The sequence below is a fragment of the Paenibacillus daejeonensis DSM 15491 genome (assembly GCF_000378385.1).
Taxonomy (GTDB): domain Bacteria; phylum Bacillota; class Bacilli; order Paenibacillales; family Paenibacillaceae; genus Paenibacillus_D; species Paenibacillus_D daejeonensis.
Genome location: NZ_KB899673.1, coordinates 111,342 through 154,796 on the forward strand (window position 1 = coordinate 111,342; position 43,455 = coordinate 154,796).

Annotated in this window: 33 protein-coding genes (1 of these 33 cut by a window edge); 4 read left to right on the plus strand and 29 right to left on the minus strand. The window is 55.0% G+C overall.

The window, feature by feature from the left end:
• Nucleotides 1–842: the 5' portion of a radical SAM/SPASM domain-containing protein gene (locus F556_RS0127845; protein WP_020620295.1), read on the minus strand. It extends 67 nt beyond the left edge of the window; 842 of the gene's 909 nt are visible here — the first part of the coding sequence; its start codon is at nt 840–842; the stop codon falls past the left edge of the window.
• A gap of 139 nt (nt 843–981) precedes the next feature.
• On the opposite strand from F556_RS0127845, the gene F556_RS0127850 reads away from it, so the two are divergent.
• On the plus strand, nt 982–2,211 hold the full coding sequence (locus F556_RS0127850) for an aminopeptidase (RefSeq protein ID WP_020620296.1): 1,230 nt from the start codon (nt 982–984) through the stop codon (nt 2,209–2,211).
• Nucleotides 2,212–2,224: 13 nt separating this feature from the next.
• Entirely contained in the window at nt 2,225–2,677 is a 453-nt protein-coding gene (locus tag F556_RS0127855; protein ID WP_020620297.1) for a DUF4395 domain-containing protein, read from the plus strand.
• Between the two features lie 480 nt (nt 2,678–3,157).
• Here F556_RS0127855 and F556_RS35450 read toward each other — a convergent pair whose 3' ends face one another.
• The 14 genes from F556_RS35450 to F556_RS0127925 all read right to left on the minus strand — a co-directional run bounded on the left by F556_RS35450 (nt 3,158) and on the right by F556_RS0127925 (nt 18,547).
• Entirely contained in the window at nt 3,158–3,703 is a 546-nt protein-coding gene (locus F556_RS35450) for an STM3941 family protein (protein ID WP_020620298.1), read from the minus strand.
• Nucleotides 3,704–4,206: 503 nt separating this feature from the next.
• Nucleotides 4,207–5,136: an ADP-ribosylglycohydrolase family protein gene (locus tag F556_RS0127865; RefSeq protein WP_020620299.1), complete on the minus strand. Its 930-nt coding sequence runs from the start codon at nt 5,134–5,136 to the stop codon at nt 4,207–4,209.
• Nucleotides 5,137–5,150: 14 nt separating this feature from the next.
• On the minus strand, nt 5,151–6,644 hold the full coding sequence (locus F556_RS0127870; RefSeq protein ID WP_020620300.1) for a nicotinate phosphoribosyltransferase: 1,494 nt from the start codon (nt 6,642–6,644) through the stop codon (nt 5,151–5,153).
• An 18-nt stretch (nt 6,645–6,662) separates the two neighbouring features.
• Complete coding sequence (locus F556_RS0127875) at nt 6,663–7,466, minus strand: ribose-phosphate diphosphokinase (RefSeq protein ID WP_020620301.1); 804 nt, start codon at nt 7,464–7,466, stop codon at nt 6,663–6,665.
• Between the two features lie 29 nt (nt 7,467–7,495).
• Nucleotides 7,496–8,260 (minus strand): NUDIX domain-containing protein, encoded by a 765-nt coding sequence (locus F556_RS0127880; RefSeq protein ID WP_020620302.1) that lies wholly within the window; start codon nt 8,258–8,260, stop codon nt 7,496–7,498.
• 138 nt (nt 8,261–8,398) lie between these two features.
• On the minus strand, nt 8,399–9,328 hold the full coding sequence (locus tag F556_RS0127885; RefSeq protein WP_020620303.1) for an aminoglycoside phosphotransferase family protein: 930 nt from the start codon (nt 9,326–9,328) through the stop codon (nt 8,399–8,401).
• A complete protein-coding gene (locus F556_RS0127890) occupies nt 9,328–10,116 on the minus strand; it encodes a Cof-type HAD-IIB family hydrolase (RefSeq protein ID WP_020620304.1) in 789 nt (262 codons plus the stop codon). The genes F556_RS0127885 and F556_RS0127890 overlap by 1 nt, the downstream gene beginning before the upstream one ends.
• Before the next feature lie 155 nt (nt 10,117–10,271).
• Nucleotides 10,272–11,129: a carbohydrate ABC transporter permease gene (locus F556_RS0127895; RefSeq protein ID WP_020620305.1), complete on the minus strand. Its 858-nt coding sequence runs from the start codon at nt 11,127–11,129 to the stop codon at nt 10,272–10,274.
• 69 nt (nt 11,130–11,198) lie between these two features.
• On the minus strand, nt 11,199–12,107 hold the full coding sequence (locus F556_RS0127900) for an ABC transporter permease (protein ID WP_020620306.1): 909 nt from the start codon (nt 12,105–12,107) through the stop codon (nt 11,199–11,201).
• Nucleotides 12,108–12,204: 97 nt separating this feature from the next.
• Nucleotides 12,205–13,866: an extracellular solute-binding protein gene (locus F556_RS0127905; protein ID WP_026297539.1), complete on the minus strand. Its 1,662-nt coding sequence runs from the start codon at nt 13,864–13,866 to the stop codon at nt 12,205–12,207.
• Nucleotides 13,867–14,008: 142 nt separating this feature from the next.
• Complete coding sequence (locus F556_RS0127910; protein ID WP_020620308.1) at nt 14,009–15,301, minus strand: hypothetical protein; 1,293 nt, start codon at nt 15,299–15,301, stop codon at nt 14,009–14,011.
• On the minus strand, nt 15,302–16,300 hold the full coding sequence (locus tag F556_RS0127915) for a Gfo/Idh/MocA family protein (RefSeq protein ID WP_020620309.1): 999 nt from the start codon (nt 16,298–16,300) through the stop codon (nt 15,302–15,304).
• On the minus strand, nt 16,297–17,286 hold the full coding sequence (locus tag F556_RS0127920; protein ID WP_020620310.1) for a Gfo/Idh/MocA family protein: 990 nt from the start codon (nt 17,284–17,286) through the stop codon (nt 16,297–16,299). Before F556_RS0127920 ends, F556_RS0127915 begins: the two co-directional genes overlap by 4 nt.
• A gap of 40 nt (nt 17,287–17,326) precedes the next feature.
• Nucleotides 17,327–18,547: a DegT/DnrJ/EryC1/StrS family aminotransferase gene (locus F556_RS0127925; RefSeq protein ID WP_020620311.1), complete on the minus strand. Its 1,221-nt coding sequence runs from the start codon at nt 18,545–18,547 to the stop codon at nt 17,327–17,329.
• Between the two features lie 133 nt (nt 18,548–18,680).
• Between F556_RS0127925 and F556_RS0127930 the strand changes: the two genes are divergently transcribed.
• On the plus strand, nt 18,681–19,589 hold the full coding sequence (locus F556_RS0127930; RefSeq protein ID WP_020620312.1) for a helix-turn-helix transcriptional regulator: 909 nt from the start codon (nt 18,681–18,683) through the stop codon (nt 19,587–19,589).
• A 97-nt stretch (nt 19,590–19,686) separates the two neighbouring features.
• Here F556_RS0127930 and F556_RS38145 read toward each other — a convergent pair whose 3' ends face one another.
• The 12 genes from F556_RS38145 to F556_RS0127985 form a co-directional block, all read right to left on the minus strand.
• The gene (locus F556_RS38145) at nt 19,687–20,112 is read right to left on the minus strand and encodes a hypothetical protein (RefSeq protein WP_157272988.1); all 426 of its coding nucleotides are present in this window, start codon (nt 20,110–20,112) and stop codon (nt 19,687–19,689) included.
• A gap of 3 nt (nt 20,113–20,115) precedes the next feature.
• Nucleotides 20,116–20,376: a hypothetical protein gene (locus F556_RS38150; RefSeq protein ID WP_211222649.1), complete on the minus strand. Its 261-nt coding sequence runs from the start codon at nt 20,374–20,376 to the stop codon at nt 20,116–20,118.
• 301 nt (nt 20,377–20,677) lie between these two features.
• Nucleotides 20,678–21,691: a Gfo/Idh/MocA family protein gene (locus tag F556_RS0127940; RefSeq protein ID WP_020620314.1), complete on the minus strand. Its 1,014-nt coding sequence runs from the start codon at nt 21,689–21,691 to the stop codon at nt 20,678–20,680.
• Between the two features lie 45 nt (nt 21,692–21,736).
• Nucleotides 21,737–22,441, minus strand: coding sequence for a PIG-L deacetylase family protein (locus F556_RS35455; RefSeq protein ID WP_020620315.1), 705 nt, complete (start codon nt 22,439–22,441; stop codon nt 21,737–21,739).
• Between the two features lie 3 nt (nt 22,442–22,444).
• A complete protein-coding gene (locus F556_RS0127950) occupies nt 22,445–23,395 on the minus strand; it encodes a 6-phosphogluconolactonase (RefSeq protein WP_020620316.1) in 951 nt (316 codons plus the stop codon).
• A gap of 82 nt (nt 23,396–23,477) precedes the next feature.
• On the minus strand, nt 23,478–26,624 hold the full coding sequence (locus tag F556_RS0127955) for an ATP-binding response regulator (RefSeq protein ID WP_040718702.1): 3,147 nt from the start codon (nt 26,622–26,624) through the stop codon (nt 23,478–23,480).
• A gap of 164 nt (nt 26,625–26,788) precedes the next feature.
• Complete coding sequence (locus tag F556_RS36700) at nt 26,789–32,254, minus strand: X2-like carbohydrate binding domain-containing protein (protein WP_020620318.1); 5,466 nt, start codon at nt 32,252–32,254, stop codon at nt 26,789–26,791.
• 92 nt (nt 32,255–32,346) lie between these two features.
• Nucleotides 32,347–34,011 (minus strand): extracellular solute-binding protein, encoded by a 1,665-nt coding sequence (locus F556_RS0127965; RefSeq protein ID WP_020620319.1) that lies wholly within the window; start codon nt 34,009–34,011, stop codon nt 32,347–32,349.
• A gap of 120 nt (nt 34,012–34,131) precedes the next feature.
• Nucleotides 34,132–35,052 (minus strand): carbohydrate ABC transporter permease, encoded by a 921-nt coding sequence (locus F556_RS0127970; protein WP_020620320.1) that lies wholly within the window; start codon nt 35,050–35,052, stop codon nt 34,132–34,134.
• A 48-nt stretch (nt 35,053–35,100) separates the two neighbouring features.
• Nucleotides 35,101–36,129: an ABC transporter permease gene (locus F556_RS0127975; protein ID WP_020620321.1), complete on the minus strand. Its 1,029-nt coding sequence runs from the start codon at nt 36,127–36,129 to the stop codon at nt 35,101–35,103.
• Between the two features lie 226 nt (nt 36,130–36,355).
• A complete protein-coding gene (locus F556_RS0127980; protein WP_020620322.1) occupies nt 36,356–38,662 on the minus strand; it encodes a helix-turn-helix domain-containing protein in 2,307 nt (768 codons plus the stop codon).
• Nucleotides 38,663–38,796: 134 nt separating this feature from the next.
• Complete coding sequence (locus F556_RS0127985) at nt 38,797–41,127, minus strand: glycoside hydrolase family 95 protein (protein WP_020620323.1); 2,331 nt, start codon at nt 41,125–41,127, stop codon at nt 38,797–38,799.
• A 173-nt stretch (nt 41,128–41,300) separates the two neighbouring features.
• On the opposite strand from F556_RS0127985, the gene F556_RS0127990 reads away from it, so the two are divergent.
• Nucleotides 41,301–42,167 (plus strand): AraC family transcriptional regulator, encoded by an 867-nt coding sequence (locus tag F556_RS0127990; RefSeq protein ID WP_020620324.1) that lies wholly within the window; start codon nt 41,301–41,303, stop codon nt 42,165–42,167.
• A 58-nt stretch (nt 42,168–42,225) separates the two neighbouring features.
• Here the strand turns inward: F556_RS0127990 and F556_RS0127995 are convergent, their stop codons facing one another.
• Complete coding sequence (locus F556_RS0127995) at nt 42,226–42,459, minus strand: hypothetical protein (protein WP_020620325.1); 234 nt, start codon at nt 42,457–42,459, stop codon at nt 42,226–42,228.
• A 137-nt stretch (nt 42,460–42,596) separates the two neighbouring features.
• Nucleotides 42,597–43,455 (minus strand): reverse transcriptase domain-containing protein (locus F556_RS35465; protein ID WP_020620326.1); only part of this gene is annotated, 859 nt, incomplete at its 5' end.

Here is a 43,455-nt window from a genome sequence, read left to right on the forward strand (position 1 = left end):
CATAACTCCTCAACCGCTTGACGCCTGGAGAAACCATCGACGATGGCCGTTGCCCGCTCGCCCGCGAGGATTTCGCCAAACGCCTGCTGCCCGACATTGCCCAGATTGATGACGCCTTCTCCGTCCAGACAGCAAGGGACCACCGTTCCGTTAGCCAAGATGGCCGCTTGCGTCCGCAAGCCGTAGCAGAACCCCCGGCCTTCGTCCTCTTCCGCATCCAGCGATGGCCATTGAAACTCGTGATCCTGGTTCAGATAGAGCCGCTCGCTGATCTTTAGCCCCTTGCCCCGCTCGAATCGCTCCTCGATGAGGTAAGGCAAGGCAAAAGCCTCCTCGATCATGGCCAGCAGCTCACGGTTCCGACTGCGCTCCAAATTCGTCTGGTTGTCGGTTGTGAGGTTCCACAGCCGGTAGGAAATAATCAGGTTGCTCTCCCGTAAGGCATCCCGCGTGAAGGACAAAATATCCGCCAGATAACCCGCCTTATCCTTGGAGCCCGGGTGACCGTCGAAGCTGTGAAGCGAGAAGTTCATCTGTCGCAGCGCCGGCTTACCCAGTAGCTTGTTGCGGTTTTTGGCAATCAGGGTACCGTTGGTTGTAATATTGACCTTGATACCGTATTCGTGGCTGATATCGAGCAGCTGATCCAGCTTGGGATGCAGCAGCGGCTCGCCTTTGACATGCAAATAGATCGAATCGGCATACCCTCGTATCTGCTCCAGACGCAGACGGAAATCCTCCACCGAGATGAAGGTTTTCTGCCGCTCCGTCGGTGGACAAAACGTACAGGCGAGGTTACAGACACTCGTAATTTCGACGTAGCATTTCTTTAGCTTCTTCATTCTTGCTCCTTTTTGATGCTTGCGCTATGAACGGATTATAACACGTTTTGGCTACGGTGGGGATACTGCGTTATAATAGCTGTAGCAGCACGAAGCTACATACAATTCACGGCTTTAATGCCGATTATGGAGGGATACGATGGGATTCCAGGAAAACTTAGCGAAGTATGCGGCCTTGGCCGTCGAGGTAGGCGTTAATGTGCAGCCAGGGCAAAAGCTCGTGGTTAGCGCTCCGCTTGTCGCAGCTCCTTATGTACGACTGGTCGTCAAACGCGCGTATGAAGCGGGAGCGAGCTTTGTCCATGTCGAATGGAATGACGATGAAGTGACTCGTACCCGGTACGAACTGGCGCCGGACGATTCGTTTGATTACTTCCCGCAATGGCGGGCAGACGGCTGGGAAGCGCTTGCGGCAGACAATGCGGCCTTCCTGTCGGTCATTGCCGCCAATCCCGATCTGCTCCAGGGCATCGATCCGCAGCGGATCAAGACGGCTAATATCGCAGCCGGGAAGGCGATGATGCCTTTCCGCACCTATACCATGTCCGACAAGGTCAGCTGGTCGATCGTCGCTGTGCCATCTCAGATCTGGGCAGACAAAGTATTCCCGGACGCCGCTGAGAATGAGCGAGTTGACCTGCTATGGGACGCCATCTTCCAGGCAACCCGAATTGATCTGGATGATCCCGTGCAGGCGTGGCGCGACCATACCGACCTGCTGGACAGCAAGGCGGCCCGTCTCAACGAGCGTAAATACAAAGCCCTACATTATACCGCTCCGGGCACTGACCTGACCATCGAGCTGGCTTCATCTCACCTGTGGGTTAGCGCAGGCAGCCACAATGCACAGGGCAGCCTGTTCATTGCCAATATGCCAACAGAAGAGGTATTTACGGCTCCGCTGAAGACCGGCGTAAATGGGACAGTGACCAGCACCAAGCCACTCAGCTACGGTGGTAATTTAATTGAGAACATCCGGATTACCTTCAAGGACGGCAAAATCGTGGCGTTCGACGCTGACCGCGGCGCCGATACGCTCAAAGGCCTCATCGAGACGGATGAGGGTTCACAGTATCTGGGCGAAGTCGCACTCGTCCCGCACACGTCACCGATTTCTGAAACGGGGCTGATTTTTTTCAACACACTGTTTGACGAAAATGCCTCCAACCATCTGGCGATCGGCAAAGGCTATGCCTTCTGTCTCGAGGGCGGCAAGACGATGAGCAAGGAGGAGCTGGAAGAGCAGGGGTTGAACGACAGCCTGTCGCATGTCGACTTCATGATCGGCTCTGCCCAGATGGATATCGACGGCATCCTGGCGGACGGCACCCGTGAGCCTGTCTTCCGTCAAGGCAACTGGGCATTCTAGGAGGCTGAGCGCGATGCAACATGCCTCCTCTCCATTCGCTGGTTTCTCCTGTGCCGTCGAAGTACCCATGCACTGGGTGCGCGCCAATCAAACCGGGATTCTGCTTAGCGTCATCGCTGCCATCGTGCTAGGCGAACCATTAATCCTGCTGGTGCCGCTAGCTGTGCAACTGATCACACGGTGGTTCGGTATCCGCTATAATCCATTTGTACGGCTGCTGCACCGCCTGATGCCCCGGAGCGCGCAGACCGAGAGCCGGGAGCTGCTCCGGTTCAATAACCTGCTGGCCATCTTGTTTCTGATTGGAGCGCTGACCGCATTCCTGCTGCAGGCACCAACCGTAGGATATATCTTTGTCGCCATGTTGTCGGCTGCCGTCATCCTCGCCCTGAGCGGCTTCTGCGTCGGCTGCTTCATCTATTTTCAATGGAAGCAGCTGCGCGCCAGACGCCGCCAGGCGGGGTAGTGCAGCGCATTGCAAGGCAAACTCTGACGAAGACCAGGCTGTCGAGAACCTCTCGGCGGCCTTCTTCTAATCTTGATTGTGTGGGAAGCTCGTCGACGGTCTGCAGAGGAAGAAAGGTGCGTTGGAGCAAGTAGTGTGTGGGCAAGCTACATTAGAGGTGGCTGGCATTGGCGCAAACGGCGCTGCAGTTAAAGAAAGTGTACTTGGAGACGGCTGGCATTGGCGCAAACCGCGCTGTAGTTAAAGAAAGTTTACTTGGAGACGGCTGGCGGGGCGCAAACGGCGCTGTAGTTAAAGAAAGTTTACTTCGAGGATGTTGGCAGTGGTACGAACGGGGCTACAGTTAAAGAAAGTTTACTTGGAGGCGGCTGGCAGTGGTGCAATAGGCGCTGCAGCTAAAAAAGTTGCGTTAAGCAGACGATTGGCTATGTAGGCGGGCTGTAGAAGAAAAATACGTTGGCACCGCGGCCGAGACAAGGACTAGAGCCTTGTCTCCTGCATGGTGGCAGTCATCCATCTCCGCTTCATCTCCTCGTACAATTTAGGGAGCGGCGACGAAATCCCAGGCCGACCGATATTCACATGCACCTGCACCAGTCTATTGTTTACGCGCATCAGTTGTTGATTCATTACACTTTGTCCTGCCAGATAGTCTTCAGGGTTGTGAAGACTGATCCCAATGAAAGACTGCCCTTTGAATGAATAGAGCTGAATCTCCGAAATCTCCTCCCAACGAATCCGCCCGCCCGGTATGAGACTGGAGTTATCAATAATTCCCTCTTCATCCAACTGTAGAGTCGGCGTGCGTTTGAACAGCAATGCTATGGAAAAGAGCAGCGCGATCCCAAAAAATAGAACACACACCACGCCAACCAGAGCGGTAACGATCGTATCATCGCCCGACAGGTAGGACTGAATCATCCATATTCCCGCAACGACAAAAAGAAGCGACCCCAATATAAGTAATAACGCTCGTTTCCTACTCGGATACTCGACATGGACAGCATTTGTGACATGTTCATTCATTAACTCAAACCTTCCCCTTTCACCATTAGCTTTTTCTCCTCTACCAATTACCCCCATTCCGACAAAATAACGCTACAGGACATGTAACACCGCTCGCTCCTTGAATCACATGTAATGACTTTTTTCCGCAGGTGTCATGAATAAGCTCGATTTTTCGTGTTCGATTCAGCGCATTGGGCCCTTGTGGCCTATCCGATTCGAATTTTCATATTCGTTGCCTCGGTAGCTCTATTCGGACAACAATAAACTCGATTTTTCGAATATATTTCGGCGCAATTAGCTATTTCTTCCGAATGTATTCGGTTTTTCATATTTATGGGCATCATTTCAAGACTTCAGGCCCAAATAAGCTCGATTTTTCGTGTTTATGTTCAGCGTGGTGTCACCAGAGTGGGACCTGCCTGCTCCAAAATATAGACCACCCGATGGACGGGTGGCCTCGTTTAAGACAGATAGCCTCGCTTCAAATGAGCCTCGTTCAGATCCATACGTACTTGTGCACCTTACAGAGCAGCAGCCAATCTTGCCGCCAGCGCCTCGATATCATCTCGCCGAGCAAGTGGTGACAACCAAGGCTCCGGAATCACATCTGTTCCGTACCACAGTCCGGCCAGACCGCCGGTTACCGCTCCAGTCGTGTCGGTATCCTCACCGAGGCGGACCGCCTTGAGCACTGCGTCCTCGTAGCTGCCACTGGTCAGAAGACACCAAACCGCAGCTTCCAGCGTGTGCACCACATAGCCCGATGACGCGATCTCCTCCTCGTCCAAGGTTGAGATATCCCCCTCCAGCAGCCGACTGTAATGGACTAGCTCCGGCTCCCCAGCATAGTGTGCCTTCACCAACCTCTTCACCTGCTTGTAGCCTTCCTGCGGTGTTCGTCCCTGCAGCAACTGGCCAGCCAACTCCACATAGATGACGCATGCGATGATCGAGCGGGGATGGCGGTGGGTAATGGACGAGACTGCCGCGATGACTGGCACCTTCTCCGTCAGCGGCTTATCGCCCAGAAGAAACGCCAGGGGCAGGATGCGCATGAGCGAACCGTTGCCATTGCTATACTCATCAGCGAGTCCAGCCTGCACCGCTGACAGCTTCTCATCCCTCAGCCGCTCCAGCGCTTTACGAGTGGCAATGCGAATATCGAACACTTCGCCATGCGGAGACCACCAGCCCTCCTCATACCACCGAAGCGAAGCAGCGGCGATTCGCTCGACGTTGAACCCGCCGCACAGGCTATCGGCCAGGCAGAATGTCAGCGCTGCATCGTCGGACCAGGTGCCCCGCGGCTGATGATGCGTGCCATAGCCTAGCATCTCTTCAACTCGCCGGGTCTGCACCTGCGATCGGGAGAGGAACTCCACGGGTACGCCTAGCGCATCACCGACCGCCAATCCCAACAGTCCGCCGCGTATGGCCTCCTGGATTCCCATGCTCGTCGCCTCCCTTAAGCTTTCAATCCAGCCAGCAGACGAGCACGGATATCTTCGAAGCGCTCATCGCGCACCAGCTTGCCGTCCTCGAAGATGACCTCCAACAAATCCTTGTCGGCACGGGCTTCATATTCCGCCACGCCCAGATTATCCTCAGCTTGCAGACCGTTCTCGTCTTCATAGACATGAACCAGACCCGTTTGCGACTTCTTGAAGTTGTTGCTGTCTGTCTTGGGATCCTTGTAGATTTTACGCTCCTCGCCACCGATAATCGTGAAGGTCGATTTCAATGCAAAGCCGAAGGTATCCCGGGTATTGTACTGGTACGTGAACGAACCGATCCCGTACACCATATTGGTCGAAGCGAAGCCCTTAGCCTCCAGGCGCTCGCAGATCTCCCGGCAACGCTGCAGCGTGATCGCTTCCCCGTAAATGGCGCCGATGTGGCTGTCCAGCTGCTTGTAGCCCTGTTCGCTCACGGTGCCGCCGAAGATATCCCACAGCAATTCGATAACACCTTTGCGGACCCGCTCATCGGTTGCATCCGGATCGCCGCAAATAATTTTTACCGGGTCCCCACTGTCCGGACGAATAACAACTCGGCCGTCGCGCGCCATAATATCGTCCTTGAGACCACGCACTACTTCGTCGAGTACCTTCCATAGATCCCAAGTGTCCGAGACGATCGAAACGAAGCCACTCGGGTACACTTCATTGATGAGATAGCGGTACGAAGCCATCTCATCCGTGCCGTGCGCACACATGACGCTATGCTCCGTAGCCGGGATCGAGCTGCCGATCAGCTCTTGCTCCATGTTGCCGTTGTAGAACTCTTCGACGAACAGAATCGAAGGAATCGAATCCGTGCCAGTGAACGAGATCAGATGGCCTGCGCCCGAGCTTTTCGAGGCGTCGAGCGAAGCCATCCCCCGCATCGAGAAGTCATGGCCCTGGAACGGTACCGCACCCGCATCGCCGGTGGTGCGGAGTGCGTACTCCTGCAGGATTTTGCGGTATTCGAAGGCAATTGTCGCACTAGTCGCGGGCATCCACAGCTGGCACGACATCAGCGTCTCCAAGTAGTTGGTTACCCAGAAGAATTCAGGAACCGTATTCTCCATCGATAGCATGGGTACTTTTACTGGCACCTGGGTACCTTCCTTCACGGCTTTGACCTTAACCGGCAGATACCCCAAATCATGCAAAGCCTCAATATGCGAAGCGTCCGGATTGGCAATACCAAGCGCATGCTTCAGCACACGGGTATATTCCGCTACCACTTCCTCGCGGCTCCGGGCGAAGAAATGCTGGTTGAAGTAATCGATCAGGTACTCCTTCACGAAGGCTTGGAAGCCGAAGGCCACGACTTCATCCACACCCTCCAGTCTGCTCGTGCGTGCCGTCCAGGTCGAATAGACCAGCTCGGTCCCTTGCGGGTATTGATTTTTGTGGCTGACTTTGTAGAAATCGCACAACAGTGTGGCAGGATACACATAACGTTGACTCATTTTGCATTCCTCCTATTTTTAACGAATGGGGTAGATGTGAATCAGATCATGCCCTGGCTCATCCAGGATGGTATTCGTCGTGAACACTTTGTCAATCAGGCCGCTATCCAGCAGCTTGCCCTTGTGAATCGAGGTCTCGCAATGCGCGACCAGCAAGTAGATCTCCGCCGCGCCCAGCTCCTTGAGCTTCTCGGCGCTTAGCAGAAACGTGCCGCCATAGGAGCAGAGATCGTCGACGATGATGGCTTTGAAGCCCGTCTCCGGTGCCTCGCCGATCACATCCAGCCGCTGAATCGTGCCGGTCTGAAAATCCCTTACCTTGAATCCGACCAGTTCGCGGTATCCGTGCAGTCGGCTATATCGCTTCTGAGCCCCGGCGTCCGGAAAGAACAGCACATCATGCTCCCGGTCAAACCCGGTTCGGGCAATCACATCCTCTAGCAGCTCCAGACTCGGGTAGCTTGCCTCAGCGCGGTCCAGCAAGGCCGTAGTTACATCGGAATGCGGCTCTATCACCTGCACCCTCTCAAATCCCAAGGCGTTAATGAATTCCGTCGTATACTTAAGCGTGAATGCAGAGGCGCCTTCCACCCGGTCCATCCGACTGTAGGGCATATAGTAGATAATCAGCGTTGCCGCAAGGCGGCGCTCATCCAGGTACCGCTTCAGGAACATCAGCTGGATCAAATCTCCGTCGGTAGCATACTTGAACTCGACAACCTGCTTCTCCCCCGCCGCTGCGAGTATTTGCTCGCCATCCACCAGTGTCTCCCCGTTGGGAAACGTGTGGAACGTCAATTCTTGTCCGTTGAGCTTCAACATGCAATTCACTCCTTTCAGATGTTGTTCAGTTAACTATATATGGATAGCCCTGGCTCCATCCCGGTGAATCGGTACAGCTGAGCAGCCCGCTGGGAATGCTTGTTGGTCTGCTTCAGCTCGCCCCGGCTGTCCCGGACCTCCTCGATCAGCCCTTCGCGGCTGCGGGTGGAGGTAACCTTGCGGATAAAGTTACGTTCGGCGAACTCCGGCACCACAGTCTGTATCACCTGATAGAGCTCGCTGATGGTGAACTCCTCTGGCAGAAATTCGCGGGCAATCGTTGTTGTCACCATCTGGGTACGTACAGCCTGCAGCGCATCCCGCAAGATCTGGGCGTGGTCGAAGGCCAGCTCCGTCTCCAATGCTTCCTCCACCTTGAACAGCTGGACGTGGGAAGCGTCCGCCGCCGCTCGTCGCTCCCGTAGCACTTGCTCCTGCACCAGCGCGAGGAATGCGTGCGAAATCATCCAGCCCCGCGGGTCCCGACCCGGCTCACTGTAGACATTCAGATACGAGAGATGAACATCGGTCACGCCCGTCTCCTCCTCCAGTTCGCGTCTGGCGCAGGCCTGCACCGTCTCGTCCTCGCGGGTAAATCCGCCCGGTAGCGCCCAGTAGCCTTCATAAGGCCAGATGTTGCGGCGGATCAGCAGCACGTAGAGCTCCCGCAGCGGCAAGGATTTCTTGGCGCCCTCCCGTTCGGTAGAGAGAATCGTGAAGATAACGATATCCGAGGGGGCGCCGTCAGGTGTCCGATAATTGGCAATGGAATAGTTGGATTCATTCTCAGTCATAGACGCGGTAGCAGCCTCCATTCGTTTTCAATTAATAATGTCATTATGACATACTTAATCAAGAAGTCAAGATTTGAATCAAAAAATAGTGCAGGAGCCCTCCGTCTAGCCGGAAAGTCCTGCACTTGCGATGCCTGCTTAAGGCACATCAGAATACCAGCTAGGCTGGTTCAACTCGAAATTCCGGTGATCGTCCATAACCCGGTTCAAGCGCTCCATCATCTCGTCCAGCTCCTGTGGATGAAAGCTGACGACCCAGACGACGGAGGAGATGATCGCCATTGCCATGTACAGCGCATACAGCTCCCAAAATGCCTCATCCGGGTCCCGGCCATCGTGATACCCCCGAATCTGGCCGACCGCGAACGGAATGCTGATCTCCACGGTGAACATTCCGACCTTAAGGAATTCGTGGACGGGATCGCCCCAGTCGAACCGGCCGATATCGATAACGCCGGCGAAGTGCCCCTCTTGCAAAATCAGGTTGCTGGGATGGTAATCGTCATGCTGAAACAAGTTGGGTCTGCCCTGCATCGCTCCCAGATGACGTTCCGCAAAAGCCAAGACGTCTTCATCGCCGGGCAGACGAACGCCACACTCCCGGTATTGCCTGACATACCTGTGGTGCTTGGCCGTCTTCACCTCCTGCCAATCTGACCACCCAGCAGGTGCCTCCAGCTCATGCATGCGGCGCAGCTCGCGCCCCGCCTCCAGGCCTGCAGTATACTGCGCGTCAATGGATAACTGCGGGAGAGCTTCCGATGCGTCTTCCCCCTCCAAATAGGACAGCCACATGTAACCAATTCCTTGCTCCTCCAGCTGTTCAAGCTTCAGTGGCGCCGAGCACCGGATACCTAGCACCCGCAGGCGCCCCAGCATCTCAAACTCTGCCCGCTTCGCCTCATATTGCCCTACGTCAAAAATCCTCAGCAGGCTTGGTGTGACACCTGCGCCGCTGCGATACAACCGGTCACCTGAATATCCTTTAGTAATTCGTGTCCAGTAGGCAACCGCTTGCAATTCTCCGCACTGCTGAAGCACTAGCGCTAACTCCTTGTCTTCACTCATCATGACTCTCCTTTCAACCATCGCTCCAGCACGAGAGCCACCCCATCATCATCATTGCTGGAGGTCACCTCGCGTGCTGCCTGCTTTAATTCCGCTACCGCATTGCCCATTGCTACCGGCCAACCGCAGGACCGGAACAGCCCCAGGTCGTTATAATCGTCCCCGAAGGCGATCACGTCCTCCAGAGTGATGCCGTAAACGTCGCAAAGCATACGGACGCCCGCTTCCTTGGATACGTTCGCAGAGGCAATCTGGACAAGCTCTCCCTGATCGGTGACAACGATGCTCAACCGCTCACCAAATGCTTCAATCAGCTCCTCCACTGCCGCATACCCGGAGATCAACACCTTGGTGGCATCATGCGCGCGCAGCTCCTCAAGTCGCTGAACAATCGGAGCACCCGTCACATTCATCCTTAAATGCTGCTCCACCTCGCGAAGCGCATACCAGGTATCCATTACCTCAATCCCAAGATCGGCAGCGGGGTCGGCAGCCAGACAATGGTCAATCAGAGCCGCCGTCAGCTCCTTATCGATGGCCTCGTGATACCTAAACTCCGAGGCACGGCAGTGAATCTGCGCCCCGTTGTAGTAGACAAAAGCGCCGATTTCCCGCAGCTTCACCGGTAGAACTTGTTCGACCGTGCGCGGCGGTCTCGCTGTGGCGAACAGGATACGCATGCCCTTCCGATGACAAGCCAAGATCGCTGCTTCATTCCGCTCGCTCACCTGCTTGCGGGAATCGAGCAGCGTACCGTCTAGATCCAATATGATCGCACGACAGTTCATAGATGGCTCCCTCCCTCACTTCATATCCCACGTTTTTTACATTCTTTGTAGTATATCATATAGCGTGGTCGCAAACCGCCAGAAATTTCTAAATTACAACCAAAAAACCATGTCTCCGCTCACAGCGCGGCAGGCATGGTTTTGGACTTTCACTCTCAACCCTTTACCGCACCGACCAACTGACCGTGGATAAAGTATTTTTGCACGAACGGATAGATAGCGATAATCGGAAGCACCGTGAGCATGAGCGCCGCCATCTTGATATTCTGCGGATGGATGCGATCTTGTCCCTGCACCAGTGCGCCCTGCGTAATCGAGCTTACGGTGCTGGTATCAAGCAGGATACTCCGCAAGTAATATTGTAAGGTCCACAGCCCTTTATCACGAATATAGATGAGCACGTTGAACCATTCATTCCAGTAAGCAACGGCGCTGAACACCGTGAAGGCAGCGGTCATCGGCAGCACGAGCGGCAAGACGATACGCAGAAGCGTCGTGGCCTCCCCCGCCCCGTCCATCTCAGCCGATTCCAGCAGCTCCTGTGGCAGCTGGTCGATGACATTTTTGAAGACGATAATATAGAATACATTGGCTACACCAGGCAGAATAAGTGCCCAGTATGTATTCGTAAGTCCCAGCGTGTTAACGACGAGATAGGTGGGAATCAGGCCGCCACTAAAAAACATGGTTATGAGAATGTAAGTAAAGATAATTTTCTTGCCCACCAAATGCTTGTTGGATAGCGCAAAGCCTGCGAACAACGAGCACATAATGACCAGTATCGTGTTCACCACGGTGAGAAACACCGTATTTAGCGTTGCGCGGATAAATCCGCTGTTGGCCGCCAACTTGGCGTAAGCATCCAGGTTAAAGCCTTTGGGCCAAATAAAGATATTGCCTTGTGCCACCTCGCCATAGCTGCTCAATGAAATCGCGATGGCATTAAAGAAAGGAATAAGAATCGTCAAACAGAACAATGTGAAAAAACTGTAATTGAATACATTAAATATCATTCTGGATGTTGAGCGATATTCAACCATCTGCTTCCCTGCCTTTCTATGTTGTAGCGGAGAAGCCTGCCATCAATACAAGCCCATCCCTGTCAGCTTCTTGGACAGCCGGTTAGATGTTATGAGAAGGACAAAAGCCAGCAGACTCTGCATCAGGCCAATCGCTGTTGTCAGACTGTATTGGGAGCGCTCCAGTCCGATGCGGTAAATATAGGTGCTTATAACTTCGGAGACATCGTACACCAACGGATTTTGCAGCATGAACACCCGCTCGAAGCCGATGCCGAACATGTTGGCCAGTTGAAGCAGGAGCAGCAATGTAATCATCGGCACCATCGCCGGCAACGTAATATGCAAGGCCTGTCGAAAGCGGTTGGCTCCGTCAATTGAAGCGGCTTCATAGAGGGAGCTGTCCACACCGGCGATGATGGCAAAGTACAAGATCGCCGACCAGCCGACGCTTTTCCAGATCTCCGTGAGGACCGCAATCGTTCGGAACATCCCTCGTTCGGCCATAAAATACACCGGATCCATCCCGAACACGGATTGAAGCAGGAGATTAATAAGGCCATCTGTCGGCGATAGCATCTGATGAGCAAGTCCCGCCACCACAATCCAAGAAAGAAAGTGTGGCATATAGGAGATGGTCTGAACGATCCGCTTCATCCGGTTCTTCAAAATTTCATTGGCCAATAATGCAAAAATAATCGGCGATGTAAAGCCGAAAACAAGGTCATAAAAATTCAGAATTAAGGTATTGCGCATCACCGACCAGAACTTGCTGTCATTAAAAAAATACAAAAAATGCTTGAGACCGACCCAATCACTGCCCGTAATCCCTCGATAGATAGAATAGTCCTGAAAGGAAATAATCACGCCATACATCGGGATATAGTTGAAAACAAACAGCGATAGAATGGTCGGCGCAAGCAGCAAATAAAGGGTAACGTTGGTCTTGACCCGTATTGTCCGCTTGTTCATGGCCTATCCCTCCAGCAAAATGGATAAGTACCCGCCACGCCTTCAGAGACTGGAGCGACCAGTCTCATCGGAACGGGATAACGGGTACCGTTGTAGATTACCAGCCGATATGCTGTACGCCCTGTGCCAACAACTCATCCTTGTTGGCGTCCAGATACGCTTGCATCGGACCGTAGATGACTTCACGGAATTGCTGCTCCCACTGCTGGACGCGCTGATCGAACTCCTCCATGGAGATCCGGCCCATAATGGCTTCGACTGCGAAGCTGTTGATCGCCAGACGCGATTCCGGAGCTTGCAGCAGTGCATCCCCCTCAGCCGCATAGCCTGGCAGATCGCCGATGCCGTTGGCACGGGCCTGTTGGTCGATGACCTCGATACTGTCATAGACTTCCTTGTGATAATCCTCTCCAAGTACAGTCAGATTGGCAGCTTGCTTGGACTCCTGTCCATCCACGAATCCGAAGAGGAGCGCCAGATGCAGGGACCAGTAATCCTCGGAACCTGTACCAATCTTGTCGGTCGGGACGCGCTGACCGTCGACTGTGTTGTAGGTTACGCCCTCACCCTCATAACCCCAGAACAACGCTTCATACAATTCATCCGAAGCGAAGCCCTCAATGACACGCCACGCCCGGTCTTTATCCTGTGTACTCTCCGGAATATACAAGCCATGCGTAATGATCGGCAGGCCACTCTTGGCTTCAGCATACCTTGGATCTCTCAGTACGGATGGCGGACTGCTCAGCGGCGGTGCAAACAACCATTTGACATCCTTGGCATGTGGCGGCAGAGTCGGCTCCGTCTTGTAATAGGAAGCTCCGGCCGCAATGTTGTCCGCACTCATCACTTGCAGCAGCACCGTATTATTGATGACCCGCTCATTGTAGGTTTGATCGTCATTGGTCGCGAACTCTTTGTCCAGCAGCCCCTCGGCGTACAAGTCGCGCATCACTTGCGTAGCCTCGCGAAACTCGGGCGTCAAGACATTGGGGATAATCTCACCGTCTTCTACCCGCCATTGGTAAGGAAGTGCTCCGTACCAGTAGTAGATGACACCGCCACCGTTGCCGAATACATAATCACCGGCTACCGAGTTGGACAGGATGATCGCATCAGGAACCTCGCGTTTGACGACGCGGAAGAACTCGATCCACTCTTCGACCGAGGTCGGCCATACCCCGTTGTTATATTGATCGATCAGTTCTCCACGCATCATGTGAACTCCGGAACCCTGCGGTCCCTTGTCCCACGCCATTGGAATCCGCCAGTAATTGCCACTGACTGGATCTTTGGCGAACTCCATCATTTCTGGTGTAATATACTTTTGAACTTGTGGCGAATTGTCATAGTACGACTTGAGGTCGATAAAGGCGCCTTGGCGCGCGAGCGGATAAGCTTCATCGGGTAGCCAGGAATGGACAATATCAGTCATATCGCCGGATGCGGTCATCAGATTAAACCGGGTCTGGAAATCCGCGTAGCTCGGGATATCAATCTCCAGATCGACATTGGCGTAATCCTCGACGATGTTAATAAATTTGTTGTTGCTGGGATCTACGCCATCCGGATGTGGCAGACCGGAATCTCCCATGAACATCGTCATGCTGACTCTGGGCTCATCAGCGTTAGGCTCATTTCCCTCATTCACAACAGAGTCAGGATTATTGGGGCCGTTATTCCCGGTGCAACCTGACACGATGATCGACACAACCAACAACAATGCGAATCCGATGGCAAAGCGTTTTGACTTTCTCAACTCGTCCAACCTCCCCTTAATGATAAAGCCTCCAAGCTCGTCTTGCATCAACCATCCAAAAACTTATGTCATCTATATTAACAAATGATTGCTGCCCACGAACACGAACCTGACATCTTCACTGAAAAAAAAGGAGGGCCGGCTAAGGTTCCAGCAACTCCAAACAGCTATGCTTGACCTTCTCCTCAATGGCTGGGTGAAAAGGGGCAGGCATAAAGAAATAGCGAGTCGAATCGATCGCTTCATATCCGCCTTCAGCCAACTGATCAGCAGTAGGGATATAGCCGATCATCCCGTTTGTATAGCCGAGGATCAACGTCATGCCCGTGGTTCGAGATTTGATGTATAGACCATATTCCGCAACCAGCTCGGTGTTGGTCGCCAGCACCTGCAATCCCTCTGCGAGCTGCAATACCGTAATCTCCATTGGCAAGAAAGGGGTCAGACGCTCCGGCGAAGCGAGAAGCATCTTGCTCCACTCGCCTGAGACCCACGTGTCAGCTGTGAGCGCCTGCAGTTCCTCCTCACTGGGCAGATCCTGGAGTGGCGCCTGAAGAATCTGCATACGAACCGTCAAGGCTACGGTTGGTAAGGGCTGCAGTGGACCACGGAGCAGCTCTAGTACGTCGGCAGCGAGCGATTCTCCAAAGGCCCTTACATCGGCATCCGTTCCATCGAAGAACAGCTCGCCCGCCTTCGCTGGATTATTGTCGCCACAGCAGCCTTGCAGATAACCGCAGATGGCTCCGCCCCCAATCTCCCGCTCCAGAAGCTCCATGGCAACTCCGCAGAACTCCGAAGAGAGCGTGTTGGCAGGCGAGATTACGGGATGACAGGCATAATTGATCAGCACAGCCTTGGTCTTGCCCGACATCGACCGATAACGAACCACATTCAGATCGGAGTCCAGTGCGCCATCCGGATTAGCCTGACCCATACAGACACCGTCTACCATCCGACGACGATGAACCGCGAGATAGCTGCTACCCTGCCCAACTTCCGTAAGCACCGTCTCCAGATCGCCCATGGCCTCTTCGATGCCCGCCAGGACGGCGGCTTCCAGATCGGCCATGTAATCAGGGTCCATCTTGCCGAGCAACTCTGAGAACTGGCTACTTGTCTGTGGACCGGAGTGCGAATGGGTCCCGTGCAGCAAAATGGCCTCCTCGGGTATGCCCCATTGCAGTGCGATGGCCTGTCTCAGTTCCCCTACGCGCTCGCTGCCCCACCAGATCAGATCTGCCGAGATGAGCAGACTCGAGGACAGCTTCCCGTCCTCAGCACTCTGACGAAAGGCAAAGATTCGCGCATAGATTGGATGAACCACCTCCGTATAGGGACCTTGTCCAATCCGTGAGGCAAACCCGGCCAGTTCTACCGGCTGGCGGGGCGTAATGTCCACCTTGGCTGTGCCTAGCCATAACTGTGCTTCCACTTAGGCACCACCTCCAATAGCGACCGGTGCCTGGCGTTCAGCCGAGGCATATGCCGCTAGGGCGACCTTCGCGGCTGCATATCCATCTTCACCGTTAACCGGCACCAGCGTCCCGCTCTGCAGTGCATCGACCCAGGCGTCTATCAGCGCTTGGTTGATATCGACACCCCAATTAACCCATTGGGACTTGGCAGCGTCATTGCTGTAGAGATGCACCTTGTCAGCCAGCGCATCCACCTCCAGCACACCAGTTGTACCGATGATCTCCAGCCGCACATCCCCCCAGGTTGGATAGGAGGTGGAGCGTGACCAACTGGGGTCGAGCACGCCAATGACTCCATTGTCAAAGGTGAGGTGGATCATCGCTGCATCATCAACTTCAGCTTCCGGAACGAATAGCTTGCCTACTTCCGCATACACCGAGCTCACTTGAGCATTCAGAAACCAGTGCATCAAATCCATCACATGAACCGTGTGATCGATGACGGCTCCGCCACCCGACAGCGCCGGATCGACGAACCAGCCTTCGCCCCGCAGTCCGCGATTATAGCCCTTCACAGCCAGAATTTCTCCGAGCTCGCCACGCTCCAGCCTGTGCTTGGCCGTCTGAACCGCTGGCGCAAAGCGGCATGGAAAAGCAGTCATCAGCTGTACACCGTGCTGACTGCAAGCAGCAATCATTGCCTGCATCTCTCCATCAGACAGGCCCAGAGGCTTCTCGCACAGCACATGCTTCCCGGCCTTCGCTGCTGCAATCGTCATCTCGGCATGACGGGCGTTCTCCGAGCAGATGACCACCGCATCGATATCAGAGGCCAATAATGTCTCATAATCCGTAAAGTAAGCCATCCCGTAATGTGCCACCGTTCCTTGAACACGCTCCGACAGTTCATCATAGATTCCCGTCACCTCGACGTCGGGACGCTGGGACAGCCAGTGCAGGAAGAAACCTGCGTGACCGTGAGCAAAACTCATCATCCCTACCTTCAACTTCTTCATGATCCAGCCGTCACCTGCCTTCCCTTCTCTTGGAGTGCCAACTGCACCGGCATGCCTTGCTTAACGGAATCGGCTGCAGCCACAGCCAGCTCAAGAGCCGCGCGTGCACCGGCCATTCGCTCAGCTACGACCGCCGGCTCCAAGCTGAGCCATATGTCCAGCTCCTGATAATGCAGCCCCTCCGCTGCATGCCCCGGCTGAGCATAGCCAACTGCCGGCGCGGCTGCCTGACGCCGGAGCAGCAGGCTGCGGTCATTGCCGCCCGAAGTCAGAATGCCTGTGCTGGCGGCGACTTCGTAATCGCTGACCATCAGACCATCCGGACTCCAGTACCCCAGCACATTCGCGATTGCGTCATTCGCGAAGCGAAGCGTAATCATGACCTGAGCACCGCCCTCCTGCTCACGCCCGCTGGCATAGACGGTCCTCACCTCGCCGAGCATCCCTTGCAGAAAATCCAGCTCCTCCACTAATCGATCCATAATGAGGAGGTCAACCAGCGAGCCTGGTTCCGCACTGCGTTCCGGAAGCGGGCCACACCACTTCGCATGAATGACCCCTGGAGTGCCTACGCTGCCGCCCTGCACCAGCTGACGCAGCATCGCATGCTCGGGTGAATACCGCTTGGCTTGCCGCACATGCAGCTTCACGCCGCTCTCGCCGCAAGCTGCGAGCAGACGATCGGCCTCTGCCACTGAGCGGCCCAGCGGCTGCTCGACCGCAAGATCCGCCCCCGAAGCGGCAACCGTCATTAACAGGTCCACAGCATCCGCCGCAGGTCGGCTCCAGCAGCACAGCTGCGGGTTGATCTCGGAGAGCATCTCTTGCATCGAAGTGTAGGCCGGTACCCCGAAGCGCAAGGCAAGCGCTTCGGCCAGCTCCGGCTGTTCGTCATACACGGCGGCCAGGGTGAAGGCCTTAGATGCAGATAGTTGCTCTGCATAAGCTGCCCCCAGAGGGCCGCAACCCGCAAGTACCGTTTTCATGTCATCGCCTCCTGGTTCATCTCGGCCCGTAGGCAAGAACTCAAGAATATGATTGTACGACCTTTTTCAGTGCTTTAGCAATATCGTGCATCGCTTCTTCAGGCTCCAAGAGCGTCACCTGGGTAAGCCAGAGCGCTTCATTCTCGCAGACACGCTCACTGACCGGGCAGCTATAGACGTGGTCTCTCCCACTCAATTCTTTGGAGGCATTCTGAATGGCCGGATTCAGGTTCAGCGAATTGTAGCCAGTGAGGATGAAGATGCCCTCGGCATTGACCTTCGCGATGAAGTCGTCTTTGTCGATTCGCGCCCCCAGCTCGGAATCCAGTTTGAACATGTATAGATGATTGGAGTGACGGGTCACACGGGAATCGCGCTTCAGAATCGTGATGCCATCGATTTCGCTTAGTAGCTCATCCAGCACCTTGACATTGGCTTCCCGACGTTGCAGCTGTTCCTCAAGCCGTGTCATCTGACCGAGCACGAGCGCCGCCTGGAACTCGGTGAGCCGGAAGTTTTGACCAATCCGCTCATGCTGATACCACTTGCCGCCCGGAATCCGTCCGACATTGATCAGGGACCAGGTTTGCTCCCAATAATCGTAGTTGTTCGTCGTAATAATACCGCCTTCGCCGGAGTTGAGGTTCTTGCTCGACTGTAAGCTGAAGGTGCCCAGATCGCCAATGGTCCCAACGAACTCCCCATCCCACTTGGCACCGATTGCTTGTGCAGCATCCTCAATGACCTTGAGATCATGCTTGCGCGCAATCTCCATGATGCGCGTCATGTTGGCCGGGCCGCCAGCGATATGAACAGGGACAATCGCCCGTGTCCGTTCGGTAATGGCCGCTTCAATCTTCTCTGGATCAATGAGCAGCGTATCCTCTTCCACGTCCACGAAGACAGGAATGGCACCGAATGCGAGGACGGCCGAAGCTGTCGCTACGAAGGTATAGGGCGGCACAATGACTTCATCGCCGGCTTTGATGCCTGCGGCTTGCAGCGCGACCGTAATTGCAACCGTACCGTTCACCATGCCAATCGCATGCTTAGCTCCCTGCAACTCAGCAAACTTCACCTCCATCTGTGGCAGCTTGCCGTACATCGAACCGGGTTCAAAAATCCCTCCCCAGTTACCTGATTCCAGAACCTCCATAACGAGCTTGCGCTCCGTATCGTCAAATATCGGCCATCTCGCGGTCCAACCCCCACTGCGTACCGGTGTACCCCCGTCGATCGCCAATTTTTCTGTTTGCTCCATGTCGTTGTCTCCTCCCAAGCTTCCACGTAATTGAATATGAATTCTGACAATTACTATGGTAATATAAATACCAAGACGTGATAGGTCATAAAATGAACGGGTTAAGCCATTTTTTAATGTAGGAGCGACAGCCATGAATAATATCCCTGACTATCATGATGCTCTCGGCACCGCCAATCTCAAAAAAGGGCAGCTTCCTTTTTATATTCTCGATGTCCGTATCCATCAGATCATTCACCTGCATCATCACGATTTCGCGGAGTTATCCTTTGTCATTGAAGGCAGTGGTGTGGAGGTCATTAACGGCGTCACGCATGAATTGCGACCAGGTACGGCCTCATTTTTACTGCCCCATCATTTTCATGAGATTCGCAGCAGTTCGGATCAACCCTTGCGAATGTATTGCTGCATGTTTGACATCAGCATGCTCTTTGGTTCACAATACGATTTTGAATTGATGGGACGCCTGTTGCAGACCGGAGGGGATCTTCCTTCGTATGTGAATTTTGACGAAGCAATGACCACTCGCCTGATCCGCATGTTCGAAGATATGACAGCCGAATACCAGTCCGATGACTTCGGCAAATACAGCTTTATCAGATCCAAGCTCCTCGAAGCCCTGCTCTGTTTCGCCAGATTGCAGACACAGCAGAGAATGCAGCAGGAGGCTTATACCCGGGTTCAGGAATCGGACAAGAAATTCTGGAGAATCATCCAGTATATCCACCTGCATTATACGGATAAGCTCACACTGGACGATCTCTCCCAGCGCTTCAACCTGAGCGCGCCTTATATCAGTCAATCGTTCAAACGCCTGTATGGCCAAGGCTTCCTCGCGTACATCCATGTGCTGCGCATCAACAACGCGCTGAGCTTGCTCGCCTCGACGGAGATGTCCATCGCCGACATAACCGCTCAGGTCGGCTTCGACTCCTACCGCAGCTTCACCCGCGTGTTCAAGAAGCTCAAGGGCACAACCCCTGGGGAGTATCGCGACTCCTTCCAGACCGTAGAGCCGGCGGCCGCATCGGGCGGGCAATAGTGCACTACACTAGGCAAGGAACAAATCATCCTGCGGATGATTCTAAGTGACTCATCCCCTTGCTCTGACGACCGACCTGATGCGTTACAGCTGCCGATCAGCGAGTTGCCGAGCAATAGAGGAACAAAGGTGTGTTACAGTTGGTGCTGAGTGGGGATCCGTGCAAATAGAGGAAGAAAAGTGCGTTACAGCGGCCGATCAGCGGGTTGCCAGGCAAATAGAGGAACAAAGGTGCGTTACAGTTGGTGCTGAGTGGGGATCCATGCAAATAGAGGAAGAAAAGTGCGTTACAGCGGCCGATCAGCGGGTTGCAAGGCAAATAGAGGAACAAAGGTGCGTTACAGCTGGTGCTGAGTGGGGTTCCGTGCAAATAGAGGAAGAAAAGTACGTTACAGCCGCCAATCAGCGGGTTGCAAGGCAAATAGAGGAACAAAGGTGCGTTACAGCTGGTGCTGAGTGGGGATCCGTGCAAATAGAGGAAGAAAAGTGCGTTACATCCGCCAATCATCGGGTTGACGGACACATGTTACCCACAAACAACCAAAAGACACCTGTTCGGATCATCCGAAGAGGTGCTTTTATTAAGGATAGCGATCATTTCTACGAAAGCATGAAAAATACTGGATATATCCGGATTGCCTGATGTCGCCTTAACTCCCAGGAAGTTCAGTCGTGCTCCCCATTCTTCCCGCTCCGCATCCTCGTAATGCTCCCCGTATTTGTCGAACAGGTAGACAAAGACAGTAGCCTTGATTTCTGTCCGTCCATGATGAAATCGAAACTCCATTAAACGTTTCGATCTTTGCATTGGTTTCATCTATTTAGAAAATAAGGATAAAAAAGAACACCCGCTCGATTGTTCGAGGTAGGTGTCCTTGCGTCTTAGAATGAGAGGGTTGCCGAATGACGGAGCCCGAGCTAAAGGATCTGAGAGACCTTATTCCGACGATTTCGGCGTAATTGCGTCCTTAACGGAACTGACACGCCTTATTCGACGAATAGCCATTGGAAGTCCCCTCATTTTGTGCAAATAGCGGCGCTGAGTTCCGTTAAGCCAAGCAAGCATGGATACGAAAACCTCAATACTGCTAGCCAAGCTTAATCGTCTTGCCCGTCGCAATCGACTCATCGATGGCGAAGCAGGCGCGCATACTACGATATGCCTCCTGAAAATCGCAGCGGATGGCCTTGTCATGCTGAAGCGCATCGACGAACTCATGAATCTCCATCACGAAGGGATGATGGCTGACATCGCCGCTATTCGGGAGGATGGTCGGGATGGTGGCATAGTCCGTCTGGCCTGGAAGCTTGGTGGTGCTGAACAACTGGTTGTCCATGATAGATCCCTTCTCGCCCAGCAGATGGATGTTGAATTTGTACGGTGTCTTGCACTCCAGCGAGGAAGAGACCTTGCCGATGCCACCATTCGCCAGCTTGAAAATTGCAATCGCGTTCGGATCATATTCATATTCCGAATCGGACCACGTCCCGCAGCTGTACGCTGTCACTTCCGTGATGTCACCGGCAAAATAACGTACCGCATCGACGGCATGACAGCCCGCCGAGAGGATGCTGCTGACGCCAACTTCCCTGGTAATGTTCCAGCGATATTGGTCATAATGAGGACCGATATGATGCCAGTAGTCAACCTGAGCCATAAACACTCTGCCGAGTGCGTTGTCGTCAATTAACGCCTTGATCATATCGAAGGTTGGATTCCAGCGGAGGACGAAGCTAACGGCCGTCTTGACCGGATATTTCGCAAGCGCCTCGCCCATACGGTCCATGGATGCCAGATCAAGCGCCATCGGCTTCTCCAGAATCAAGGCCTTGCCATGCTGTGCAGCCAGAATGGCCTGCTGCGGTCGCACGCCCGGCATGGAGCATAACACGATCGCATCAATCTCCGGATTTTGAACCACCGCTTCAAAATCCGTCGACACCGCCACGCCTTCCAGACCCAGCTCCGTCAGCTTAGCTTCTCCTCTGCCCCTGTCCGAGGTTACAACGGTGTGTACTTGCGCCCCAGCATGGCCGTGGATGGCTTTCAGATATTCACCAGCCACCCAGCCTGTGCCTGCTACTGCAAATTTGACTGTCATCCTGACACGTCCTTTCTTCACGTTATGGAATCGAACGTCCTCCCCTTACACAGGAAACCGAATATGGTTGGGCCGGGTCCACGCCATATGCTGGATGAAGCCCTCCGCATACCGGCAGCCCGCCTGCATACCTCTGAGCTTGCTTAGCGTCTCCGCCAGCTCCAGCACATCGACGCCGTCATGCTCCTTGAGCCAGACCAGCTGGCTCTGATGCTGATTCAGCATCTCCAGCTTCCTATCGATGGTGTCGCTGATGTCGACGTAGAGGGTCGGCTCGAAGCGCAAGCCAGACAGATTATCCATGTAGAATAGCGACGGCACCTTGGCCGCGTGACGCCCACGACTCGAGCTGCCTGGCAGTGTAGCTAGAAAGGTCGTGTCAAAAACGAGCCGGTTCACCGCGTTGTGATCCGGCATGTAATCGTTGGGACCGTGCGTGATGACCATATCCGGCTGCTCGTCACACATCACTTCAATGAACAGCGAGCGATCTGCCGGACGGTCCGCCAGGATATCACCATCCTTGAGCCCTAGTGAGACAACTCGACTACCGATCAGCCCACCCGCGGCGATGGCTTCTTGACGGCGAATCGGAACCAGCTGCTCTGGTGGCATCTCATAATGTCCTTTATCGCCGGTGCTGGCATGACACATGACGACTTCGTGTCCGGCTGCGACCATTTTGGCCAGCGTACCGGCGCATAGAATTTCCAGATCATCCGGATGTGCGCCAATGGCAAGAATCTTCATCGCCTAATTGAGATCCGGCTCGAGAGGGCCGGCTAGCTCCTTCAGATAGTAGAAGCGGCCAGGCAGCGTCGGCATATAGGTCGATGGAATCCAAGGCGTCTTGCCGTATCGCAGCGTGTTCCAGATCGCCAGACCCAGCCAGTTCATTCCGCGTCCAAATACGCCATCTGCTCCGCCCAAGGCAAAATCGGCTTGCAGGAACAAGCCCGGCCCAATCGTGTTGGCGTAGCACGTCATCTTAGTCGTTACGCTCTTGTAGCTAATCAATGCATTCTGCTCAATCGTCAACGGGTGCAGGTTGGCCCCTATGCGATGCGTCTGGCTCGCCCACTCCGCCTCCGTCTCATATTCCCCGGCGAACTGCGGCTCCCAAAAGGCGATATGACACACGCGGCCGATTCCATAGACGACCATCAGCTTACCGCCCTTGGCCTTGATATCAGCAATCTTCTCCGCATAACGCGGCAGGTTGTCCTTGGTTGCAAAGTTACGCTGTGCCTCAGGTACGGTTAATTCGCCAAGCGGTCCGTAGAGCACTTGTTCCATTCCGTACTGAAAGGATCCTCGGTTCGTAGGCGGCAAGGTGTTGCCCTCGGCATCCGACCATTCATCCATATTGAAGCCGTGCACATGCGATGCATCTACGCCCCATTGCTTGAGGAAATAAACGGTCCAGCGGTACATCCCCATCGGTCCAACCGGCAGGATCATGGCCAGCTGTTCACCGCGATCACGCGCTTCTTTGATCTGAACGGCGATTTCGTGACCCAGATACGTATTGAAGTCGTAGAGGTTCTCACAGGCCAGCGGCTCGAACCGTTCATGCCAATGGGACTGTCGTTCATTGATACTCTCCGGTGGCAAGCTGGCGCAAGCGTCCATCCTCTCCAGATCCCATCCCTTGGGGATCAGCGGCTCCATCAGAGAGCCCTTCAGCGTCGATGCCAGATTCATAACGATCTCCTCCTGTCTACAGCCATCATAATACAAGCGAAACCGGGCTATAGGTCAGAAAAGAAATCGGGTAAGCCAAAAATTAACTTCCTTCCCGCGCATCCTCTCGCTCGCCAGGAATCACAAACGACACCTTGGTGCCCTCATCCTGCTTGCTGTGAATGGTCAGACCATTGCCGTATAGCTGGAGGAGCCGGCTATGCGTGTTGGCGACCCCGATGCCCTGCTGGCGCTTGTCTGAGCGGGTTAGCAAGCGCCGGGCTGTCGCCGGATCCATGCCTTGGCCATCATCCTCCACCTCGATGCGCACGCCGCTCTGCTCCCGCAGGATGCGGATGGTCAACATGCCGCCGCTCGCCTTGCTCAGCAGACCGTGCCGGACGGCATTTTCCACGAGCGGCTGAATGGATAGCGGCGGCAGGAGTAGCTCCAGCTCGGAAGACACTTCCCATACAATCGTCAATCGCTCCCGGAACCGCTCCTTCTCAATATAGAGATAAGCCTGCACCAGCTCCAATTCGCGAGAGAGGGATGCCAGCTCGCCAGTATTGAGATAATCGAAACTAATGCGCAAATAGGCAGCAAACGCATCCAGCATCCGCGACATCCGCTCGGTATCGATCTCCACCAGCGAAGCAATGCTATTCAGCGTATTGAACAGAAAATGCGGCTGAATCTGGGCTTGCAGATAAGCGGCCTCCAGCCGGAGCTTCTCCTGAATGGACTGCCGGATGGCAGCAAACGCCCGTACCCGGTACCGCAGCTCCATCGGATCAACCGGCTTCGTCAGATAGTCATTGGCCCCCGCCCGGAATCCAGTGTAGATATCGGCGGGCTGGCTACGGGCCGTCAATAGCAGAATCGGCAGATCCAGCGCGGTATGGCGCTCCCGCACCTGCTGCGTCAGCTCATAGCCTGACATGCCAGGCATCATCACATCCGCGATCATCAGATCCCAGCCGCCCGCTTCGACCTGGAGCAGCGCCTCTTCCCCAGTGGCCACCGTCTTCACCAGGTACGGCTCGTCGCCGAGAATTCGCGTGAGGAGCTCCAGATTGACTGGATCGTCGTCTACGGCCAGAATCTTCACCTGCTCGGTTCCAGATCGCCATGCTCCCGCTGGTTCAGCGGGCATGTTGCCCTCCCTTGGCAACCGACCTAACGCTGACTCGTCATGCAGCCTCTCCGCTTCGGACTCCTCGGCCGACACGGCGATCAGACCGCGTGCTTCCGGTTGCCCGCTTGCTTCAGCAAGTGGCAGATCAAAGACAAACTCCGATCCCTCGCCCGGTTCAGACTGCACGCTCAGCGTGCCTCCGTGCAGCTCTACAAGCTGCTTGCAGATGCTCAGCCCCAAGCCAAGCCCGCGGCCATCCCGGGTGCCCGCCTCACCCTGCTCGTAAGGCAGGAAGGCTTGTCTGCACGTCTTATCGTCCATGCCGATCCCTGTGTCTGCGATCGCAATGAACAGCCTTCCCTGCCGTGTCTCAGCAGTCAGCGTAATGGTCCCCTCTTGGGTATATTTGATGGCATTGTGAACCAGGTTGTACAGCACCTGAACCAACCGCTGCTCGTCAGCAAGCACCGGCGGCAGCGCAGGATCGAGCCGCGTTTTCAACTGAATCGGCTTGCCTTCAAGCAGAAAACGCAGCATGCCCAGCACCCCCGGCACGAGCGACTGAAGCTGCACCGGCTCAAGACGCAGACGGATCCGCTGCTCTTTGAGCCTGGCCATATCCAGCAGATTGTCCAGCATATGCGACATGCGCCGGCTGATCTGAATCACCTGGTCGAGGTCCGTCCGCCCCTGGGCATCCATCGCGCTTCCGTGCTTGCGGACAACGCTGTCCGTCATCGTCATGATGCCATGGAGCGGCGTCCGGAGTTCGTGTGATGTATTAGCAAGAAACTGGTCCTTAATCGCATCCTCCTGCCGCAGCTGTTCATTCAGGGTGGCATTTTCCTTTGCCTGACGGAAATATTTGCTGAACCAGTAAGTCGAGAAACCGACAATTGTAACGAGGACATCGACCGGATAATAAATTCCACTGTACTCGGGACCGGTACCCAGCGTCCGCCAGCCGAGATTGGCCAGAATACCTGCTGCCGTGAGCAGCAAATAGGCAAGATCCCGGTTATTGCGCAGCCTTCCCATCAAACGCAGGAGAACGGGTAGCAGCAACAGAATTGGCACAAAACCGACCAGCAGCAGCGGTAGCGTGTACGTGCTGTCATGAACAAAGCTTGCAGGGGCTGCGGTCAGCCAGAGGCTCAGACCCAATAGTGCCGTGATCAGACCGATCTTCCACATACTATTGCCGGAGCCATACAACAATCTGCGGAAGATGAGCAGGATGAGCGTGTTCTGCCAAAGGAACAGGATCAGTCGCAGCTTGGTCATCCAGGTGTAGGAAATAGGCACCCAGGAGAGCAGGACTTGATCATAGCCGCTCACAATCAGCAAACCTACCGTCAGCACGAGCATCGCCATATAGAGCAGGGTTCGCTCCTGGTGGATTAAGAACAAAATGCATGCGTATAGGCCATGGAGCAGCAGAATACAGAAAATCGCCACCTGAAATTGGATCGACAAGTCCCGCATATGTTCGATAGACGCCTGTGTACCAAAGCGCACCGAATGAAGAAGTCCGGCCTTGTCCGGCTTGTCGAAGTTAGCAACCCGGATCAGTACCTCCAGCTCCGTCACTCCCGGCTCGTAATAACTGGCTAGATAGGAGCCTCTTCGCGGGACATATGCCTCCGCCGTTGTGGCAGGGTGTCCGCTGCTTCCCGCCAGCTCGCCGTTGATCTCTACTTCCGAGGCAGCCTGGATCCCGTGCAGCCATAGAGTCACAGGCTGCTGAAGCGGGTCCGTTCGAATGAGCAGACGATAGGTGCCATACCCATAGGCGCTACCCTTGCCACTATCGACAATAGCAGCACTCCAGTCCCCAGGAACCTGTAGGGTCACTCCATCATCGGCAGACACCTGCTCGCTCCCAGCGCCCAGCAGCATTCCTGGATAGAACGTCCACTCGCCATCGAGAAAGACTGGCGCTTCTTCTATGTACTGCATCTCCCTCAGGTCCACAACGCCTCCCGTTGCCGCTGGACCTTCATGGGTTTGAAAGGTCTGGGTCCACGCCCATCGCAAACCTGCCAACAGTCCGAGAAATAACAAAAAAACGATCCCGTATTTGACGATCGCTTTCTTTTGTTCCGTATTCATCTTCCTTACCGACTCCAACACCTGATCCCCATCCTCTACCAGCTCCATAGCTCTCTCTTATTCTTCCCAGTATGAACCAAACGAGCTGCCACGGCAAGTAAGGGTTAAACAAAAAAAGACACCCAGAGCGTAAGCAAAAGCTGCGGTTCTGGGTGGCCTTATGTCTAGCGTGCGGTAGCTGCCGCGATCTCGCCGTAAGCCCAGTGGCTTGCCGGCACGTCCTGCCATTCCAGCCCCGTGGCGTTCATGACTGCAATCCTGCCTAGTAGTCCATTGATAACCTTGACCGCCTCAGCGCGGGTAAGCGGCTGATTCGGCCGGAAGGTACCGTCTGGATAGCCATCCAGCAGACCGGCTGCCTGCGCCTGCACAATTTCAGCTGCCGCCCAATGGTCAGCCGTATCGCTGAAGCCTGCTCCGGCACGGTCCGTGGCGCTCAGCAACGGTGATACCAGTCGCGCCAGCTCGGCGCGCGTTACCGGTCTTCCCGGACCGAAGCTGCGGTCTCCATAACCCTGCATGAGCCCGATTCCCGTAACCGTATCAATGGCGTCGTTCGCCCAATGCGTGGAGGCCACATCAGTATAGTCGATGACTGGTTTGGTCGCTGCATGACGAGTCAGGATACGCGAGAAAATCGTAGCGATTTCCGCCCGGCTTACCTGGTTGCCTGGCCGGAAGGATCCATCCTCGTAGCCCTGCATATAAGGAAGACCAAGGCTGGATGCGCCAACACCGTCAGCGTGCAGTAACGTGAACAGGCTAAAGTGATTCGTTGCAAACAAGATCGCTGGCGTATTCTGTTCGTCATAAGACGTTTCTTCGCCGCGAAGGAGCTGCAGCGAGCCGTCGCTATGCTCCATATAAACAGCTACATCGTCTGCGTCGGACGATCCGCCTAACGGCAGCATAATCGTTGCATACGCTGGGTTCAGGTTTGTTTCAATCGTTACAGGTCTGGCAACAACACTCGCCTGTGCCTCGCCTGTTATGATGCGTACGGCCGCCTGGGCGCTGCTGCGATTTGCAATCGCTTGCCGGCCTTGCTCATCCTTGACTGGCTTTAACAGGAAGGTTACTGCCGCGCGCTGAGCGGCGAGCGTATCCCCGTCTACCGAAATCGAGGCGTTGCGCGTAACCAGCCTCAGACCCAAGCCGGCATCGGCGATGGCCGCCAGGCTCTCTCGTGCAAGGCGCACCTCGGTTTCGGCCACGTCATCCCCGCTGTCGGGAATGATGAGGACGACTTCCCGCAGTCCACGTGCCTTCGCATCCGCTGCTGCGATCCGTGCTTGCTCCTGCGTCAGCGTCAATTCATCCCGCTTGCCGCCGCTCGCCAGAGGTGTGCGGTGCACAGTGACGATTTGATCGCCGCCGATCTGCACTTCTACTTGCTCTCCTTGCGGCTCAGGCGTCACGCCCGGGCCCCCGGTTACCGGAGGCAGCACCGGTGGATTTGTTGGCGGGTCAACCGGAGGCGTCGAGCCTGCCAGTTGCACACGCACGCCGTCGATCAGCATGACCTCACCTGAAGCTTTGACAGCTTGAATGGTATGCCGGCCTGGTGTCAGCCCATTAACCGTATACACCGCTTGCTGCGTCATTCGACTGGCATGATGGGCACTGACCGTCTCGCGGAGCGTGCCGTCCACATAGATGTCGATCTCACCTTGCTCCGGAGACTTCGGCATGAGCAGGGTGACCCCCGTACCTGTGAAGATGTAAGCTACCGAGTCACCATTCGTCTCCGTCTGATGCAGATCGCCCATATAGTCGCCCTGATAAGCAATCGACAACTGAAGCGTCCCGACCGGCTGCGTGGCCAGATAGCTGCTGCTGATCGTAATCTGATCGCCATCCACCGTATAGTCCGTTCCTTCCGCCAGCGCGTTTCCATCATGGCGGATGCCTAGCAGATTGCTGCCGTCAATCAGCAGCTCCGTAGTCACTGGAGCCGGCTGCGATTTCTCGAAGCTGCCCGTATCCGGGGAGATGAGATCCTGGATACGATAAGTCAGCTGATCCAGCAGCATGAAGTAGCCGGACCTTTTGACTGCCTTGATCGTATGTTCACCCGCCTCCAGTCCGGCGATGCTGAACACCGTCTCGCCCGCTTGCTTCTGAGGCGCATAGGTGCTTACGCGCTGGATGAGCTCACCATCAATGTAGATGTCCATGTCACCATGCGCCGGATCCATTTCAGTCACCAGCGAGATGCCGGTGCCCTGGAACGTGAATTCCAGATAATCACCGTCCGTTTCCGTAAAATGCACATCATCTCTGTAATTGCCAAGCCCCCGGTTGCGGCTGTGCTGCCAGGCGCCCTTGTAGAAAATGTCGCTGTCATCATTGTTGACGACAGTGTACCTGCCTCTGCTGCTGTCCGTCACGGCAACCGCCAGCGTCTGTGGCTCGCCGCCACTGAAATGCAAGCTCAGATTAACCATGCCTTCAGACTGTCCATCCAGATAAGCACGGCGAATCGTCAGCAAGCCGCCGTACAGCTCATAATCGTCGCCTTCCTGCAGCGTCTCTCCTTGATGGGAAATGCCGGTCAGGGTATGGCCATTGTCCCGAATCTCTGTGGTTACATCCGCTTGCGCACCGGGAGCCTTATCGAACGAGGCCGTAGCCGGTACAACTGCCGCGCTAGGCACCGTTGTATCCGTAATCGTCACAGTCAGGATCTGCGATGCCCCCTCGCTGAAGCCGAAGCGCAGGCTGGCACTGCCCACAGGCAATCCTCCAAGATAAGAGGCCTGAATGACGACCTCATCCCCTTCGATGAGGTAATCTGTTCCTTCCGTCAGAATATAGCTGCCGTTTGAAATCCGAACGAGTGTGTTGTCCGCAAGCGTCAGAGTGGTTCGAATGTCCTCCTGCAGCGAGGCCTGTTTGTCAAATGCTCCTGCTGTTGGGGAGATCGTGCTATTGGTCGCCGTGGAGTCAGCAATCTCGACAACCAGCGTCTGCTGCGCGCCTCCCTCAAATCCAAAAACCAAAGCCAGCGTATCGACGGGTTGTGAAGCAAGGTACGTGCGATGAATCGTCACACTGCCGTCTTCCAACACATAGTCGCTGCCTGCTGTGAGAGCATCCTCGCCAGAGCGGACAACCTCCAGATCGCGGTCAGTGGTCAAGCCAACGATGATATCGATCTGCTCTCCCTCTGCCTTGTCAAAGTCCACCACTGTCTGGTCCAATAGATCCGGCAGGAGCACCCGGAGCTTGTCGAGCAGCATGAAGATACCCGATTTTTTGACCGCCTTAAGCGTATGTTCCCCGTCTTCCAGTCCGGTGATGGCATATACCGGCTGCTGTGCCAGGCGACCAATATGATGCGTGCTAACGGTCATCTGGTATTCATCATCAATGTAGATATCCACTTCTCCCTGCGATGGATCCAATTCCGTAATGTATTCAATCCCGGTCCCATGGAAGGTATACGAGAAGGAATCCTGATCATCGCGCTCAGCAAAATGAACATCGTCCATATAGTCACCCAGTCCGCGATTGTAGCTGCGGTTCCACACCCCGGAATACACGATGCCCGGATCCGTATCGTTGAGTGAGATCGAGCCTCCGGCCGACGTGTCCCGCACAACCAGGGATACCCGGCGCTCCGGCCCTGCACTGAACGTAAACGTCAATGCCGTGGTGCCTGTATCCAGCTCGCCAAGCAACTCAGGCGATAGTGTCAGCCGCTGTCCGCTTACGGTATAGTCCTGCCCTTCGACAAGGGTCTCGTTGCCGTGCTGGACACTGACGAGTGTGTTGCCGTTCAGCTCCGTCGTGACGGATACTGCGCCCTGCGTCAGCTGATCGTAGTTCACCGTTGCCGGGTATACACGGCTGTCGCGCAGCGACGAATTGCTAATGGCTATGGCCAGTTGCTGTGGCGCACCACCGCTGAAGGTAAAGGTCAGGTTCAGCATACCAGCCGGCTTGGCAGCCAGATAAGCCTTGCTGATCGTTACCTGCTGACCCGCGACCGTGTAATCCGTTCCTTCCACCAGAGAGACGCCGCGGTGCGAGATGCCTGTCAGTGTGTTGCCGTTCAGGGCAAGCTCCACCTTCACATCGGCCTGGGCCTCCGGCTTCTTGTCGAAGCTGGCTGTCCGCGGTTCGATGACGCTATCCAGCGCATTGGCATCGGTGATATCAATCACCAGATTCTGCTCGCCGCCCGCCAGCTCGCGTCCGCCTTCGCGCGTCCAGTCGCCACTGTAGCGCATGCCGGTGTCGTCATCGTTTGCGGTGGCTGTTCCACCAAGCGCCGTCACCTTGAGCAGACGTGAAGCATGCGGCGGCAGGCCTTCGGCTGTGAAGCCTTCCGCATGCGTGCCCAGCTCTGCATGCTCCCACACATCGCGCACCGACGCCGAGCCATCCAGCCCGATCTCTTGCCAGTCAACCGACACATCGGCGGTCTCGTCGGAGAGGTTGAACAAACCAACGGAGAACGTACCATCGCCGTTGTTGGCGTACCACACCTGCTGCTCCGTCTCGGTCGATACCGGATGTCCCGGCCGTCCCGCCTGATTGATCGCGATGACCTCTTCATTCGTCAGCAGCTCCAGACCATACTCGTCCAGATTGGTCATATCGTTACCGATGTACAGCTGCGCTGAAGAGAGAGACCAGAAAGTCATAGCCGTCCGGCGTTGATCCTCCGTTATACCATCCATCTCGCCATTGCCTACATTAAGGGAATCGAAGTCGTTCCAGCCGCCCGGCCCGGCATGACGCCAGAACTTCTCTGCGAGGGGGAACAGACGCTTGATGTTCGGCCAGGACGTCAGCCCGCCGTCTCCGCAGTAGCATTCGACATCCCAATCGATCCGCCAGCCCTGGGCATATTTCTTCCAATGATCGATATACTTGATATCCAATGCCCAGGATAACTCCAACCAGATATCATATGGGGCCAGCGCCTGCGACCATGCCTTCACATCATCGCGTGCGTCCATGGACAGATCCGAGATACCAGAGCCCGGGGTGACGCTGTCATACTTCAGAAAATCGATTCCCCACTCGCCATAGAGATCAGCAATGGAGTCAATGTACTTCTGCGAGCAAGGCGAGCTGAAGTCCATCTGATACGTATAGCCCCAGTAATCGCCGTCGCGCAGCGGTTGGGCTGCGATATCCTGCATTGAACAGCCCGGCGCGTTATAGATCGGCAAATCTTGCGCGTACCCGTCCTTGGAAACGCCAGGGATTCCGTACAACCCGATTTTTTGCCCATTGGCATGAACATAATCGATAACATCCTGCAAACCGTCCGGGTACAGCGTCGTACTCGGGATGGGACGGCCATATTCGTCGTTGCTGCCATTCCAGCCGGCATCAATATTAATGTATTCGTAGCCATAAGGCTGCAGCTTGTCGCGCATCGCGTCAGACTGCGCCTTGATATTGTCCGCGTTGATAAATTTGCCGTCACCCGTATAGACCTGCATGCTGTAGCTGCTCCAGCCCATATAGGGCTTGGCAGCGAATATCTCCTCATCCTCTGCGGGAGCGACGGGCTCCGCGGCACCGGGCAACGGTGCGGCAAGGCTGAGAGGCGTGACAGTCAGGGCGGCGATCAGCAGCCACTGGCGGGCTTTGCGGATAAATGCGCTCATAATCCATCTCCTTTTACTTTCATAGGATAGGCGGCCGGACCCGCATCATGAGCGTACGCTTGCGGTCCGGTCCACCGGGGCTTTAATCGACGTTAGTTGCCGAACGAAGCATCATAGGCTTTTTGCAGAATTTCCAAGTAACGGTCGATTTGCAGATCCTGCAATCCTTTGACATACGCATCCCAATCTTTCTCCAGGCTCTTGTTGCCGGTAATGAACTGCAGCGCATTCTGCTCGATGTACGATTTGATGTTGGTCTGAAGAATGCTGGCCTCATCGACTTCCTCTTGTGCAATCCAGATGGACCAGAGCGGGAACAGCTCCTCCGGCTCATGACCTTCATAGAGCAGCGTCGCCTGGTATAGCCGGCGCTCGTAGTTGGCAGGATCATAGATTTCCGTTCCCTGGACGAAGCTGTCCCGGTACTCCTTGGGCATGTAGAAATGAGCCGTGCCGCTCCAGCCGGCATTGCGTGGAGCTTCGCCTTCGGCAGCAGGAATGAGCGCCACTTGCGGCTCTACCCCTTCGCCGAGCGCTTCTTCTCCCGCTTCCGGCTTGCGCCAGTCGATGCCTTCCATACCGGAGGCACCGTTCGTCTGTCCCTCCATCGTGAACATGTAGTCGACCATTTGAATCAGCGCAATCTGCTGCGCTTCCGACGCTTTATTGGTAATAACAAACTTCGCGCCAGGCGCAACGCCGCCGCCGTCATGGGTGGCATAGGAGCCGTGCGGTCCGGTTAGTGGCGGAACCGGGTTGTAATCGGCGGAGTTTTTGTTGCCGGCATCAATGTTGAGGAAGATGGCCGGATGCATACCTGCGCCAGCGCCAAGAATCTGCGTATCCCCGTTCTCGCCAATTTTCTTGTACGCTTCTGCATTCTGGGCAAATGCCCCGGGATCGATCAGGCCTTCGTCATACAGAGATTTGATATACGTCAGCCCTTCCTTCCACTCTTCCTTGAGAGCGGCTGACTCGACCTTGCCACCTGACAGATTTAGATAGTTGCGATCATCGTTGTAGACAAAGCCATTCATTAGAAACGGAATAATACGCACGCCGAAGTCCTCTGTCGAGCCGCTCAACGGCACTTCATCAGCAACGCCGTTGCCGTTGGGGTCCTGGGTCTTAAAGGCGCGGAGCGCATCCCGGAATTCATCGGTAGTCGACGGCATATCCAGTCCCAGCTCATCGAGCCACTTCGTATTGATCCACATCTTGTTTGGATAAGAGCAGTGAAAACACTGACTATAGGCGACCAATCCATAGATATTGCCATCCGGCGCTGTATTAAACGCTTTCAAATCCGGGTTGGACTCCATCGCAGCTTTGATGTTGGGCGCATGCTGGTCAATGAGATCATTAAGCGGGACGATGACGCCCTGTTTGCCGTATTTGACAACATCCGCCTGTGAGAACTGGTCGATATACCCAGGCAGGATATAGGCGTCTGGATAATCTCCACTGGCCAGCGAGATCTGCCGTTTTTCCTTGGCTCCGTCGGGTGGCGTCGTCTCAAAGCTCATCTTGAGGTTAAACTTATCTTCCAGAAAGGCGGTGAATTTGTTGGTCGTCAAGTCGATGCCCTGCTCCTGTACGGCGAACAGTGTTACCTCGACCGGGGCCGTGCCGCTCTCGCCGGGTTGGGGCTCCGTTCCCGGGCTGCTCTCTGACGGCGCGTTGTTACCCGAACAGGCAGCCAGCAGCATGCTGCTCGCCAGCACGACGGTTAACAGGCCTGACAATCTCTTCTTCATCTCGATTCGCTCCCTTTTTCTAATCGTGCATCCTTTATTACTCTGTTCAACTTGCCATTCCCGTACAGGGCCTCACCTCCTCTCATTATACCACCGTCCAGCGTCACTCCCCTTTGGCCATTAACCCTTCACCGAGCCCACGAGCATACCCTGGACAAAATACCGTTGCACAAACGGATAAATCAGCAGCACTGGCAACGTTGCGACAACAATCAGCGAATACTTCAGCAGTTCAGACAATTGCTGCCGCTCCACCTGTTGCAAGGCATCAGTGACGCCTGTGCTGTTGTTGAGAATAATAATGCTGCGCAGGATCAGCTGAAGCGGGAATAGATTGGCTGACTTTAGATAGATAAGGGCATCAAAATACGCATTCCATTGTCCGACGCCATACATGAGAACGAGCACAGCAAGGATCGGCTTGGAGAGTGGCAGGACGACGCTGCGCATAAAGCGCAGGTCACTGCAGCCATCCATCTCCGCCGCTTCCGTCAGTTCCTCTGGAATCGACGCTTGGAAGAAGGAGCGGGCGATGATGACCTGCCACACCCAGATGGCGTTGGGAATAAGCAGAGCCCATCGTGTATCAATCATTCCCATCTCCCGCACAACCATATAGGTCGGGATCAAACCGCCGCTGAACAGCATGGTAAACGTGATCAGCATCATGATGATGCCCCGGCCGAAGAAGGTCCGGCGCGACATCGGGTAGGCAATCATCACCGTCAAAGCCACACTAATCAGCGTGCCTGCGGTTGTATAGAACAACGAATTCGCGTAGCCCCTCATAATCTCCGGCGTCTGGAAGAGCACCTCAAAGCCGCGGAACGAGATGTCGACCGGCCACAGCCAGACACGACCGGAGGTCACGGCTGCCGGGCTGCTAATGGAGCTGCTGGCGATGTAGATGAGCGGATAGATGACGATGATCAGAACAATCGTCAGAATCGTATAGATACAGAACATGAACAGACGGTCACCGGCTGATTCGCGAATTGCGGATCCGCGACGCCGGCGTTCCGTACCGGATGCTGACTTCATGGCGGAACTCCCCTTTTTTTAGTAGAATCTCAAGTTTCCGGGGTGAAGTTACCAGATGCTTGATTTGGTGAATCGACGAGCCAGCGCATTGACCGCGACCAGCAGCACCAGATTAATGAGCGAGTTGAACAATCCTACCGCGGTTGCAAAGCTGTAATTGGCATTGAGCAGCCCGATCTTGTAAACATAGGTGGCGATAATTTCAGAATTGACCATATTGAGCGGATTTTGCAGCAAATAGATTTTCTCGAAGCCGATCGCCATGACGCTGCCGACATTCAGGATGAGAATAATCGTGATGGTCGGCATCAGGCCTGGTAAGTCGACATGAACAATTTTTTGCAGCCGTGAGGCGCCGTCCACTCTGGCAGCCTCGTAGAGCGTCGGGTCGATACCGGCCAGTGCCGCCAGATAGATGACAGCCGAGTAGCCTGCCGTCTGCCAGATGTCTGACCAGACATAGATAGATCGGAACATACCAGCCTCGCCCAGAAAATTGACGGTTTCCATGCCGAAATAGTCAAGGGCGACGTTGACGAACCCGAGCCGTGGCGCCAAAAACAGCATGATGATGGATACCATAACGACAGTTGAGATGAAATAAGGTGCAAAGGTCACCAGTTGAACCATCCGCTTGAAGCGGCCGCTCCTTACTTCATTGAGCATCAGAGCCAGCAGGATCGGCACAGGAAAGCCAGCGAGCAGCAGATAGCCGCTAATTAGAATGGTGTTACGGACGAGCGGCCAGAACATCGGGTTGTCGAAGAACAGCTGGAAGTTGCGGAGGCCGACCCACGGACTTCCCCAGATGCCAAGCGTGACATTGTAGTCTTTGAAGGCCAGCACAGCATTGAGCATCGGATAATATTTGAAGATGGCGAAGAACAGCAGCGGCGGGATGATAACAAGGTACAGCTGCCAGTGCTTGCGGACGCTTTTGCGAGCCTCCTCTACGAATCGCGGCCTGCGCTTGCGGCGGGCGGTGCGGGTGTCTTCCCGTGCGATGGATGTGTCCAGAGTAATTCCCCCTAAGCCTAAGCATGTGATGATGGTAGCGCTTTCTGTACAATCGATCATAGTCTAACTTCATGCTGAAAAAACAGGTACACTTGCGTCATTTACCGTACAGTTCCCCCTATTATTAGGGGCCAATCGCGGTGTAGAGGGTACCTATTGGAAAATGAAGCGCGTCCACTTGGCGGAAACGCAAGGGTAGTCGAACCCAAAAGAAGGTGTCTTGCACATCCGACGCTTCGGACGTGCAAGACACCTTCTACTCAGGTTCTCTCTGATCAAGATGGCATTAGCTTTGGAGTGATTGGCGGTAAGCGCTCGGGGCGACACCCATAACCCGCTTGAAAGCGCGCCGAAAGGAATGCGAGCTATTGTAACCGACACGTGCCGCAATATCGTCTACCGTGCATCCCTCACTGCTAAGCAGTGCTGACGCATGATGCATACGAACCCGCTCAAGGTGATCCGATATATTGTCGCCGGTCACTTCCTTGAACAGCTGCGAGATATATTTCTCGGGACGGCCCACTTGCTCGGCGATCCGGTACAGCGTCAGCTCCGAGTCGCCATATTGCTCGGAGATCACCTGCCGGATTCGGTCAACGGTCTGGATATGGGCGTGGTTTTTCTTGCTGCTGATGATCTGGCATAGTGCGTCGGTCACACGCTCAAGCTCCTCTTGCACAAGTGGCAGTGCGCTTCCTGCTGGAATATCTACAATTTGTTGCTTGAGCTCATGGAGCTGCTCGGACTGCGCGAACGCTTGGTGATCCAGCAGTTTGAGCAGCGTCCCTTTGAGTTCCCCGGTCAATTGCTGTCTCATCTCCTGTGCAAGCTGGCGCTGCTCAGTGTTCTCCGCAATCACCGCAGCCAGCACCCGTGCGGCTTCATCCGGCTCACCTGCCCGGATTGTACTGATCAAGCGTTGCTCGACATCAAGCGGATAGTAATAAGTCGCCGTCTCCAGAGGGGCATCCCCGTACCAGAGCAGGTGTCTCTCACCAATTGGCTCAGCATAATCCAGTGTCTGTCTGGCCTGTTCGAACGCATGGCTGGTATCCAGCAGCTGATGGAAGATGCCGCCTACGGCAGCTGTGCAGGAGACCTTGTAGTCTGAGTAAACCCTTGTGGCCAGCTCAGTCAGCACCTCATTAAGCTCCTGGCGCAGGTAGTCTGGCTCGCGGCCGCTTGATCCGTCCCCTGCTGTCCAGATGAATGCCAGCGCATCCGAACCGAGATCGATGGTGTGCGCTTGTTCGGCTAGTACAGACAACGACTGCTTCAGGATTAGTCGCGCTGCTGCTAACTCGTTAAGGATATCGACGCTGTCCATGCCTGTATACCCGTTAATTCGGAGGATGCCAACATAGCCACTAGTTGAGGGAAAGACTGTATCCGCCTGCTGGGCAGCTGTCGTGATCTCCTCCGGCGTATGAAACTCTCCCGCCAGCAGCCGTCTCAGAAAGCCGTCCCGTACCAGCGGCATCTGCTTCTGCAGCGCCTGCTCCAGGCGGCGGTTGCTGCTGATCATTGTGGAGATATTGCCCTGCAGGAAATCGTAGGCATTGCCGGTTCTGACGGGCTCTTTGCCGAACTGCTCCTTCATGACGCCGATGAGCCGGTTAATCGGCGCACTGTTGCGGTATGCCAGCAGCAAGCCAGCGAGCAGACCCAGCACAAGGGCCACTCCAGTCACCAGCCAGGTCATCTCCTTGATCTGATTCGCATTGGCCATCAGTACCTCGCGAGGGATGCCTGCCCGGTATGTCCACCCGGTCTTCTCGGAGCGGATTGTGATGACCAGATCGTCCTGAAAGAACTGGCTGCGGCTTGTGGAGTCCAGCATTTTCGTTGTCGCCAGCTCTCTCGCACCTGTCTCACTAATCCCGCGCAGACCAATCGTCCGCCCTTCATCATCGCTAATATGCGCCCAGCCGCCATAACGGTCCTCCAGTCCTGCCAACAGGCTGGAGATCATCCGTCCGTCAATTAGTATAACCACAGTGGCCGGCGAAGCGTCGCCGAAGCTGTCCAGCGGCAGCGACTGCATATACGTCAATACTGTGGTTTCACGGCCGTTGTTTACGAAGGATTGCAGCGGCATCATCCCGCTGGTGTGGATAGAGCCCAGGATCGACTCCCTCCACTGCTCCAGCGTCAGTGAACTGTAATGATAGGTACCGTAATAATGCTCTGGACGAACATAGACGGTCCCCTGCGTGAGGATGACATCGTAGTTGTTGAGATAAATGTAGAAGTGCTGCAGGAAATCGTTGGTTTGGCTGAACGGCGTAATTTGCTTGACCATATTGGCAATCCCATAGACATTGACGTGCTCGCCCTGGCGCTTCTCGTTCATCAGCTGCTGCAGATCCGGGTTAAGCGCCAGTTGGCGTGTGAAGCCCTCCACTTCCGCCATTCGTCGCTCCAGAATCTCCTGGCTGCGCTGCAGCTGCGAGACGCTGTTGTCAATGGACATGGATTGGGTGACTGCAATGGACGTTCTGTACGATACGTATCCGGCGATGCTAGGAATCATGAGAATGATCAGGTAAGAGAAGAGAAATTTTTGGAACAAGGACGTGAATCTAGGCACAATAAGCCCCCCTTATTGTAGCGCTTACATATCTTGAACGAACGCGAAGGTGCAGTCTCCTGCCCCTGGCAAGCTCTGCACCTTCATCATACCCAATTGAGCCGAAATGACAAGCCTTACTCCGTTGTGCTTAGCTATGCGTGTTGACGGATGCGCCACTGCAGCCCGCCGTCCAGTTCGCAGCTTTGCCCGGCCTCCAGTTGGATGGTGACGGTCTGATCTCCATATCTTATCGTGAACGAGCCACTCACATGCGCCCGAACCGCAGCCGTTAATAATTTCCCCTCCGCCCAGCCAGCATCTACCTCAAGGCCACCGCGGGCCCGCAGTCCCCGAAAACTGCCTGCTTGCCACTCCGACGGCAGAGCCGGCAGCATATGCACCTCTCCGGTCTGACTCTGCAGCAGCATATCCGCGACCGCAGCCGTGCCGCCATAATTGCCATCGATGACAAAAATATTCGTCTCCGCCCCGGCGATCCCTGCCTTGGAGTAGGTCAGTAAATTATCGAAGCACAACTCACTGATCAAATGCTCGACGTGTCGTAGGGCCCGATCGCCGTCATACAGCCGGGAGAAGCCTGTTGCGAACAACACCGCTGTAAATTCAATGTCCTCCAGCTCGTCGGTCATTCGACGAAGCAGCGTCTGTCTTGCCGCTTCACTTAGCTGTGGATTCGTTAGAGGCGTAATCTGTGCGGCAGGATAGAGCGCGTACAGATGAGCCAGATGACGATGGTCGGGCTGCGCCTCCTCGTAATCCTCCAGCCATTCCTGCAGCTGCCCCTTGGCACCAATCTGAAGTGGCGGCAGCTGACCGATTGCCAGTCGCAGTCGCTCCTGCAGCTCCTCGTCAGTCTCCAGCAGGCGGGACGATTGGACACAGAACTCGAATAGCTCTCTGACCAGCACTTGATCCATTGTTGGTCCCATGGACAATGCTTGCTGTCCCTGCCGCCGCTCCGGTGGGTAAAAGCTATTCTCCGGCGAATTGGACGGTCCCGTGACGAGCCAGCCTTTCTGTGGATGAACGGTCATATAGTCAAGGAAGAAGCACGCTGCCTCCCGCAGTACGGGATAGGCGATGTTCATCAGAAAGTCCCGGTCCCGTGAGTACTCGTAATGCTCCTTGAGATGCATGGCAATCCATAGCCCGCCCGTAACATTGAGTCCCCACCCCGTCTCCCAACCGGGGGCTGTGAATCCCCAGGCATTGGAGAACACATGAGCTACCCAGCCTTCACATTCGTAAAAATCGGTTGCCGTCTGCCTCCCGGCTATCGCCAATTGCTCAATGTAACGCATAAGCGGCAGATGACTGTCCGCCAGATTCGCAATTTCAACAGGGAAATAATTCATCTGGGTATTGATATCCAGATGATAATCACAGCTCCAAGCCATCCGGTTGGCCTCCCCGTCATTCCATGCGCCCTGCAGATGCAAGGGCAACGGTGAATCCGCTCGGGCTCCGGCAATCGTCAAGTAACGGCCATACTGAAAGAATAGAACACTCAGTTCCGGGTCGCCACCCGGTGTTGCTCCCAGCCTTCGCAAGCGTTCATCAGTAGGCAGAGCAGCCTGATCCGGGGCCTCCAGTTGTAACGACACACGGTCATAGAGTGCACGGTAGTCGTCGATGTGCTCGGCCCTCAGCTGATCATAGCCCTTGGCCAGCGCGGCGTCCACCTGCGTCTCGCTTCGCTCCTGCCAGCGCTCGTCCGATTGCCCGTAGTCGGTGTTCAGAGCCAGGATAATGACCACTTCATCGGCATCACGAACTATTAATCCAGCTGCTCCCCTCCTTACGCTGCCGCCCCGGGCAGCGATGCGGAGGAGCCCCTTGCAGGTAACACCGCAGGTGCCGTCGCTATGGATGTCTTCAAGCGCCTGGCCTTCGAACGCGATCGTATCCTCTCCTGTGGGGACTGCCAAGAAGCGGGAGGTCAGGCCTTCCAGTGTCAATTCAAATCCTAGTCCACCCGGCGTGTCCGCTGTCAGCCTCGAGACCACGACCCCAGCCGGATGCGAAGCAAAGGCTTCCCGGGTATAGTGTGTTCCCGGGGTCCCTGAGGCGCGGTAGCTCATGGATGCAACCGCCTCTTCCAGATCCAATGTACGTAGCAAGCTATCCCCGGCTTGCGGGAAGCGAAGTTGAACATTACAAACGGTCAAGTTCGTGCCGAAATTTTGCTTGGCAGGCTGCAGATCCCGCTTGGCCAGCTGGTCCCCTTCTTCGTAATCGCCACGAAAAAATGCCGCCCTCATCTCCTGCAAGCCAGATTTCCCCCGGCCGCTAGCAGCAATCCGCTCCCGCTTGCCAGACCAATAGGTCAGCTCGGTGATGCTCCATGTCTCCCGATCCCCTCCGCCATAGATGACCGCGCCTAGGCGTCCATTGCCGATTGGCAGACCCTGCTTCCAGCTATGCCCCGGTGTGTTGTACCACAGCTTTATTCCATTTCTCATCTATATCATCCTCCGGACCTGATCAATGTCATGTTGGCGGATCATCCGCCTTCGGAAGTGTAGGCCTACCCTTCTGCATGCCATTAGTGTATCATCGATAGGAGATTATGTATTTGGTAGCGCATCCATAGATTTGACGATTCCTCCGCTAATATGGACTGGAGAGGTGCAGGATGAATAAACTGAATGAGATGACGCCTTATGTCGGGGATTCTATGCATTATCTTTATGACGGCAGTTCCAATGAGAAGCTGCGCGTCTGCAGTGTTTATGCCCTTCATTTATTTACGGCGGGACATGGCGAGATGGAAATTGACGGCAGCCGCTACCCGATTGATCAGCGGACGATCATTTTTCTCAGGCCGGGGGTTCCTCACGCGTTTCATATTACACCTGGCCAACCCATGCCCGCTTACAATCTCTATGCAGACTTGTGGGACCAGGAGCGGCCGGTCTCCCGCAATCGTCAGTTCATCTATGCGCCGGAGCCCTTCGAACTGGGAGAGCTCGCGCTGACCCCGTTCTGCGACGAGCTGGACAGTTTGCCTTGCGTGTTCTCCCTCCAGCCCTACCCTGAGCTCTATGATGCCTTTATTCGAATGGCCAAGCTGTTCCATACCGCCTCCTTCTACCGTGTCGAGATGATGAACAGCCTGCTCCTGGCCTGGCTGTTGAACTGGTTCAATACGGTGCACACGCCGCAGCCAACCGATTATCGGATCGTCCGTCTGCTGGCGCATCTGCATGATCATCCCGAGCAGCGCGAGCCTGTCGAGTCGTGGTGGACGTTCTGCGGTTTGAAGCGCACGTATTTTCATGCACTCTTCCTTCGCGAGACCGGCTTTACGCCCAAGGCGTATCATCATCGCCTGCTTATGCGGCGAGCCGCTCACCTGCTGCTGGAAACTGAGCTGAGCATCACCGCTATTTCCGAAAGACTGGGCTACGGCTCCATTCATCCCTTCACCCGTCATTTCTCTGCCTATTATGGCGTGAGCCCCAAGCAATACCGCACACGGCCGCAGGACAGTCAACTCTGAACCTTCGCATAAAACAAAATCATCCTGCGGATGATTCTAAGAGACTCATCCCCTTGCTCTAACGACCGACCAGCGGGTTGCCGAGCAAATAGAGGAACAAAGGTGCGTTACAGCGGCCGACCAGCAGGTTGCCGAGCAAATAGAGGAACAAAGGTGCGTTACAGCGACCGACCAGTAGGTTGCCGAGCAAATAGAGGAACAAAGGTGCGTTACAGCGGCCGACCAGTAGGTTGCCAGACAAATAGAGGAACAAAGGTGCGTTACAGCGGCCGATCAATTGGTTGGCGGACACATCTTATCCACAACATACAAAAATCATAGTTTCCTCTAGAGTAAAGGGCTGAATCATTTCAGCCCCTCCTCATCAAACCGTACGTGAGGTTTTCCCTCATACGGCTTTCCGATGTTCGTCATTCATGGGCGTGCAGTTTACAAGAGCGTCTTGAGTCCATATTGTTTAGTCAGAAACCTGACCTCGCGGATTGAACCGCCCCAGCGTGAGCGTTGCCTCTTCTTTGCATACCACCTTGAAAGCCGCTGAACGATGTACCAATCCAGCTTCGCCATCTTCAATTGGCTATAGGACGTGTAGTAATAGTTTCGCCACCCCTGAATCTTGGGGTTCAACCATTCCACGTGTTCCTGGAATGATTTATGCCGCATACTCGGTGGCCCCAATCTTTCCTTTACCACTCCCCGAATGCGTTCCTCTGCCTTTCGGGTAAGCCACTGCTGGGTGGTGTAATACACCTTTCCCTTCGACGTTTCTGCTTTCGTTTTGCGATGATGCATGCCGAGAAAGTCAAAGCCTTCTTCTCCTGTCCATAGTCCGACGATGCGGGTTTTAATCGGATGCAACGTGAGCTCCAGACGCTCCATGATCGTACGAATGAGTTCATACGCCCGGTCTGCGTCTTTCTTCGTCTTGCATACGACTACGAGGTCATCCGCGTATCGCGTCAGTTCCCCGTATCCGCCGCCGTGTCGTTCCCACAGGATGTCGAAGTAATTTAGGTAGATGTTCGCAAGCAGTGGAGAAATAACCCCTCCCTGCGGCGTACCCAAATCGGAGCGCCTTACCGTTCCTTCCTCCATTACTCCCACTTGTAACCACTTCCGTACCAGCTTCAAGATCCGTCTGTCGCTGATTCGCATTTCCACCAACTTCATTAACTTCTCTTGATTGATGTTGTCGAAGTAGCCTTGGATGTCGACGTCGATCACCCAATTTCCTTTACGGTTGCAGGCTTTTCGGATTCGGTCCAGCGCTCCCTTCGCGCTTCGCTTC

Bases quoted from the DNA above. Each gene is read 5' to 3' on its own strand.
- F556_RS0127985 (WP_020620323.1), bottom strand. From the start codon at position 41,127: ATGAGAAATGGAATAAAGCTGTGGTACAACACACCGGGGCATAGCTGG.
- F556_RS0127870 (WP_020620300.1), bottom strand. From the start codon at position 6,644: ATGAGTCAACGTTATGTGTATCCTGCCACACTGTTGTGCGATTTCTAC.
- F556_RS0127925 (WP_020620311.1), bottom strand. From the start codon at position 18,547: ATGGAGCAAACAGAAAAATTGGCGATCGACGGGGGTACACCGGTACGC.
- F556_RS0127885 (WP_020620303.1), bottom strand. From the start codon at position 9,328: ATGAGTGAAGACAAGGAGTTAGCGCTAGTGCTTCAGCAGTGCGGAGAA.
- F556_RS0127975 (WP_020620321.1), bottom strand. From the start codon at position 36,129: ATGATCGATTGTACAGAAAGCGCTACCATCATCACATGCTTAGGCTTA.
- F556_RS0127955 (WP_040718702.1), bottom strand. From the start codon at position 26,624: ATGAATACGGAACAAAAGAAAGCGATCGTCAAATACGGGATCGTTTTT.
- F556_RS0127865 (WP_020620299.1), bottom strand. From the start codon at position 5,136: ATGGGAATCCAGGAGGCCATACGCGGCGGACTGTTGGGATTGGCGGTC.
- F556_RS0127990 (WP_020620324.1), top strand. From the start codon at position 41,301: ATGAATAAACTGAATGAGATGACGCCTTATGTCGGGGATTCTATGCAT.
- F556_RS0127900 (WP_020620306.1), bottom strand. From the start codon at position 12,107: ATGAACAAGCGGACAATACGGGTCAAGACCAACGTTACCCTTTATTTG.
- F556_RS0127895 (WP_020620305.1), bottom strand. From the start codon at position 11,129: ATGATATTTAATGTATTCAATTACAGTTTTTTCACATTGTTCTGTTTG.
- F556_RS0127915 (WP_020620309.1), bottom strand. From the start codon at position 16,300: ATGAAGAAGTTGAAGGTAGGGATGATGAGTTTTGCTCACGGTCACGCA.
- F556_RS0127855 (WP_020620297.1), top strand. From the start codon at position 2,225: ATGCAACATGCCTCCTCTCCATTCGCTGGTTTCTCCTGTGCCGTCGAA.
- F556_RS36700 (WP_020620318.1), bottom strand. From the start codon at position 32,254: ATGAGCGCATTTATCCGCAAAGCCCGCCAGTGGCTGCTGATCGCCGCC.
- F556_RS0127850 (WP_020620296.1), top strand. From the start codon at position 982: ATGGGATTCCAGGAAAACTTAGCGAAGTATGCGGCCTTGGCCGTCGAG.
- F556_RS0127965 (WP_020620319.1), bottom strand. From the start codon at position 34,011: ATGAAGAAGAGATTGTCAGGCCTGTTAACCGTCGTGCTGGCGAGCAGC.
- F556_RS0127890 (WP_020620304.1), bottom strand. From the start codon at position 10,116: ATGAACTGTCGTGCGATCATATTGGATCTAGACGGTACGCTGCTCGAT.
- F556_RS0127875 (WP_020620301.1), bottom strand. From the start codon at position 7,466: ATGTTGAAGCTCAACGGACAAGAATTGACGTTCCACACGTTTCCCAAC.
- F556_RS0127880 (WP_020620302.1), bottom strand. From the start codon at position 8,260: ATGACTGAGAATGAATCCAACTATTCCATTGCCAATTATCGGACACCT.
- F556_RS35455 (WP_020620315.1), bottom strand. From the start codon at position 22,441: ATGAAGATTCTTGCCATTGGCGCACATCCGGATGATCTGGAAATTCTA.
- F556_RS0127920 (WP_020620310.1), bottom strand. From the start codon at position 17,286: ATGAAAACGGTACTTGCGGGTTGCGGCCCTCTGGGGGCAGCTTATGCA.
- F556_RS38150 (WP_211222649.1), bottom strand. From the start codon at position 20,376: ATGGAGTTTCGATTTCATCATGGACGGACAGAAATCAAGGCTACTGTC.
- F556_RS0127940 (WP_020620314.1), bottom strand. From the start codon at position 21,691: ATGACAGTCAAATTTGCAGTAGCAGGCACAGGCTGGGTGGCTGGTGAA.
- F556_RS0127930 (WP_020620312.1), top strand. From the start codon at position 18,681: ATGAATAATATCCCTGACTATCATGATGCTCTCGGCACCGCCAATCTC.
- F556_RS35450 (WP_020620298.1), bottom strand. From the start codon at position 3,703: ATGAATGAACATGTCACAAATGCTGTCCATGTCGAGTATCCGAGTAGG.
- F556_RS0127970 (WP_020620320.1), bottom strand. From the start codon at position 35,052: ATGAAGTCAGCATCCGGTACGGAACGCCGGCGTCGCGGATCCGCAATT.
- F556_RS0127950 (WP_020620316.1), bottom strand. From the start codon at position 23,395: ATGAATCTGGCATCGACGCTGAAGGGCTCTCTGATGGAGCCGCTGATC.